Below are 52,290 nucleotides of genomic sequence, written 5' to 3'. Positions count from 1 at the left end.
CAGAGGGGATGGGCTGCGGGCATCACTTCCGGCGTGCTGATGTTTGCCTTCGCCATCTGGATATGGCGGCGGCAGATCATCAAGTATCCAGACGACACTTGGAAAGCTCGCTTCTAACCAATTTGTCCACGCCGCCTAGACGGCGTGGACGAATTTGAGCCAGTATCTGGCTGTGGCCATATCGACCATGCTCATGAAGCGGGCGGCAAGCTGATAATATCGCATGGCAATGGCGCGGCTGATTTTCAAATGGCCGAACATGCGTTCGATGCGGTTGCATTGCTTGTAGAGCGCCCCATCATGTTCAATCTTTACCCGGCGGTTTGATCAGCCTGGAATGACGGCCTGTATGTCCAGACTCGCTAGGTCTACACGGATGGCGCCAGAATCTACTAGGTTTGGTCGGTAGCCGACCGTCCGCACTTATGCCGCCGACAGACAGCCCAAACTAGAATGAACGACCCCTTCTGGGAAATGAAAATGATCCGCTGAGCGGCGACAAAGAACGCGCAGCGGCCACTTCCTCCGTCGATCCTTTGCGGCCGCTCAGGCTGCAAATCCTGATCCGCAAGTGCGGAAGGTCCGGTATCTTCACGGGTGTCGACCATAGACGGACGCCTGGCGACCCCCATTTTCGCTCCGTCGCTCAAAGCGCCTCGCACGCCTCCAAATTGTCTAGTGAGAGTTGCGAACTGATCTTACGGCTGTTGTTAGTGGTCATGCTCCGTCGCCGAGACTGGCCGCCAGATCCGCCTGCCTGAACGGCTTAACCAGCCTAGGTAGGTCGGGCGCGATGCCGTCGACGTCGGCATAGCCGGACACGATCAGGATGCGGGTGCCGGGCAGATCGGTAAGGATCTCGCGGGCTAGGTCTGTGCCGTTCTTGCCGGGCATAAGATGGTCGGTGACCAGCAGGTCTGGGACCAGACCGCTCCTGACGAGCTTAAGCGCCTGCTCCGCCGACGCAGCCTCGACGACGTCATATCCGAGATCGACGAGCATGTCGGCCGTGCTTGCGCGCACCGCGTCCTCGTCGTCCACGACGAGCGCGCGCCCGGCGCCTTGATTGGGGGATGTTTCCTCGGTGCGGTCGACCACCTCCACATCCTCCTCGGTCGCGGGCAGCCAAAGCTGTATGTCGGTTCCGAGGCCGAGCCGGCTGTCGATCGTGAGGGCTCCGCCAAGCTGTGCTGCAAGCCCATGCACCATTGAAAGCCCGAGCCCGGTTCCCTTGCCGATGCCCTTCGTCGAATAGAAGGGCTCGATGGCTCGTCGAACGGTCTCGGCATCCATCCCGACCCCAGTGTCCGCGACCGACAGGCGTACGTATTTCCCGGGCTTCAGATTGGGTGCGAGCCCCGTCTCCAGATCCACTGCCCGGGCCGAGATAGTCAGGCGCCCGCCCTCCGGCATGGCGTCGCGAGCATTCACACTGAGGTTAAGGATCGCCATCTCAAGCTGGTTCTGGTCCGCGAGCGCAGCCGGCAGTTTCTCGGCCACATCGACTGTAACGCGGGTCTGTGGCCCGGACGTGCTCGCGACGAGCTCGGCCATCCCGGACACGAGAGCGCCGATGTCCACGGCCTTGGTCTGGAGCGGCTGACGGCGGGCGAAGGCCAGAAGGCGCTGGACAAGTGTCTTCGCGCGCTCTGCCGAGTGCAATGCACCCGCGATGAGACGCTGCTCGCGCTCGCCGCCGACGGACTTGCGTTGAAGCATGTCCAGGCCGCCGATGATCGGGGTGAGGAGGTTGTTGAAGTCGTGGGCGACGCCGCCCGTGAGGCTGCCCATAGCCTCCATCTTCTGGCTTTGGCGCAGCGCTTCCTGCGCTGATGCCAGTTCCTCCTCCGCCCGGATCCGTTCGGAGACGTCGTTTGCCAGTTGGAAGGCTCCGATGATCAAGCCATCGGCGTCGCGTAGCGGCGTGAAGCTGATCTCCCAACAGGGCTGACCGAATTCCGAACGACCGAAGATTTCCTGGACGGTGAAGCTCTCGCCCGTGAGCGCTCGATCCATGAGCGCACGCATCCTGGCGGCCTGCTCGGGGATGAGGAGATCGGGAAGGGGCTCCCCGATTTTCGTGTCGAAGCCGTTGACTCGCCGGAACTCGGCGTTGTGGGCCTTGTTGAATGCGATGAGACGGTAGTCATGGTCAAAGGCGCAGATCGGCGAGGTCGTCGCCTCGAGGATGTCTCGATTGAATCGCAGTTCAGCGGTACGCTCGGCGACCTGCAGCTCAAGCGTCTCGTTCATATCGCGGAGCCTGTCCTCCGAGCGCTTCCGGTCCGTGATGTCGTTGAACAGGATCGCGACGAGATTCTCTCCAGGATCGCCGGTTGGGAACGCATATACGTCGAACCAGCGTCCCATCGGCTCCGCATAATTCTCGAACCGAACTGCGGTCCGGGTTGCGGCGACCCCTCCGTAGACCTCGAACCAATGTTCCTCGAGGCCGGGAACGGACTCACGCACCCAAGTGCCAACGAGTCCGCCCATTCCGGTCTGACGTTCGAACGCGGGGTTCATCTCGATCAGCCGGTAGTCGATCGGACGGCTGTCATTGTCGAACTTAATCTCGGCGATCGTAAAACCCGCATCAACGGCCTCGAACAGCGTCCGATAACGTGCCTCGCTTTCGCGCAGGCGAGCCTCCGCCCCGATCCGCTGAACATGGGCCCAGCACCGCTCCACGACGGCTTCGACCAGCAAGATTTCGTCGTCGCTCCAGTCGCGCGGGCTGTCTTGATGGACGGCCATCATCGCTACGAGTCGGTCGTCTTTGACCAGCGGGCAGCATATGATCGCGTCGATGCCGATGGACTGGAACATTTCGCGTCCGTCCGCCGGCGCCAGTTCGGTCGTCACGTCCCGCACAATCAGCGTGTGACCACCCCGCATGTCGGCCACGGCGCGCGATCCGAAGAGGTCCAGGCTATAGGTTCCCGCCGAGCTCTCAATGCCGGGTGCCACATAGTCGTCGCGGATGATGAAGCGGTCACTGTCCGCATCGACGTCCGCATATGCTGTGCGCGAAGCCCCGATCCGCAGCGCCAGCAGCTTGGCTGCGGAGAGCATGGCGGCCGCCGCATCCGGCGCGCCTTGCAGTGCCTCGTCGAGCGACCGCAGGAAGCGTAGGCGGGATTCACTCCGCCGGATCGTCGCATCGGAGCGCTTGCGTTCTGTGATGTCGATCGCCGTGCCCAGAACTCGCAGGCAGGTGTCGCCGTCGAAGATACCACGGCCCTTGGCTGCCACCCAGCGGATGACGCCGTCCTCCTTGCCCACCGTGCGGTATTCCACATCGTAGACGGCCCGCTGGGTCGGATCTGTAGCAGCGGCATAGGCGATGCTCGTGGCTTCGCGGTCCTCCGGATGCAGCCCCTGGTAGTAGTCGAGCATTGACACAGGGACGTTGGGGGAAATGCCGAACATCCGCTTCACGATCGGGGGCCAAATCAGCATGTCATGGACCACGTCGACGTCCCAGAAACCGATCTCGGCGGCGTCGGTCGCGAGACGGAGCCGCTCCTCGCTCATTGTGAGCGCGGCGCGATTGGCTTGGCGCTCCGAGATGTCGAGCATCGCGCCGATCATGCGCGTGGCGCGTCCCGCGGCATCCCGAATGATGTGGCCTCGGTCGAGGATCGACGCATATTCGCCGTCTGCGCGCCGGAACCGGTATTCGTCGGCCCAGCTAGCCGCGTCGCCGTCAATGGCCGCGCGGATGCTGATGTCGATCCGTTCACGGTCGTCGGGGTGGATGTGTTCGACCCACCATTCGCCGGTCGGCACAACGTCATCTGGAACGTAGCCGTAATGCTCCTCGAGCGCCTCGTTCCAGATGACGTGGTTCGTCGCGAAATCCCAGTCCCAGATGGCGTCGTTCGTTGCGCGGGCGGCGAGGCGATAGCGCTCCTCCACCTCGCGCACCGCATCCTCGCCGCGGGCGCGCTCCTCGAGGAGCAGGGTCAACTGGTCCCCTCTGCGCGCCTGTTCGGTGAGAGCCCGGCGAAGCTCAAGCTGCGTCATGACCTGTCTGGCGAGAACCTCAAGGACCAGGCGCTGATGCGGCGTGATTCCATCGGGCCGTGGCATCCGGTCGAGTACGCAGACGGTGCCGATCGGAATTCCGCTGGCGGTCCGAAGCAGCGCGCCAGCATAGAAGCGGAGCCCATCGTCCACTGTTACCAACGGATTGTGAGCGAAGCGTTCATCCTGGCGTGTGTCCGGCACGACCATGAAATCGTTCTGAAGGATCGCATGTGCGCACATCGACACATCGAGCGGGAGTTCGCTGGCGCCAATGCCCACCTCTGCCTTGAACCATTGCCGGTCGCTGGCCACCAGATTGACGACCGCAATCGGGGCGCCGAACGTTTCGGCAGCGAGCCGGACGAGTTCATCGAAATCCGGCTCGACTGGCGTGTCGAGGATGCCGTATTCCTCCAGCGCAGCCACACGATCGACCTCCGACCATGGCCGATCTTGATTTACCGCAAGTGTAGGCGTTCGTTGAGCTTTATCGGTCGGTGTCATGCTACAACTGTAGCAGTGATCGCTTCGACCGGCACGACTTATCGCTTGTCGCGCCTCTCTCGGGAAAGCTCCGGTTTGTCGAACATACGAAAGCGCCGACGCGCCGTGAGAACTACATCGACGGTTCTTGTCTCTCGGTCCTCGGCGCGGAAAAAGCCTTGTCACGATGATCGAGTTTCACGCCCCAGCAAATGACGCCCCGCAGTTGGCGCTATCTCCCTACCTCGAGCGGCGCTGCTTACATTGAGCCATCTCGCCGAGTCCGGTCCGATCGGCCTCACGCCCAACACGGCGATAAAGCGCTACTTCGTCACTTGGGCCGCCGCAGCTTTCATTTGGCCTGGCTACACCGCCGACGAGCTTTATGCGATCAATAAAGTCCTGAACGACCATGACTTCCCGCCACTGGCCGTTCTGCATGATTTACTGCTGGCCGCCAAGCTCGCCCGCCACCGAAAAGGCTTCCTGCCCATAATCAAGATAGACAAGGATCTGTTGGAGTATCCGCGAATCCTTTGGATTACCTTGGCTCAACATCTGCTCCTTTCCGCCGGCTATGATGACACGCAGGAAATCGAATGGATTTTGGTCCTCAATGCCGTCAACGTGGAAGCTCATTCAGGTGTAACTGACACGCAATTCTGCGCTACGCTGACAGGCAGCGATGATAACGACTACCATATGAAATCGCTGGTCTATGTGCATGTCCTTCGGCCCCTTAGCTGGCTCGGCTTATTGCATGAGACCCAACGAAGCAGGACAGAGCGATTTTTCACCAAAACAGCACTCTGTCCCGTTACGATAACGTTCCAAGGTGCCTCGCAGATGGCGCCAGCCACGGCACCAAATCAGTCTTACAGCCTCAATTTTTCGATCCCTAGGTGCGGCCCGTCCGCTTTACCGTTCTGGATGCCCAAGGCTGGCCGATTGGCGAATGTCCTGTTCAGGGTCGCAGGTGGTGATAGCTTCGGTTCGCATCCATCGCCAATGATTTGCTTCCCTCCCCCTATTTGAGCCTCCTTCAGCATTATGAGAGTCCGGCCATGGAGAAAGGGAACTTGGGGCATATGGCTACTCTACCAACGTCACGGGTTCGGCAGCTGAGAGCGACACGCCATTTCTCCGCCCACTACCAATTATTTACCAAATAAAAACAGCGAAAATACGCAATACAAAATGATTATATATCTAAAATAATAAAGTTACTTGCGTATTATATCATTGATAAACGATTTTATACAGCACTTCTGTTTTAACTTACTAAATAATGTTTAGCGATTTTTCATATAATATTTTTTGACAATGTGAAAAATAAGGATGTCCTCCTAAAATTAAATTCGCGACGATGGCGATATTGTGTGCTACAAAGCGTCATTGCGCGGAAAATGCTGCAGGCGTCCGCTGTGACTGAGAGACAATCGCGCTCCCGCTTGCCAAGCCGAGGAGCCTTTCAATGGACGATCTCAACTATCTGCTGAAGCGGGAGCAGGAGGAACTGCTCCGCGCTCAGACCGCGCCGGGATTTGCAGCGCGCCGTGCGCATCAGCATCTCGCCCTGAAATACGCGGAACGCATTCGCGATCATCGCGCGCCCTACCGATCAGAAGCCATTGGCTTTGCTACATCGTTCGATCCGCTTCCTCTGCGTGCGAAGGATGCTGCGCTTTGAGCCGGGTCATCCATGTGCAGGAGACAGAAGCCAAAATTGAGTCTCTCTGTCAGAAACATGCGTTGCGGATATCGGTGATCGAACCACTGGTTTCTGGTGGCTTGCGCGTCGTAATGTCGTCGTCGGACGACACGGAAACTCTGCGCGGCCTGGTAAAGGGACAGCTAATCACCGGAGAAGTGAGGCGCTCCGGCAGCTTTGTCGCGCGCAGGTCTCCGCCCTCGATTCGGTGGAGATGAATGGTGGAATCCAACGCCGATCTTACCCGTCGACAAAATGCAGAACTCAATCAAGCCATGGTCGCAACTTGCCCTAAAAAACGTAACAGACACGAAGAACTGGCGCGTGCCTATGGAAAGATCATTGCCGTGCTCAATCGAGAAGGCACCAGAGAGCAGGCTGGCCGGGCGCCCTGATCGGACGGCATTAATGGCGGAGGAGTTTCGGATCGACGATGGTCGCTGGCGGAGCCCCGCTTCGAAGATTTGCCCGTGACGACACGCGAACGGCTTGCACTATGCCGACTTGGCCGGAGATGACGTCGGCGACTTCGCGAACTGTCGATGTCGGTCAATTAGGGTTTGGCCTACGGCCCGAAATAGGCCAAGGCCGGCCATCACCGCGCAATGGACGCCATGCTGGTTTACGTCGCGACTGATCCGAGCATCCGACAGGAACAGTATGCCACGCCATCGCGCGTCACCCCAGCGGTATAGCCGCCATCCCGATGCCATGCCCATGACATCGGCCCATTCCGCTGAAGCCCGGTCTGAAAGTCGGGCGCCCATCGAAATTGTCGATGTTGCGGATATCCCTGGAGGTGGCCAATTGCACCTCCTCAAGTGTGGAAAGGAATTTTCCATTCAGTTCGGGGCGGACGAACTGATGGGAAGCCAGGATCATATATCGGAAGTTGCGCTTGCCACACTTACCCGCAAACGACTGGCGCAAGATGGCGGACAGGTGTTGATAGGTGGCCTGGGCATGGGCTTTACACTGAGTGCAGCCCTCACCTCATGGAACGACGACGCGTCGATCACCGTTGCCGAACTTGTGCCCAAGATCGTTAGCTGGGCGCGAGGGCCTCTCGCTCATCTCTTCGGCAATTGCCTTGCCGACCCACGCGTCCACCTGCGTCTAGAAGACGTCCATGACATCATTGCCGAAGGAGAAGGTCGCTTCGACGCCATATTGCTGGATGTCGATAACGGTCCGGACGGTTTCATTACGGCGCGAAATGACCGGCTCTATTCTCTTTCTGGCATCCGGGCTGCCCATGCGGCCCTTCGCCCCGGCGGACTGCTGTCGATATGGTCATCCTATTCGGACGATGCGTTTGCCACAAGACTGGAAGACGCCGGCTTCATGGTCGACGAGATCATACTGCCGGCATATATCGGGAGCAGGGAGCGCTGGCACAATATTTGGTTTGCCGCGAAAGCGTGCAGCAGTCCTGCCTGATACGATAATTTCTTACCTAGCTCGACTTTGGGGAGCAGCCTTGGAAAGCCGCTTTGGGAATCTTGTATAATTCGGCCATGATATCCGCAAAATCGTCATCATCGTCAGCTAGAGGTATATCGTCTTCGAGACTTCGACCGAAAAGGTCGAGCGCGTCCCGCCAACCAGGCGGCATTGAAGATTTGATGGAAATGGCACATAGCTCCAGCGAATATCGGAGGCACTGTGCCCAGGATTCAATCACCAATCAAAGGACGATCGTTAGCCACACTTGTTCCCTGTGTCGGGGCCGTTGCTGCAATAGCTTGGTTCCCAAAAGTCCCTTTGAACAAGGCGACCCAATATGGCCATCCCACCTATAGCATGGAGCGGTCAGCCTCGCGTCTGGCCCGGTTATTTTCTACTGTGTCATGCCTGCCCGCCAGAACGAGCCAAGCAGCTTCGGCGCGAAGGCATCGTTTGCGCACATTATCGAGCGTCGAAGCGTCCGCTTCTTCGCGGGCCTTCGCCGCAAGAGCCCGATAGTCGATAGCTGCCATATAATATCTCCTTTCAGAGATCGGCCCGGACGCGCCATGGGAGCGACGCGTCCAGACGATTAATTGCGCCTCATTCGGCGTGGGCGATGTTCACAGCGGCCATTTTACCGCGCTTGTCCTGTTCAAGATCATAGGACACTCGATCCTTCTCGCGAAGGGTAGCCAGACCGGCGCGCTCGACTGCGCTGATATGAACGAACGCGTCCGCTCCCCCGTTATCAGGCGCGATGAAGCCAAAGCCTTTATCGGCGTTGAAGAATTTGACGGTGCCGGTAATGCTGCTCATGTGAGCTTCCTTTCTTTCAATGCGGACCGACCCATATGGTCGGCCTCTCGCTAGGGGAGGCAGGGAAAGAAGGAGATAGGTGCCGCAAAGCGCCGAAGACCGTCGATTTGCGACTGTAGCGTGTCTAACATGGTGTGTTGGGAAGGTCATTACAATAGCGTGCAGCCGAAATCACAAAGCTGACGGATTGCCTCCGCTGACCTAACCCGCAGTCATGAAGAAGCGGATCGGTCGACCATTAGTATCCGTGACGGCATGAAGCTTGGTGTTCATGCCGCCTTTTGTGTGGCCGATCAGGCGTCTCCCACCCCTTTTTTTCTCGCAGGCTCAATGCCGTGCGGTGCGCCTTCAGATAGGTCGCGTCGATCATCAACCCGGGGCTTGCCGTAGCTCATCGGAAAATACGGCTCTAGCCGCTCCATCTGCTCGGCCGTCAGTCAATACAGGTCACTCAAATCCAATCTCCTCACGGAGCCTGGATCACAAAACCACAATTTTATCAACGAGTTCTGTCCATAGAAGACTCAGGGCTGCTCAATATTAGTCCGACGAGTGACATTCCAGCCCCATCTCCGTTCATGCAATTAGTGTAAAATCAGAACATGGCGCGCACACCAAAGACAGCCGATACGTCAGACACACCCTCACCCGCTGCTCGTGCAAGAGCTGCCGTGCCGCCAAGCTTGTACTCCCAATTGATACCCACATAGGGCGCCAATGATCTGTTACGCTCGTAGCGAAATCTCGCACCCATTTCGAGACGCTCGAAGCCCGCACTCACATTCAACGCGGGCACGTCCTGAAAGGCAAAATCGACTTCGACCTCAGGTTCAATCATCAGCGACTGGGTGATACGCTGCGTATAGCCCGCCTTACCGCGCGCATGAACGTCACCCTTGTTGGAGACAAGCAACTGGCCCTGTAGTTCAAACCAGTAAGGCGCCAGTCCCTCTACACCGACCAGCGCGTAAGTGCGTTGCGGATCTGGCCGGAAATCCTGCCTCATGCCTAATTGGAGATTGAACCATGGGTCCAGCGCGTGGCGCCAATAAGCATTAAGTTCGATACGTTCGGCCCGCTCGCCAAGCGTGCCCTCACCCTCGCTCGCCAGCACGATCCGATCGACATCGCCGCCATACCATGCCTGCCCCTCCCAACCGAAGCCACCGCCCTCTTCGCCTGTGCGAAATTCCAACTGATCGACTTGCAACGCAAACGTATTGAATCTCATTTCCTTCATCATCGCCGCACGCGCAGCTGCCATGCGATCAGGCGCGAAAAAGCGTACAGCAGGAAAGTCTGTCGGCACCGGCGGCGGCGGGGCTTCGCCAGGCTCATCGCTGACCGCGCTTGCGGGCATGGCGTGGGCGGAGTGATCCATGTCCCTCATGTCCTGCCCACTCATATTCGTGTCTGACATGTCCATCTGTGAATGGTCCATGGTGCCATCATTCATTCCGGCATGGCCGTCAGCCTGCGGTGGCAGGTTACCAGCATCCTGTGCCTGCGCGGCTAACGAAGAACCGGCCAGCAGGAGCGAGCTGAGGATGGGGAATAGCCGATCCATCAGGCCTCAACCTCCCGGCGGACCGTAACGACGCGCATCATCCCAGCGTGCATATGTAGCAGCATGTGACAGTGGAACGCCCAGTCACCTTCAGCATCGGCGGTAAGATCAAACGAGGCTTTGCCGCCCGGCAGCACGTTGACAGTATGCTTGCGCGCACGGTTCCCCGGCTCGCCGCTAACCAGTTCGAAGAAATGGCCGTGGATGTGGATCGGGTGCGGCATCATCGTGTCGTTGATGAGGTTCACACGTACACGCTCGCCCAGACGGAAGGGGATCGGCGCCGGATTCTCCGACATCGCCTCCCCGTCCATGGACCACATATACCGCTCCATCGCCGCTGTCAGGTGCACATCTATCTGACGGCTCGGTACGCGGATATCCGGATTGGTCTCGCTGGAACGCAAATCGGCATAGGTCAGTACGCGGTGATCGACGCCTTCCAGTCCGGTTGGGCGGTCGGCAAGACGATCCACCGGCATGGGCGAAAGGGTGGCAACGCCAGGCCCCATTTTCACTCCCGGCGCAACCGAGGGATCTCGCATCGACATCCTATGGCCGCTCATCGAGCTGTTAGCGGGCTTGCTGAGATCGATCACCCCGCTTTCGCCCATGTCCATACCGTCCATGTCCATTCCCATGTCGCGCATGGTAAGCAAAGGTCGCTCACGCAGCTTCGGCATTTCGCCGACGAGGCCATGCCGCTGCGCCAAAGTCGCGCGGACGAGTCCGGAGCGGTCAATGGCCTCGGCGATCACGCTGTAGCTCTCAGCCGTGCCTGGTTGGACGATGAAGTCGTAGGTCTCGGCAATTGCTATCTGCACTTCATCGGTCTCGACCGGCTGTACAGCGTTTCCGTCTGCCGCCACGACGGTCAGCGGCAAGCCTGGGATGCGGAAGTTGAAGTTGGTCATAGAAGAAGCGTTGATGACCCGAAGACGCACCTTTTCGCCCGGCCCGAAAAGCCCCGTCCAATTCTCGGAATTGCCGTGCCCGTTGATAAGGAAGCTGTATGTCGATCCGGTCACGTCCGAAATATCGGTCGCGTCCATTCGCATCTTCCCCCAGGCAAGGCGTTCGGATAGCGACTGGTCCTTCCCTTTCAACAGCCCCACAAGTGTCTGACGCTGACGGTTAAAGTAGCCACCCATCATCTTGAGACGCCGCATCTGTTCATGCGGATGGATCGGGCTCCAGTCCGAAAGGACCAGCACATGTTCGCGGTCGGACGCGACCGGATCGGGACCGGCGGGGTCGATGACGATGGGACCATAATGGCCCATCGCTTCCTGCATGCCGGAATGACTGTGATACCAGTAGGTGCCCGACTGGCGGATCGGGAAATCATAGATGAAGGTTTCGCCCGGCCGAATGCCAGGGAAGCTGATGCCCGGCACGCCATCCATCTGGAAAGGGACGAGCAGGCCGTGCCAGTGGATCGATGTATCCTCTTTCAATGTATTGGTGACGGCAAGCTGGACGCGCTGTCCTTCCTTCAGGCGGATGAGCGGCGCGGGAACGGTGCCGTTGATGGTGATCGCGTGCGCGGAACGGCCACCGGTGCCGAAATGGCTTTCCCCAACGCTGAGTGCAATGCGATCCCCCGACAGGATGCCCGGCGCCGGGTGGAGGCCCGACGTGCCGCTGCGCGCCCAGGCGGGAAAGGCGCCCGCCAGCGTCAGCGCGGCGGCGCTTTTGAACAGGGTGCGACGGTCGAGGGGCAGGTCGGTCATGCCCCATCATACGCGGCACGGGGATCAATCCCTCAAAATTTCGTTCAGCTTCGTGCGGGCACGGTAGAGACGGGTTTCGACCGCTTTCTGGCTGATCCCCAATATCAGCGCCGTATCGGCCTGACCAATCTGTTCGATTGTGCGCAGCAAAAGGACATCCTTCAGATTCGCCGGAAGCGTGGCGATGGCGGAGTTGATGCGGGCCACCTGCTGCGCCGAACTTGCCATGTCCTCCGGCGTGGCGTCGGGCGTCGCGACGGCAAGTGCTTCATCCAGCGGCCTTGCGAAGGAAAAGAAACGGCGAACGGCACGGCGGCGGTGCCAGTCCCGACATTTGTTGAGCGTGATGCGCGCGATCCAGATGCGGAACGGGCGCGCGCCATTATAGCGGGAAAGCGCGGCAAAGGCGGCGACAAAACTTTCCTGCACAATGTCGAGCGCTTCGTCACTGTCGCCAACATGCCCGCGTGCGAGCCGCCAGACGGCATCGCGATGCCGCTGCATCAGCGCGCCATAGGCTGCCTGATCGCCGGCCAGAGCGCGGACGACCAGTGCACCATCGTCGGGCCCGTCCGTGGTCACCGGGCGGGCTGGGTCAGCGCCCTGACGATGGCGGCGTCGAACTGCGCCGCCTGATCCGGGCGCAGCACGGCCCGCATCGCGAAGATGTGCTGGAGCGTTTCCTTTTGCAGCTGGCCCATCACATGATGGGTTCGGTCGACCGCTTCGCCGACCTTCGGGCCATAGCCATGTTCGGCCTCTATTGCGGCGGCGAGCCGCTGATTATCGGCGCGCATTTCCGTTTCCAGCCGCTCACGCCGTTCGGCGAAGGCGACCTCCAGCGCGTGAATGCGCTGTTCCTGCACGGCGTCGAGCGTCAGCCGCTGATGCAGCAGCGCGTGCACCTCGCTTTCGACGCGCGGCGGCGGGGCGAACCAGAAGCGGGCGATCAGCACGGCGGCCAGAGCCGCGGCAAAGGCCACCAGCGCAACGACGATATAACGGCGTGCGGTCATTGGCCGAGCAGACGGGATGGCGCATAATCCGACATGCCGATGGATAGCGGCGCCGACGAAGCATAGGCTGGGGCGGCAGGGACGACGCTGCCGATCCAGCCGATACCGATGGCCAGCACGCCCGCCAGCATCAGGCTGCGCCGGGCGATGGCGCGGTCCCGCCGCCGGGCAAGGCCGGCCATCACGGCGGCGTCCATATCCGCAAGGCGGGCGTCGGCGGGCATCGCCCGCACCGCGTCCAGCATCTGATCCAGATCGGTCATCGTCAAAACTCCAGGCCTCTTCAGAGCATTTTCGGAGCCAGCAGATGATGCCATCTGCTTCGAAAATGCTCTAGCGCATACGCGGGCGACGCCATTACCCCTCATCACCACAGGTCAGAAAATTATGCGCACGGGTCGAGGGAACGGGCAAGTCCATGCGTATGGATCCTATCGCCCCGTTTATGGAGAATGAAACGATGATCCGCCATATCCTGACCATCGCCGCCATGGCGGCCAGCGCCCTGCCCGGCGTCGCCAGCGCCCATGGAAAGCTGGTGTCGTCCACCCCGGCTGCCAATGCGACCGTCGCCAAGCCGACGGAATTGACGCTGACCTTTTCCGACGCGCTGCTGGCGCCGATGAGCGGCGCGGAACTGGTCATGACCGGAATGCCGGGCATGAGCGACCATCCGCCGATGCCGATCAAGGGGTTCAAGACGAATGTGGAAGGCAAGACCATGACGCTGACCCTGCCCCGCGCCCTGCCCGTCGGCAGCTATGACCTGAAATGGCATGTCGCGGGTGCGGACCAGCACAGGGTGGAAGGCGGCTACAGCTTCAAGGTGAAGTAGGATTCGATTGGGTGATGCGCATCCGGCCACCTGAGTTTCTTTGGCAACGTAAACGGGCAAGCCTAAGCCTTCGGACGCTCGGCCATGCCGCGTCCGGTGGCGGTGGCCGCTAAAGCTGACGCAGGGCGCGGGCCGGTCGGATCGACATCAGCGGGATGGCGCCTGCAAGGCCGATGCCCAGCGTCAGCAGTGCGCCACCGCCCAGCGTCACTAATATGACCAGCCAGTCGGGCGACCATTGAAATTCGAAAATGCGCACGATGACGAACCACGCCGCCGTTAGGCCCAGTGCCAGCGCGACCAGCGCCAGCATCGCGGCCAGCAGGCCATATTCGATCGCCTGCCCACCCAATATCTGCCACCGGGTGGCGCCCAGCGTTTTCAGGACGACGCTGTCATAACTGCGCGACGCGCGGGACGCCGCAATGGCGCCCACCAGAACCGCTATGCCCGCCAGAATCGCCACCGATGCGGCGGCGACGATCGCCCGCGACATCTGGGTCATGATGGTGCCGACCTGATCGATCACATCGCCCACCGCAATCACCGACACGCCGGGAAAGGCGGCCAGCAGCGCGCGGGTCATGGCGGCATCGTGGCGGGCGTCCATGGTGATGGTCGCGGTCATGCTGTGCGGCGCGGACGACAGGATGTTAGGCGGGAAGACGAGGATATAGTTGAAGCCCATCGTGTCCCAGTTCACTTTGCGCAGGGACGCAATGCGCGCGGCGATTTCCCGGCCAAGGATGCTGACGGTCAGGGTGTCGCCAATGCCGACGCCCATGATCCCGGCCGCCTCTTCATCCAGCGAGACGAGCGGCGGGCCGACATAGTCGGGCCGCCACCAGCGACCGGCGGTAAGGTCGCTGCCCTCTGGCAGGCCGGCGCTGTATGTCACGCCGCGTTCGCCGCGCAGGAACCACGCCCCTTCGGGTAATTGCGTGAGGTCGGCGACGCGCTGATCGCCATAAGCGACGATGGTGCCGCGCAGCGCGGGCACGATATTGAGTTCCGCCTTCGGCGCCTGTTGACGGACGATGGCACGGAAACGGTCGACCTCCACAGACGGGATGTCGAGGACGAACTGATTGGGCGCCTTTGCCGGTACGACGTTGCGGATTTCGCGGTCGAGGCTGGTCTGAATGCCCGCCAGCGTCACGAACAGCGTGAGCGCGAGGCCGAGCGCGACGATGAGCGCGGCAGCCTGCGCGCCGGGGCGGTGAAGATTGGCGAGCGCAAGGCGCAGCAGCGGCCGACGCGGGCGCGGCGCGATGAGGGCAAGGCGGCGGACCGCCCAGCCGAGGGCAAGGAGAAGCAGCAGAACGGCCGCCGTCGCGCCAAGTACGGCGGCGGAAAAAAGCGGTTCCCGCGCCGTCAGCAGGGTCAGCGCGATCAGCAGCCCCCCTGCCCCGCCCATGGCGATCAGGCTGTGTCGGTCAAGGCCGCCGCGCATGTCCACCACGCCACGAAATATGGCGGCGGCGGGCTGCGTCCGCGCCCGGCCGAGCGGAGGAAAGGTCGACAGGAAAGCGATGAGCAGGCCATAGGCGGCGCTGGTGGCAAGCGGCAGAGGATGCAGCCGGAAACCGGGGCTGACCGGCAGAACGTCGCCTGCCAGCGCGACGATCAGCGGCGGCAACAGCGCGCCCACGAAAAGGCCCGCGACTATGCCCATCAGCGCGACGACGCCAACCTGCATCCGATAGATGCGGCCGATGTCGGCGGAAGTCGCGCCCAGAACCTTCAGCGTGGCGATGCCGCCGCGTTTTCCGGCAAGGTAGGATGCGACGCCGTTGCTGACGCCGATGCCAGCGATCACCAGCGCGGCAAGGCCGATCAGCGACAGAAACTGTCCCATCCGTTCGATGAAGCGATTGGCGCCGGGCGCGGCGCGATCACGATCCTTGAAGGTCCAGCCGTCGCTGGCATGCGCCTTTTCCATGTCGCTGCGCACGGTCGCGGCATCGAAGCCGGGATTGATCCGGATGCGATACTTGCTGCTGTAAAGACTGCCCGGCTGAATGAGGCCGCTGCGCCGCAACCCGTCCATCGATACGATGGCGACCGGGCCAAGGGTGAAGCCTTCGCCCAGCCGATCCGGCTCATCCGCCATGATCGCCGTAATCGTGAAGTCGGCGCTGCCATAATGAAGGCGATCGCCAGGCTGAACTTCCAGCCGTTCGGCAAGCGCCTGCCCGATCAGGATATGGTCCGGGTCGGGCAGGCTGTACCGGGCATTGCGCAACGTCAGTTCGCCATAAAGCGGATAGGCGGCGTCCACGCCCTTGAGTTCCGTGAGGATCGCGGGAGGGGCGTTCCCCCTGCCCTGCCCTGCGCCCTGATCGACCCGTTGCGCCATGGCGCGCAGGCGGATCGTTTCGCTGAGTGTCCCAAGCTGGCGAAAGGCTTCCTTGTCGCCAAGGCGGGCTTCGCGCTGGGTCATGGCGATTTCGACGTCGCCGCCCAGCAGCGTGCGGCCCCTGTCGCTCAATTCCTGCGTGATGGCGGCGGTCAGGCTGCCAATCGCGGCGAGGGTTGCGACGCCCAGGAACAGACAGAGAAAAAGCAGGCGCAGGCCGCGAAACCCCAGATGCAGGTCGCGTCGGGCAATGCGCCAGACGGTCCGCCAATCGAGCGCATTCACGCCGCGCGATCCGATATGATGAGGCCGTCGCGCATTTCCACGATGCGGCCGCAACGCTGCGCCAGCACCGGATCATGGGTGATGATGACCAATGTCGCGCCAGCCGCCGCCTGCCGTTCGAACAGCAGATCCATGATGGTGACGCCGGTCGTGGCATCCAGATTGCCGGTCGGTTCGTCGGCGAACAACAGGGTCGGCCGGGGTGCCACAGCGCGCGCTATTGCAACGCGTTGCTGTTCACCGCCCGACAGTTGCGCGGGATAATGGTCGAGCCGATGGCCAAGGCCGACCGCACGCAGTTCGTCCGCCGCGCGATCAAAGGCATCGGCATGGCCCGCCAGTTCAAGCGGCACGGCAACGTTTTCATGCGCGGTCATGGTGGGCAGCAGGTGGAAACTTTGCAGGATGATGCCGATGCGGCCGCGCCGCGCGCGCGCCAGCGCGTCTTCATTGAGCGCGCCGAAATCGACGCCGCCCACGCTGACGCTGCCGCCGCTGGCCTGTTCCACCCCTGACAATACCGCCATCAGCGAGCTTTTGCCCGACCCCGAAGCGCCAAGGATGGCGAGGCTTTCACCGCGCAATATCGTCAGGTCCACACCCTTCAGAATCGTCACTGGCGCTTCGCGCGTTCCAAGCGAAAGGGTGACATCCTGCGCGCGGATCGCGATAGTGGCGGGATCGATGGGCAAATGCATGAAGAAGGAGCGCTCCTTGGCTGCCAGGTGGATACAATATGGGGCACTGATGCTGATTGTCCAACTCGCGGTGGCCTGTTCCGATAAAACAGTGCCTGCCGCGCCTGTGGGCAACGGCAGCGTCGTCGCCGATGGTGGACGATCGACCGTACCGGCGAGCGACGAGCGTCTGATCGTCGCGTTTGGCGACAGCCTGTATGCGGGCTATAATCTGGATCAGGACAAGGGGCTGGCCCCGGTGCTGGAGGGCGCGTTGAAAGCGCGCGGGGTCAAGGCGCGTGTCGTCAACGCCGGGGTATCTGGCGATACATCGGCAGCGGGGCTGGTGCGACTGGCCTTCACGCTGGATGGGCTGTCCAAAAAGCCCGACCTGATGATGGTGGGACTTGGCGGCAACGACATGCTGCGCGGGCTGGCCCCGGCGGAAACGCGTAGCAATCTGAATGCGATATTGACGGAACTGAAGAAGCGCGGCATTCCGGTCCTGCTGACCGGAATGCTGGCGTCGCCCAATATGGGGCCGGACTATGCCGCCGCATTCAATCCCATTTTCCCCGAACTGGCGCGCCAATATGATGCGACTCTCTATCCCTTCATGCTGGATGGCGTGATCGGCGACCGGGCATTGCAGTTGCCGGACGGCATCCATCCCAATGACAAGGGGGTCACCGTCATCGTCGGCAAGTTGACGCCCATCGTGGCGAAGGCGTTGCAGCCATGAGCCGGCGGATCAAGGTCGGCCTGATCGGCTATGGCATGGCGGGGCGTGTCTTTCATGCCCCATTGATCGGGGCGGCCCCTTCCCTGGAACTGGTGGCGATCGCGACCGGACGGACGGTTGAGGTGGCGGCGATGGACCCGACCATTACATGCTATCCCGATGCGCAGTCCCTGATCGCCGATTGCGACGTGGAGCTGGCGGTGGTTGCGACACCGAGTGCTACACATGCGAACATCGCCGCCGACGCCCTGAGGGCGGGCAAGCATGTTGTAGTGGACAAGCCATTTGCCCTGACGCTGGAACAGGCGCGGGATCTGGCGCGGCTGGCGCAGGCGACCGGCAAGCAGCTGACGGTGTTCCACAATCGCCGGTTCGACAGCGATTTTCTGACCATCCGCGCCATTTTAGAGGAAGGGCTGATCGGCCGGGTGACGCATTTCGAATCCCATTTCGATCGTTTCCGACCGGATGTGCGGGATCGCTGGCGGGAGGATGGGTCGCCCGGATCGGGGGTGTGGTTCGACCTTGGACCGCATCTGATCGATCAGGCGCTGGCTTTGTTCGGCAGGCCATTGGCTGTCAGCGCGGACATTGCGGCGCTGCGTTCCGGATCGGCTGCGGACGACTGGGCGCATGTGGTGCTGCGCTATGCCGACAGGCGCGTGATCCTGCATGCCAGCCTGCATGCACCAAGCGGTGATGGCGGCGGCAGTCCACGTTTCGCCGTACATGGTAGCAAGGGGTCGGTCATCAAGCGCGGCATGGATCAGCAGGAAGCGCAACTGATCGCAGGCTTGCGGCCGGGCGATGCGGGATGGGGCGACGATAGCGATCCTGTGGCGATTTATGATGCGCACGGCATGGTGACGCTGCGCCCCGCGACGGTGGGCCGTCAACAGCTTTTCTACGCGAAACTGGGTGAGGCGCTGCTTTTCGGCAATCCGTTGCCGATTCCGCTTGAAGAAGCGGTCGCGGTGCAGGAAGTTCTGGAAGCAGCGCTGATGTCGGCGCGTGATAAAGAGGTGGTGGCGTTGCCCCTGCCCGATTGAGGAGACGAGACATGCCCTTTTCCCTGCGCGCGATCATGCTGGCATCGCTGTTTGCCGCCCCGGCCATGGCCGCAACGCCCGAAGACGGCGCGCCGGTCGTCACCATCGCCGATGGCGCGTTGCGTGGGAATGTGGAGGATGGCGTCGTCGCGTTCAGGGGCATTCCCTTTGCCGCTCCTCCGGTGGGCGACCTGCGCTGGCGCGCGCCACAACCGGTCGCGCGGTGGCAGGGCGTGCGCGATGCCAGCCAATATGGGCATGATTGCATGCAGCTGCCCGTCCCCAGCGATGCGGCGCCCCTGGGCACGCCGCCCGCAGAGGACTGCCTGTTCATGAACGTTTGGAAACCGCAGGGGGTCATCGGCAAATTGCCGGTGATGGTGTGGATATATGGCGGCGGTTTCGTCAACGGCGGATCATCGCCGCCAACCTATTCCGGCGCGCCGCTCGCGCGGCAGGGCATCATGGTGGTGAGCTTCAACTATCGGGTCGGACGGTTCGGCACCTTTGCCCACCCTGCATTGACCAAGGCGAACGCCGACAAGGCGCTGCTCGCCAATTATGGCTATATGGATCAGATTGCAGCGCTGAAATGGGTGCGCAGCAATATCGCGGCTTTTGGCGGCGATCCAGCCAAGGTCACCATCATCGGCGAAAGCGCGGGCGGCATGTCCGTCCATGCGCTGCTGACATCGCCCATGGCGCAGGGGCTTTTCCACAAGGCGGTAATTCAGTCGGGCGGCCCCATGCCGCTGGGCGACGCGACACTGGCCGGAGCCGAAAAGATCGGCGCAGCCTTTGGCGAGGCGAAGGGCGTGGCGGCCAGCGATCCCGATGCGCTGGCGAAATTGCGGGCGCTGCCGGGCGATGCGGTGGTCGATGGTCTCAATCTGGCGGCGATGTTCGCGCCGGGCAAACGGACGCACAGCAGCCCGATCGCAGACGGGTCGATAGCGGTCGACAGTCAGGCCGCCTATAAGGCGGGCCGCTTTGCCAGGGTGCCGGTCATGATTGGCGCCACCAGCGACGATATTGGCGGTCCGACCGGGCCGATGCTGACAGGCGCGCGCGCCATGGCGCAGATGTTCGCCGGGAAGGGCGTGCCTACCTATTATTATCGTTTCTCCTATGTCGCGGATTCCGTTCGCACGGCCGAAACCAAAGGCGCCGGCCACGCCAGCGAAATTCCCTATTTCTTCGATACGGTCGCCATAAAATATGGAGATGCCACCACCGGCAGCGACCGGAGCGTGGGCCGGATCACCAGCGCCTATCTGGCGAATTTCGTCAAAAGCGGCAATCCGAATGGCAGCGGCCTCGTGTCATGGCAGCCCTATGATCCTGCCAAGGCCAATATGCTCGACATCGGCCCCAAGGCGGACGCATCCGTCGTCACGGACCGCTGAAACGGCGTGTTATCGGTTCATATCGGTCGTGGTTTCAGAATCGCTCCCACGTGTTATCGATGATGATCGATCGTGTGATCGTTTCGCACCGCTCATAGCCGAATCCCAGCATTTGCGTGATTAGGGGCAGTTTGCGGCTTCCCCTAATCACTATAATCTGTTCCTAAAAAATCTCTAATGACGCGTTCCGTGGAAATTTGACCGCCCAGTTATGGATTGATTGGCTATCCAGCAGGATCCAGACCATCCGAAGCGCGTCACTGCAGAAGTTACACTTCCCAGCCTCGCCCCCTCGATGAAAGGTGTTCGCCAGCAACCTCGTCAGCGGGTTTGACTTTTAGCGCAATTTGGGCGCATTAAACGCTAACCAAATTTCATCGTCATGATTCGGCTAGAGGGGCGCCATGTCGTTTACCGTCAACACGTTGCGTAATGTTACGACTGCGTGCCAGCAAATGCGCGATCATATCAAGACAATCGTTTTCCGTCCCGACACGCGCAAGACGCTGGACATGACATTTGGCCCCACGGTTGCCGCCGAATTGATCGGCCGCACTCCCGAAGCGCTGGCCAAAGCCGAAGCCAAAGGACGCTTGCCCCAACCCAAGCAACAGCCCAATGGCCGCCGCTATTACACCCTTGAAGATCTGACCCAGATTCGCGAGGCGCTTGGCATTCACGTCGGCAAACAGCCCGATGAAGATGCCGTCGTTCTGGCGGTTCAGAACTTCAAGGGCGGCGTCGGCAAGAGCACTATCACCAAGCATCTTGCCGACTATCTCGCTCTCCACGGCTATCGGGTGCTGGTGATCGACTGCGATCCGCAGGCTTCGACCACCACCATGTTCGACATTCAGCCCGAAACCCTGATCGATGACGACCAGACGCTGGGGACATTCCTTTCACCACGCAGCACGTTCAGCGATTTTGCCCAGACCATCCGTGACACGCCATGGCCGACCATCAAGATCGTGCCTTCAAGCCTGGGCTTGCAGGATGCCGAGTGGGATCTGACCTCTACGCTGCGTGAAGGCGGGCAGGCCGTGCGCGAAAGCCTGCAGGCACTGCGCATCGGCATATCCAGCGTGGCGAAGGATTTTGACGTCATCCTGCTCGATCCGCCGCCAGCAATGGGCTTTCTGGGCCTGAATGTCATGGCGGCCGCGACCGGTCTGCTGATCCCGGTGCCAGCGCGCCAGCTGGACTATCTGTCCACGATCCATTTCATGGACACGATCGCGGATAATATCGAAATCCTCGAACAAAATGGCACGCCGGTCAATTACGGCTTCATTCGAGTGGTCTGTTCGACCTTTTCTCCCAGTAAACCGGGCGAAAATGATATGTGGCGTATCATGCAGGCGACCTATGCAGGCCTGCTGCTGGGCCAACCTATTTTGGCGTCCGAAGAGATCAAGAATGCCACGCAGGCGTTCCGTTCCATTTACGAATCCAAACCCTCTGCATCGCATCAGACCTATATGCGGTGCCGCGACAATCTGGACGCGGTCTTCGGCGAAGTGGAGCAGCAGATCCGCCAACAATGGGCCTCCACCAGCCTGACTGGCGCCGATGCGAGTGTCGCAGCATGAGCCGCCGTTCCCTGATCAGCGAAGCGCTGGCTTCCGCTCCGGCAGAACCGGCAGCGGCGCCCGATACCGTTGCTGCCGAAGCAGCGGCCGGCCGCGTGAACTTCACCAATAAACGGCTCGAAGCCTTTGGTGAGGCCGCGCGGATCGTCAAGCGGCCTACCATCAGGCTGAAGCCCGCCGAATGCTCGATCTGGTCGGGCAATGCGCGTGACTATTCGCTGCTGGACGAACATCGTCTGCGCAGCCTGATCGATTCCATATTGGCGGAAGGCGGCAATCGCATTCCTGCGGTTGTGCGGCGGACGCCCAATGGCGCCCTGCCCTACGAATTGGTGACGGGGACGCGGCGACACTGGGCGATCAGCTGGCTCAACGCCAATCATTATCCCGACATCGATTTGATCGCGATCATCGAGGATCTGGACGATGAAGCCGCTTTTCGCCTGGCGGATATCGAGAACCGCGAGCGCGAGGATATTTCGGACCTCGAGCGCGGCCTGAACTACAAGGCTGCGGTCGATCAGTTTTACGGCGGCGTTCAGTTGCGCATGGCCGAGCGGCTGAAAATATCCAAATCGCAGCTGTCGCGTTATATTGCCCTCACCGACATCCCGCCCTTTCTGGTCAGCGCCTTTCATTCGCCGATGGATTTGCAGGCGAAATATGGCGAGAAATTGCTGCCGCTGCTGCGTGATCCGGCCACCCGAACGAAGCTGGAAGCGGCTGCAGATGAAATCGCGTCGGAACAGAGCTTCCGGCGGTCGGGTGACGAACAGCCGATTGGCGGGCCGGAAGTCATGGCGCGATTGCTCAAAGCCATGACATCCAAGGGACGTGTACAGAAAAGCGCGATTGCGGCAGGTGACGGCAAAGCCATCGGTGAGGTGGTGAAGGATCAGCAGAAGATATTGACGCTGTCCCTGACGCCATCGGATCTGTCGACGGATGATATTCTGAATGCGTTGCGTCCGATAATCGAGGCGGCCCGCATTCGTACGGGCAAGCGGCGTTAAGCGCTGGCCATGCAGGGACGAAAAGCTGAAAATGGAGATATATTCCTTATATTTCAGCTTGTTATCTATGATTTCCCCCCAGAGGGACGATGAACGGGATGGTATGTGGTGGAGCATGAAAGCGGACTAAAGACGGCGCTGAAGGAGCGTAAAGTCCAGTTCGAAATGTTCTTCACCCTGCCTGACTTCAGCGATATTTCGCTGCGTGATTATCAGGAGACGATGCAGCGCCCCTTCTTCAGCCTGTCCAAGCGCAAGCGCGTCAAGCCAATCGAATATATCAGCCCTGACAAGAGCGTCTCCGTTCATGTCTCGCCCAATCCCACCTATGGGATGGCGACGATATGGGATGCCGACGTCATGATTTATCTGGCGTCGCATCTCAACGAAATGCGCGAACGTGGTATCAATGACATGTCGCCGGTTATTCGATTGCAGCCTGGTGATTTGCTGAAACGTATCTGTTGGGGAACCAGCGGGCGTGCCTATGAACGATTGATAAGTGCGCTCGATCGATTGCAGGCGACGACGATCAAGACCAACATTCGTGCCAGCGCAAAGAGCCGTGAAACGACCTTTTCATGGATCGACAGTTATACGCATCTTGTGGATGAGCGAACCCAGCGCTCACTCGGCATGGAAATCACATTGTCGAAATGGTTCTTTGACGGCGTCATGGATAAGCGTAACGTGCTGGCCATATCACCTGCCTATTTCGAAATCACCAGTGGGCTGGGCAAATGGCTATACCGGGCATCGCGTAAACATGCCGGCGGCAATGGGCCTGAAGGTTTCATCATCGGGTTTGAAACGCTGCATCAAAAGAGCGGGAGCGAAAGCAGCTATCCGGTCTTCAAACGCAAGCTGATGGAGCTGGCGCGGTTGAACGAACTGCCCGACATCAGTCTGGAAATTATCGGAGCCGATAGCACGAAGCCCAAGATGCGGATGGTGATGCGCCGTCATCTCGCCGATCGCGTCCTGCAATCCGCAAGAAAACCTCGCGCATCGTATTCGAAGGATGAGGGCCGAGGGGAAGATTTGGTCGATCCGCGGCAGGCGATGGCCCTGATCGCACAGGCGGCTGGTGATCTGCGTAGCTCCGGCGCAGCAGGACGTAAGGCAACCACCCTCCCCTCCCCTCCCCTTCGTCGGGCGGCCGACATTCTCGACGCGGACATCTATGCGACGATCAGGACGGATTTTCCGGGATGGGACTATGATGATTTGATGCGTCGGTTCGATGCATTTCTGGGCGCCAACCCGCTGGAGCTGCCGCGCAATTATTCGAAGCGCTTCTATGGCTTTGTGAAGGAACATCATCGGCGGAACAAATACCGCCTGTAGGCCTCGTTCCGATTGGCTGAATCATGATCCGACCAGATTGAATCGGATCATACGTCCTTTCTCTTTTGCTTTCCGCATTTCCCAAGTCCGCTGATGATGCCAGCTGCTTCGAAAATGCTTCAACGTGTTTTTGGAATCGCCGTCGAAATGAACGATGGTGCGAAAGCGCCATTCCCTACCAACACGATCCGATGATCAAACAGCTGATAATTCAGTATTCTGGCTATCATCTCTACGGTGCGATCATGTTGGCGACTGCCGTTTGAGTGCAGTCAGCCGAACCGCGATATGATTCCGAAAACACGATCAATCAGTTCATAAAGGTCTACACGACCACCCTTTTCATATCAGGAGTGGCGGTAAGCCACGGCATTCAGGCACTTAGGAAATAATCCATGGATCATTTGGCCCGATGTTGGGCGAGTAGACGTGTTATCGGGTATAAATGATGCAGACGCCCTGCCCCATGCACAGTCTCGGCCGCTCTCTCCATCGCTCTCATGAGATGGCCATGACGTCGAAACCCTCTACTAATTCACGTGCTATGCGCGAACTTTGTCAAGATTGGCGTTTCTCCAGGCAAATATCGTCAAACGGCGAATGCGGAGGCGCCGGGACCGATTTCCGACCGGGGCAGGGTGTTAGATCGTGCCATGGTCGATGCTCCGGAAACAATGCCGAGCGGATGTTGGCATTGGTTCAATGCTATTCGTCGTCCCAGAAGGATTGAGACGCCATTTCATCGAACAGCGTCTTGGGGCTGGCGCGAGGAAGATGTGCTGCCAGTGGAATGGCATAGTTGCGATAGCTGCCCTGACCAGACCGTTCGATCAACAATCCGGCTTCGGTCGCGATGGCAAGCAATTTGATGGCACCAGCGGATGTCAGACCAAGCCGATCCGCAATCTGGCGACTTGTAACATAGGGGTTGGCCATGGCCATGGTAATCACATCAGGCAATCGGCCGGTACGCCGACGCGCGGCGATGACCGCTGAGGCGCGCGTCGCATAGTTACGCAGGCGCAGTTCCAGATCGAGGTGACTTTGCGCGCCAGTCACGATGGCACGGAGCCACATTCGATCGAACCCGGCCTGATCCGCGATCTTCCATGCATCGCCATTCAGTTGCATCCCAAGCGCAGCCAGACCGCCAAATGAACAACTCAGCCGACCCGGTCCATGGCGATCGCCGATCAGAAAGCCCGCGACAGCATCGCCCTTGCCGATCGGAGTTCGACTTCGCCACATCATCGCAAGGCGGGCGCCATAAAGCAGGGGAGGGGGAGAGGAGAGGTTCTTCGCCTGACTTTGCCAGTCCGCTACGCGCGGCAGAATGTCCGACCGTCTCAGGGATCGCGTATGCCAGTCGATGCCACTCGCAGGCCCGTCTTCAACGCCCAACCAGTCGAGCACAGCTGGCGCATCATTCATCAAGGCTTCGAGCGTGATCGGTGCACCCACGGCGCGGTGCCAATGCGTGAGGTCGAAAGCGCCGCCGCTGATCGTGCCGCGGCCATCAACCCGGAATGCATCAGAGTCCAAAGCGGTATCGTCGATCCACGCCAGTGCCAGTCTTTCGGCGAGAAACCGGCGGACCTTCCACGGCCGACGAACCGGGCTAAGTTGTTGCCGCTCCGCTATTCTAGCCAGCGCGGCCAGAGCGTCAGCATAGAGCGACATCGGTTCTGACGAGTCATATTCCATGACAGAAATATAGCGCATGCGGTCATAATTTGTAGCATAAAGACATATATAAAATATCTCTATATAACAATGATATAGATATTTTTAATAAATCAAATAACAAATATGGAGAGTGTGATCGATAGCGCCACTATCGAACTGATAACACGTTCGTTCATGAGTGTTTGGACGAACGGCCTGTCCGGATTATGAAATCACGATGTCCATCGCGATCCTTCTGGTCATCCTCTATGCTGTGGCGCTGTTCGGCGGCGCGACGCTGGCCCATCGCCATCGCGCGCGGTTGCGAACGTCTCGCTGGCGAATCCATGCTTATGGCCTGGCGCTCGCGGTCTATTGCACCAGCTGGACCTATTTCGGGGCGGTTGGCAGCGCAGCGACCGGGGGATGGGATTATCTGCCCATCTATCTTGGCCCGGCGCTGGTCATGGCGCTGGCCGGTGGTTTCCTGCATCGGTTGCATGTCGCCGTGCGTAGCGACGGAGCCACATCGATTTCCGATTTCATCGGTTCGCGTTTCGGCAAGAGCCGGACGATGGCCGCGCTGGTCACCATCATCCTGCTGTTCGGCACCATTCCCTATGTCGCGTTGCAATTGCGATCCGTGGCGTTCAGCTTTGCCCAGGCGTCGCATAGTGGGGAAACGACCATCCCCCTGATCGGGGCGTCGGCCGTGCTGGCGTTGTTCGCCATCCTCTTCGGCGCTCGCCGTTATCAGGTGGCGGGCCAGAATGAGGCCATCCTGTTCGCGGTGGCGACGGAATCGGTGCTGAAGCTGGCTGCATTGCTAATGGTAGCGGGGCTGGCCGGATGGCTGCTATGGTCGACGCCCGGAGCGGCAGTTGCGCACGGACTGGACGTCATGAGCAACCGCCTGTCGCCACGCGGAATAGATGGCGATTTTGTGGTGACGACATTGCTGTCGATGCTGACGATCATCTGCATGCCGCGCCATTTCTTCGTCAGCGTGATGGAGGCGCATGATCCCAAGGATATATTGCGCGCGCGATGGGGGTTCATCGCCTATCTGCTGCTGACGGTTCTGGCGGTTCCGCCGATCGCAGCGGCCGGGGTCGCGTTGCTGGGCGACAATGCGGCACCGGACCTTTTCGTCCTCAGCCTGCCGCAGCATTTCGGTTATCAGGCGCTTGCCTATCTCGTGTTCTTTGGGGGCCTTTCCGCCGCGATGGCGATGGTGGTGGTGGAAATCGTCGCCATTTCCAGCATGATTTCCAACGATCTATTCGCGCCCATCCTGCTGCGTCGTTCGACCGGCAGCATTCATATGGGCAAGCGGCTGTTGTGGGTGCGGCGCAGCGCCATCGTCGGGCTGATCGCCGCCGCCGCCTGTTATGCCATGGCGACGCCATCGACAACGCAGCTGGCGTCCGTTGGGCTGATCGCCTTTGTTGCGATAGCCCAGTGCGCCCCGGCTCTGATCTGCGCCGTCTATCGGCGCAATAATGACGCGCTGGCGGGCGGGGCGGGGCTGCTGACCGGGTTTGCCATATGGATGGTGTCGCTGTTCCTGCCGGCCGTGGACCTGCTCCCCCCCATTTTCGACCGCTGGGATGGCGTGAACCCGGTGACTATCGGTACGCTCGCCAGCCTGGGCGGCAATATGCTGGTCTATCTGCTGATGTCGCTGCGCAGCGTGGGATCGGCAGCGCTGGTGCGGCAACGCGGGATCGCACCGGTAGGCACGATGGCGGCCTTGGGCGATCTGGTGACGCGGTTCGTCGGATCGGATTTAGCGGCGGAGGCCTTTGGCGACATGCGGGGCGATCGCTCGATCGATCAGGACAGCGCCCGGACGGCAGAGCGGCTGATCGGCAGCGTGGTGGGGGCTTCATCCGCCCGCGCCATCATGGCGTCGGCGATTTCGGGGCAGGGCATGGGCTTTGCCGAAGTGGCGCAGGTGCTGGATGCGTCGGGTCAGTCGCTGCATTTCTCCCAAGGGCTGCTGGCGGCCACACTGGAAAATATCGATGTCGGCGTCAGCGTGATCGACCGCGATTTACGACTGATTGCCTGGAACAGTCGCTATCTCGACCTGTTCCGTTATCCGGCAGGAATGGTTCGGGTGGGCGTGCCGATTGCCGATCTGATCCGTTTCAATGCCGAACGCGGCGATTGCGGCCCCGGAGAAGTGGACGACCATGTCGCCCGCCGACTGGACCATATGCGCAGCCGTCAGCGACACAGTTTCGAACGTCATCGTCCTGATGGGCGAGTGATCAAGACCGTCGGCGGGGCGATGCCCGATGGTGGCTATGTCATGAGCTTTACTGACATAACGATCGAGGCGCAGGCGCGTGCGGCGACGGAGACGGCACGGCGCGACCTGGAGCAAGCGGTGGCGGAGCGCACGGCGCAGCTGTCCGACGTCAATGCGCGACTGGCGACGGCGATGGCGGACAAGACGCGGTTCCTGGCGGCGGCCAGCCATGACCTGCTGCAGCCTTTGCACGCCGCCATGCTGTTTTCATCCGCCCTGCGCCGCAAGCTGGCGGAACCGGAACAGGTGATGCTGGGACGGCTGGATCGGTCGATTGCCGGGGCGAACGATCTGTTGCGCGCATTGCTGGATATATCGCGTTTGGACGCGGGCGGGGTAACGCCGCAACCCACGCGCTTTGCGGCGCGGGCCATGCTGGTTGATCTGGTCGAGAGCCTGCGACCGCTGGCAGTGGAGAAGGGGTTGTCGCTGCGGGTCGGAGCAGGGGACGGTTGGCTCGAAACGGACCGATCCCTGTTGCGGTCGATTGTACAGAACTTTATATCAAATTCAATACGTTATACGGATGTTGGCGGCATCATAGTCGCGGCAAGGCGGCGCGGAGGTGCATTGCGGATCGAGGTGCGAGATAGCGGGATCGGCATCGCACCCGACAAGCTGGACATTATTTTCCGCGAGTTCGAACGGTTGGGCCAAGGGAGCGAGAATGGCATCGGTCTGGGACTGGCGATCGTGGAGCGATCGGCCAAGCTGATCGACGCAAAGGTCGACGTCTGGTCGCAGGCGGGCAGGGGGAGCTGTTTCGCGATCACCCTGACCGCGGTGGCGAAGCCGGGAATGCCTGTGACGGCGGGCAAGGGCGTGGCTGGCAATGACGTCGCGGGACTGCGGCTGCTGGTGGTGGATGATGACGGCGCCAATCGTGGAGCGATGCAGGCCGTGCTGGAGGCGATGGGCAATGACTGCGTGGTAGCGGCCAATGATGTCGAGGCGTTGACCGCCAAGGGCCTGTTCGACGGGGCCTTGGTCGATTTCGAACTGGGAAGCGGTCGAAACGGCATTGAAGTGATCGATGCCCTGCGCGAACGGCAACCGGGGTTGTCGGTCGCGCTGGTAACGGCCGAACGGGGCAAGGATATGTTGGCGCAGGCGAAGGGGCGGGGGGTGGCCGTCCTGTCAAAGCCGCTAGATGGCGCGGTACTGGATCAGTGGATAGGGGCGTTGGAGCGACGGGGCTGATACAGGAAGATCAGAATTTGATCCCATCAGCCTCAGCCGAATCATGCTCCGATTGTCTTTACAGCATCCTGGGAGATGTCATCTGTTCCAGACGACTTCAAAAATGCTCTAGCGATCCGCGCCGAGGCCCAGCGCGCGAGCGGCAAGTGCCGCCTGCGTACGGTTTTGGACGCCCAGCTTTGCCAGCACGGTCGTCATATGCGATTTGATGGTCGATTCCGCGACACCCAGTTCATAGGCGATCTGTTTGTTGAGCTGGCCGTCCAGCACGCCGAGGAGGACGCGTAACTGGGTAGGGGTGAGCGAAGCCACTTTGTGCGCCATATCATCGACGTCGGTCTGGATGGGGGCGAGAGGGGCAGGGCCATGCCCTTCCAACGCGGCGGCGATCGCATACTCCATCACCGACAGATCCTGATCCTTGCCGATGAAGCCGACCGCGCCGTAACGACGTGCTTCGGGGGAGGCCACATGAGCCTCCGCACTGGAAATGACGAGGATGGGGACGGACGGACGTTCGGCATGGAGCAGCGCAACGCCGGAAAAGCCAGCAGAACCGGGCATTTTGAGGTCGAGCAGGATCAACAGCAGATCGCTGGTCGCGCCAGCGATTTCGACGGCGCGGTCAAGGGTCGATGCTTCGATGATACGCGCATCGGGCGCGACGGACCCGACCGCCATGACGAGAGCCTGGCGAAACAGCGGATGGTCATCCGCCACCAATATGGCGCCGCGTGCCGCCGATACGGCGGACGGCATAGACAGGGGCGTCGTCGTCGTCAGTGTTGCGCTCCTCTCCCCCGGACCTTTACGGTCCATGGTCGCTGAAACGAGATAAGGACTTGCCCCGTTGCGGAGCAAGTCCTTTATCGTCATTCTGTTTTTCGAATTGTTGCTGAAGCAGTCGGATCAGGCGTTGATCAGCTGACTGTCGGCGATCAGCCGTTCGACCACCGATGGATCGGCAAGGGTGGAAATATCGCCCAGAGACCCGGTTTCGCCCTCCGCAATTTTGCGCAGGATGCGGCGCATGATCTTGCCCGATCGCGTCTTGGGCAGGCCGGGGGCGAACTGGATGATGTCGGGCGTGGCGATAGGGCCGATTTCATTGCGGACCCACGCGACCAGCAGCTTGCGCAGCTCCTCCGACGGCTCTTCGCCGGCGTTCAGCGTGACATAGGCATAGATGCCCTGCCCCTTTATGGGGTGAGGCATGCCGACGACGGCCGCTTCGGCGACCTTGGCGTGGGCGACGAGCGCGCTTTCGATTTCCGCCGTGCCCATGCGGTGGCCCGATACGTTGATGACATCGTCCACGCGGCCGGTAATCCAGTAATAGCCGTCCGCATCGCGCCGTGCGCCGTCGCCGGTGAAATATCGGCCGGGATAGGTTGTGAAATAAGTCTGGAAAAAGCGTTCATGGTCGCCATAGACTGTCCGCATCTGACCGGGCCAGCTTTTGGCGATGCACAGATTGCCTTCGGTCGCGCCATCCAGTTCCTTGCCCTCGGCATCGACCAGCAGGGGGTGGACGCCAAACAGGGGTTTGGTCGCGGAACCAGGCTTCAGGTCCGTCGCACCGGGCAGGGGCGCGATCAGGATGCCGCCGGTTTCCGTTTGCCACCATGTGTCGACGATGGGGCAGCGGCCATCGCCGACGATGCGGTGATACCATTCCCATGCTTCGGGATTGATCGGCTCGCCCACGCTGCCAAGGATGCGGAGCGAAGAACGACTGGACGACTGAACGAAGGCGTCGCCTTCGCGCATCAACGCGCGCAGGGCGGTGGGCGCGGTGTAGAAGATCGACACCTGCCACTTGTCGCAAATCTGCCAGAAGCGGCCATGATCGGGATAATTGGGCACGCCTTCGAACATCAGGGTCGTCGCGCCGTTGGCGAGGGGACCGTAAACGACATAGCTGTGGCCGGTGACCCAGCCGATGTCGGCGGTGCACCAGTAAATCTCGCCGGGACGATAATCGAACACATGTTCATGCGTCATCGATGCCCAGAGGAGATAGCCCCCGGTGCTGTGCAGCACGCCCTTTGGCGTACCGGTCGAGCCGGATGTGTAGAGGATGAAGAGCGGGTCTTCGGCGCCCATCGCCTGTGGCGCGTAATCGGCGGACGCGACATCGCGTGCAGGGCCGTAGAAAAGGTCGCGGCCTTCCTGCATCGGTACGTTCGCGCCGGTCCGCTGTACGACGATGACCTTTTCGACCGAGCTGCAATGGTCAAGGGCAGCGTCTACATTGGTCTTGAGGGCAACCTTCTTCCCGCCGCGCAGTCCTTCGTCGGCGGTGATGACCAGGCGGGAATCGCAGTCACGGATGCGGCTGGCAAGGCTGTCGGGGGAAAAGCCGGCAAAGACGATGGAGTGCACCGCACCAATGCGGGTGCAGGCCAGCATGGCGAATGCGGCCTCCGGAATCATCGGCAGATAGAGGGTGACGCGGTCACCGCGACGGACGCCCTGATCCGTCAGGACATTAGCGAAGCGACACACTTCCTCATGCAGCTGGCGATAGCTGATGATCCGGCTTTCGGCGGGATTGTCGCCTTCCCAGATGATGGCGGGCTGATCGCCGCGGGTTTCGAGATGACGGTCGATGCAGTTTGCGCTGACGTTCAGCTGGCCGTCGGCAAACCAGCTGATGCCGAAATCCGCTTCGTCGAAACTGCTTTCGTCGACCTTGGTAAAGGGGGTGATCCAGTCGAGACGCCGGGCCTGTTCACACCAGAAGGCATCGGCGTCCTGGGCGGCCTGCGCAGCCATGGACGCGGCGGTCGATGCGGTGATGTTCGCGTCGACGGCCAGGCCGGCCGGGACGGGATAAAGGGATTCGCTCATATGGTCACGCCCTCTCCAGAAAGCTCTTTGCATGAAGCGTAACAAAGATCGGCAGGGCCGCCATTCGACTAAAGTGGGACGGGCATCCCACCATGGTCCGCCTTCTCTCTAGAGCATGTGCGACCCCATGATGCCCGCCCCAGGCCGATAGGATGATCCCTCCGGAAAAGGAGCGCCGGCAATGGAGAGGAGTTATGATGGGACGAGCCTTCGATCGCATGGACAAGAGCGCCCGCTGGCGGCGCGGCGCGGCAATGGCGGCATTGGCCGCCGGGCTGGTCGCAAGCCCGGCCGTTCGCGCGCAGACGGCGCGGGAAGCGGAACTGGAAGCGAGGCTCAATCAGCTGGAAGCCGCCGTCGCGGCGCTGAAGGGGGAATTGCAGCAGGCGCGTGTTGACCAGCAGGCTTCCGCCGCACAGACGGCGGCATCCGCGCAGGCCGTCACGCAATCGAGCGAGACGGCAGAGAAAACCGAAACGCGGCTCGCCGCCCTCGAATCGCGCCCGACCCCGCCCGCCGAAGGGTTCAAGGTCGGATCGACCACTTTCAAGATGGGCGGTTTCGTCAAGGTCGTGGGCAGCGCCACCCGATATGACGATGGCGCGGTGGCAGGCGGATCGCTGGGCAAGGAATTCTACCTGCCGCAACAGATTCCAGTCGGCGGCGCCAACAGCAGCCGGGACATCATTGGTCACGCGCGTCAGACACGACTGTTCTTTTCGACCTCCACCCCCTTTGCGGGCAAGGAACTGACCAGCCATGTCGAATTCGACTTTGCGCTGGCCGCCGCGCCATTGGGCGCGCAGCGGGCGACCAACCCCTATAATCCGACTTTCCGTCGTGGCTTCATCACCTGGGGCAACTGGCTGGTCGGGCAGGAATGGACGACGTTCCAGAACCCCAATCATTTCCCCGAAACGACCGACTTCGTGGGTCCGATGGACGGCGCGATCTTCGTGCGACAGGCGATCATCCAATATCGTCAGCCGCTGTCGCCTGAATGGAGTCTCTATGTCTCAGCGGAAAATCCGCAGACTGAGAGGATCAGCACGACATCGGCCGCGCTGGGCGACAATGACACGGATCGCGTGCCTGACCTCGTCGCCAAGCTCGCCTATAAGGGCAAGCTGGGCGAAATGCATGTCGCGGGCATATATCGCAAACTATCCTATCATAATGATGGGATGGGCGACGATGCGACCGGTTGGGGTGTCAGTGCGGCTGGCAAGGTGCCCTTTGGCCCCAAGGGCCGCCATGACATAAGGTTCAGCGCGACCTATGGTCAGGGCATGGGTCGTTATTTCACGGTCGGTTTTGCTCCCGATGCCGTTTACGATCCGGCGCTGGGCGACAGGCTGTATGTCGTGGACAATTTCGCGGGCTTTGCTGCGCTGAAACTGGGATGGACCGACAAGTTGCGGTCGACTATCATGGCCGCCTATCAGAAGGCCTGGTATCCAGGCGGCATCACATTGCCCGACATGGCCAATGAATCGGCCTATAGCATCGCGGGTAACCTGTTCTATTCGCCTGTCAAAAATCTGGATGTGGGCGTCGAATATCGTCACGGCCAACGTGAAGTCGTCAGCGGCCTGAAAGGCCAGATCGACAGGCTGGAAATGGCCGCTAAATATACATTCTAACAGACCGACATTCCGCCGCGCCGGACAGTCGGCAGGCCGAAATCACATTGCAAGGAGGGGCTTATGGCGACGACCTATGACGACAGCCTGCCGAAACAACATGCGGCGACGCAGAACGAGAAACTCGTCATCGCCGCGTCCTCATTGGGGACGGTGTTCGAATGGTATGATTTCTATCTTTACGGCCTGCTGGCCACCTATATTTCCGCCCAGTTCTTTTCGGGCGTGAATGAAACGACGGGATTTATCTTCGCGCTCGCCGCCTTTGCGGCCGGCTTTGCCGTTCGTCCGTTCGGCGCGCTGGTATTCGGGCGGATCGGCGATCTGGTCGGGCGCAAGAACACCTTTCTCGTCACGATGGGGATCATGGGCCTGTCCACCTTTGCGGTCGGTCTGCTCCCCAGCTATGCCAGCATTGGCGTTGCGGCACCCATCATCCTGCTGATCATGCGGCTGGCGCAGGGGCTGGCGCTGGGTGGTGAATATGGGGGCGCGGCCACCTATGTCGCGGAACATGCGCCCGAAGGAAAACGCGGTCTTTATACCAGCTGGATCCAGACTACGGCGACATTCGGCCTGTTCGCGGCGCTGCTGGTGGTCATCGGTTTCCGCTTCGCGCTGGGTGAAGAAACATTCGCGGCCTGGGGCTGGCGTCTGCCGTTCCTGATTTCGATCATCCTGCTGGGCGTATCGATGTGGATCCGTCTGCAACTGAACGAAAGCCCGGTTTTCCAGAAGATGAAGGACGAGGGCAAGACGTCGAAGGCGCCGCTGACCGAGGCTTTTGGCCAATGGGGCAATTTGCGATGGGTGCTGATCGCGCTGCTGGGCGCGGTCGCGGGGCAGGCGGTGGTCTGGTATGCCGGGCAGTTCTACGCGCTGTTCTTCCTCGAAAAGACGCTGAAGGTGGATGGCGCCACGGCGAATATCCTGATCGCCATCGCGCTGGCGCTGGCTACACCCTTTTTCGTCTTCTTCGGATGGCTGTCGGACAAGATCGGGCGCAAGCCGATCATTCTGGGCGGCTGTGCACTGGCGGCGATCACCTATTTCCCGCTGTTCGGCGCACTGACCAATGCGGCCAACCCGGCGCTGGCCCATGCGCAGGCGGCGGCACCCGTCACCATTACGGTGGCGCAGGACAGCTGTTCCTTCCAGTTCGACCCGGTCGGCAAGAACAAGTTCGATGGTTCCAGCTGTGACATCGCCAAAGCCTATATGGCCAAGGCCGGGATCAGCTATGTGAATGCAGAGGCGCCCGTCGGTACGCCTGCTGTCGTGCAGGTCGGGGCGAGCCGCTTTGCGGTGCCTGATCCCACCACGCTGGGCGGCGCTGACAAGGCAGCGGCGATCACCGCATTTCAGGACGAGCTGAAGGCGGGTCTGAAGGCGGCGGGTTATCCGGCCAAGGCAGACAATGCGCAGATCAACAAGGTGGCGGTCGTCGCGATCCTGTGGGCGCTCGCGATGCTGGTCACGATGGTTTATGGCCCGATCGCCGCGATGCTGGTCGAACTTTTCCCCAGCCGCATTCGCTACACGTCGATGTCGCTGCCCTATCATATCGGTAATGGCTGGTTCGGCGGGTTCCTGCCCACCACCGCCTTTGCCATGGTCGCGGCGACCGGGGATATTTATTACGGCCTCTGGTATCCGGTCGTGATCGCGGCGATCACGGTGGTGATCGGGCTGCTGTTCCTGCCCGAAACCTTCCGCCGGAATATCGACGACTGAGACGGCGACATGGACAGTTGAAACGAAATGGGGCGGTACCGGTGGGTGCCGCCCCATTTCGCATTTCTTCTGGCGGTCTAGCGGTTCAGCCGGCGCATGACGGCGGCGCGCAGGCGGCGGGCTTCCGTCGGCGTCAGGGGGGCCAGCGGGCCTTGCGCATGGCTGGGCAGATGGTCGCGGGCCGTTTCGGCCGGGCCGAAAACATAATGATCGAACAATGCGCGCCATGCGGCGCGCTCGGCGTCCGGACGGTTGCGGATGCTGAGCAGACCATGAAGCAGCGTGGCGACCGGCGTGTCGACATAGGCGGGAACACTGTCCCACCAATAATTCATCATGATGTTGAAGCTATCCAGAGCCTCCACCTGATGCCACCACAAAGCAGGATAGAAGAGCATGTCGCCCGGATCGAGTTCGGCGATCTGACATTTGTCCAGCGCATCGGCGAAGCGTGGGTAGCGCGTGAGGTCTGGTGCAGCGGGATCGACCATGCTGACCACTTGACCGCCCGGCGTCGGTTCGATCGGACCGGGGTAGAGATTGCCTGTCTGATCTGGTGGAAACAGGGTAAAACGTCGCCGCCCGACCAGGCAGCAGGCCAGGTTATGCGATGCATCATAATGGGTCGCTGCAACGGTCCGGTTGCCGATCCACAGGCTGATGGTCGGCACGGCATCGCCGAACAGCGGCGGCAGGTCGTTATGCGCGCGAAGGCCTGGGAAATACTGATCGACGTCGGTTGAGCCTATATAGACAGCCGGCCCCGTACTTTGTGCGTCAGCGCGGATCATATCGAGAAAATAGGGAAGGGGCGCACGACCTCGATCGAAATTGAAGCCGGTAAGCATGTCGTCGTAGAAGAAGCGCCCGCCCGCACCCTGCGCACCGACATAGCCGGTCACCGGCATGCCGCCATAATGGGACAGCAGCATGTCCATCGCGGCCTGATCGGAATCTTGTCCGGCGGCAACCAGCGGCCATGCCTCGACAAAGCCGGTGACGATGACCGGTTGCTGTTCTTCCATCAGGGTTGCCATGCCGACAGCGCGAAAATCGGCGGCTGTCATCCGGCGGACGGGGTGGGGTGACGTCATCAGCGGGCTTGTTTGCGAGCGATCAGATCATCGATATTGCCGATCGACCCGCGAATGGCGAAAGCAAGGCCAAGAAATCCCGCTTCGTTCAGCCGCTGCAATGCGGCGCCGTCCAGTGTCGCCAGACGATCGGCATCGATGGTGAAGCGGTCACCTATGTCATAGCGGCGCGTGTCGTCGACCATGATCTCCAATGCGACCGGCGCGATGAGGCCTGCGGCTTCGAAAGCGGCGAACATCGGCTGGGACATCGCATGTCCTTCGTGGATCGTGCGCAGAGCATCGGCCACATGGTCCAGATAGGCGCTGTTGCCGCCATGCGGCAGGAAGAGCGGTTCGCCATCGTCGCCCACGCGCGGGTCGTCCAGATCGATATGAATGACGGGATGGTCGGCACCGTCGCGCCTTTGCAGGCCGATCAGGAACGGGCCGCGCCGATGGACTGCGGGTACGTAGCGGGCCGTCCAGCCATCGTCGGACAGAAACAGATTTTCGTCGCGGTCGAAACCGAGCAAGGCGGTCAATTGCCATGCGCCGTCTTCATCACGCTGGATCAACAGGGGGAAATCGCGCTGGGCCGCCTCTATTTCGGTCGGGAATATCAGCGTCTGGTTGACGCCGTCACCAAAGGCACCGCCACTGAGTGGCGCGACGCGCAGGTCGGCATGAGCGATATTGTCGAGGATCGTCGTTTTGGTCATCGTCTGTCCGGCATGCCGCACGACGCGGTCGGGGCATTAAAGCATGGTTTGCGAAAATGAGCAGCCGCTTTCGTGCGGCGGATCAGGCGGCGTATCATCGCTTTTGAAAAAAAGCCGGGGCCGCCGCATGGTGCAGCGGCCCCGGCCGGTCGATCAGCAGCTATCCCCGATCAGAAGCGGAAGCGGCCGCCCAGCAGGAAACGACGATCAAGTTCCTGTGCATACCACAGGTTGCTCTTGTCGCGGCCATAGGTGCGGATGTCGCTTTCCGTCAGGTTGATCGCTTCGAATGAGACGGCGAAACGTTCCGACACATCCCAGCTGACGTTCAGGTCCAGCTGACCGAAGGGGCGGACGAACACTGGATTGCGATCGCCGCCGCCACGGTTGGCGGACTGAAGGAATTTGTCGCGCCAGTTATAGGCAAGGCGGGCGGAAATGCCGTTCTTGTCGTAAATCAGCGTCGCGTTGGCGGTGTCGGACAGGCCGACCAGCGCGAACTGATCTTCACTGGGATCGGCGCCGACATCGATGCCGACATCGCCGCGGACCAGCGTATAGGCCGCCGACACGCCCACGCCGGTGTTGCCGAAGAAATGCTGGGCGGCGAGTTCGAAGCCCCAGATCTTGCCCTGACGGTTGTTGATCGGCTGGGTGACTTCAAAGTCGTAGAGCGGATCATTGGCATCCGCCACCAGATCGACACGGCGCAGGACGGCGTCGGCAAAGGCCTGATCAAGGCCGCCATTGCTGAAATTCTGCTGGAACTGCTGCGACGCGGCCTGAATATTGCCATTCGCTTCCTGCAACAGGGCCGTCATGGTGAACAGATTCACGTCGGTGGGATCGACGCGAAGTCTCTGCAATTCCGCCAGCGCCGTGCCAGAGCGCGATCCGGGTGCGCCCGAACTGACGTCACGCAGGCCGAACAGGTTGCGAGTGTTCTGACCGGTGCCGACGAAATTCTGGACCCGCTTTTCGAATACGCCCGCCGAAATATAGCTGGACGGTTTGTAATACCATTCGAACGACAGATCGAGATTGTCGGAAATCAACGGTGCCAGCTGCGCGTTCCCGGTCGAACCGGTGGCAAAGCCACCCAGCGCGATGGGGCGTGGCGGGGTGCCGACAGAACTGGCCACGAACAGATTGCCAAAATCCGGACGCGCGATCGTCTTGCTGAAGGAGAAGCGGCCGATGAAATTTTTGGCGATTTCGACCTGGAAATCCATCGCGGGCAGGAAATTATTATAGCTGCCGCTATCGGAGAAAGGCTCGACCTGATCCGATACGGACAGGACGAAGTCATTGTCCGCCGTCCAGGTGATGCCAGCAGGAACAGCGATCAGCGACGTCGATCTGACCTTTGTCCGTTCATAGCGGGCGCCCACGACCAACGTCGCGCGGTGACCCGCCAGTTCGCCCTTCCACGTCAATTGACCATAGGCCGACCAGATATCTTCCTTGACCCGGTTATCTTCCCGATTGGTCACGCCGACCGCGTTGCCGCGCGCCGTGTAATAAGGCGATAGGGCGTTGTAGAGGTCGACGGCATTGCCCTGGAAGGCGACCAGCGTCGGACCCTGACCCTTTGCATCGAAATTGTCGAACTTGCAGACGAGGCAATAGGTCTGGAGAACGCCGGGGGCCTGGCTCTGAATATCACCGACATTGCCGATGCCCCAGTCGCCCAGCGTCTGTTGCGTCTGGACGCGGGCCTGACGCATTTTCGACGTGCGATAGTTGCCGCCGACATCGATGCGGCTGCCCATGTCGTCCAGTTCCCAACCGAGGTCGGCGCGCACTTCGTTGATCCGTTGACGCTGGGACGAGGAAACGGTTCGGCCCATTTGCGAACCGATGTCGCCAAGGTCGAGCACGCCATTGCCATTGGGACCACGGCCGGGGATCGCGTCATTGATGACGATGGTCTGGGCAGGGATGACGCCGCTGAAATCGGCCGACTGCGAAGCGACGACCGGTGCGCCCAGACCGACAAGAGTCGAGCTGACGCCTGCCGGATTGTTGGGCGAGCTTTGCGCAAGGCCGGTATGGCCATCGAGCGAAAGCGTGACGCGGTCGTTGATTTCCCATTTGGCGTTCAGGCCATAGTCCTGAAGCCGGTTGCGCACACCGCGATAAGCCTGTTCGAAGGCTGCGTCTTTCACGCCTTCAATCGTTTCACGCAGGAACGTCGGGGTCGCCACGACGGGATTGCCGTCAAATTCCACTTCGGCAAAGGGGCGGTTGAACCAGTTACCCTGGCTAGCGCGTTGCTCGCTCTGCTTGTTCTGGGCGAACAACGCATCAGCGGTGAAGGTAAGCGTTTCGGTCGGGCGGAATTGGACGACGGCCGATCCGTTGATGCGTTCACGCGAACCCTGAGAGTAATAATAGCTGCTGTCATTGGGGATCGACACCAGCGTGTTGGGATCGGTCGGCGCGTTGCGGATCTGCGTGTTTGCGTTGACGAAACCGTTCGCGGGATTGGCGAACTGGCTATAGCGGCGGATATTCCAGCCATTAACGGTGGCGCCGCGGGTCGAGAAATTACGCTTTTGATAGCTGCCGAAGATGGAGACGCCGAATATTTCATTTTCGTCGCGCCAGCTGAGCAGGCCGGACGCTTCTGGCGTGATTTTCGACGGATCATCGAGCCGCTTTTCGACGCTGGTGTCGTAGAGCGCCTTCACGCCGATCGTACCGCTCAATCCGGGTTCGCGTGCGTCGAGCGGCTTGCGCGTTATGACATTGATGGCAGCGCCGATCCCGCCGGAAGGAACGGCGGCACGGCCGGTCTTGTAGACTTCCAGCGTGCTGACACCTTCGGATGCGAGATTGCCGAAATCGAAGGAGCGGCTGGTGCCCGACGAATAGTCGGCGTTGGAATCGCCGCCCACCGTGGTCACATTGGCCGATGGCAGCGTGCGACCATTCAGCGTCACGAGGTTGAAGCCGCCGCCAAAACCACGCACGGTCACCTGCGACCCTTCGCCGTTCACGCGGTCGATCGACACGCCCGTGATGCGCTGAAGCGATTCGGCCAGGTTGGTATCGGGGAATTTGCCGATGTCTTCAGCTGAAATCGCGTCCACGACGCCGCTGCTGTTGCGTTTGATGTCGATTGCGCGGTCAAGACTGGCGCGGACGCCGGTCACGACGATATCGGCTTCTGCATTTTCGACGGCGGCATCCTGCGCACGAGCCGCATAAGGTATAGCGCTATATGTTAGCGCTATCATAGATGCACATTGCATCAGTCGTGAATATGGCAAGACCATCTCAACATCCTCCCTGTTAAATTCGTTGCTCGTGACGGCTTATTGCTTGCTTATGCTAGTTTTGATGCAGCGTTGTCAATCTGACTATCAACACCGATGTCAATAGCAACGCAAACGAGAATTTTGGATATGCTACTGTAATTTATACATAATATTTGATTTTTGTGTTACTACAGGCATGATCTCGCCGTGACTTTTGGAACACAGTTCAGATATATTTATCGATAGAATTTTATAAGCGTATGATAATAGATAATATTATATTTATAACGGATGTATAATCGCTGACACCGCATGTTACATGTGATAATATTAGAATTATTGATATAATATTGACATTGCATTATCCACCTTTGCACTATGGCCCATCGCCTCGGCGATACCGGACGCATTCCACGTCATCGCAATGTTGCCGGGCAGTAATTATTCAGAAAATCGCGATGGGTGGGCATTTCGTCGCTGATGCGGGCGATGTCGGACCGCATCCGTTCAAGTTCGTCGCGCAGTTGCTGTTCGGGCATGAGCTCTGCGACGTGATGATAGCCACGCGGATACATATGCTGGCCCAGCAGGACCGATGACCAGCTGTCGATCCGGAACAGTTCATGCGGCAGTTGATGCGCACGGGCATTTTCCTGCCATAATGCCAGCCTGCCTTTCAGGCTGTCGGGTATCTCCATCCTGCGACAATGATCCCAGAAGGGGGAATCGTCCCGTTGGGTCACATGATAATGCAGGATGATGAAGTCGCGGATATTTTCGAATTCCTGCCGCGACTTATGGTTGAAATTGCGCATCAGCGCGTCGTCGAAACCATGGAATGGAAAATCTTCGATCAATCGCGTCACCGCCGCCATCATCAGATGGATGCTGGTGGATTCCAGCGGTTCGATGAATCCGCCGGCCAGCCCTAGTCCGACGCAGTTCTTGTGCCAGGCCTTTGCGCGCATCCCTGTCCTGAACTTGACCAGCCAGGGATCGACAATCGGTTCGCCCTCAATCTCCGCCAGCAGACGCGCATGGGCTTCGTCGTCGGACATGAAGTCGCTGGCGAAGACGAAACCGTTGCCATCGCGATGCTGCAGGGGAATGCGCCAGCGCCAGCCCGCTTCATGGGCGATCGCCGAGGTATAAGGTTGCGCCGGGCCGTCGGACGTGGATTGCACCGCAACGGCGCGGTTCGTGCGTATCCAGTGCCCCCAGTCTTCAAACTCGACCCCCAGCGCGTCGCCCAGCAACAGTGAGCGAAAGCCCGTGCAATCAATGAACAGGTCGCCTTCGATCCTTTCGCCCGTTTCAAGGATGAGGGCATCGATGAAACCGCTGTCGGGCGCCAGTTCGATGTTGCGGATCTTGCCCTCGATCCGTCTTACTCCGGCGGGCTCGGCCAGTTGGCGCAGGAAACGGGCATATTGGGCCGCGTCGATATGATAGGCATAGCTGGGCTGTATCGACGAAGACAGTGACATGCGGTTGGCTTCGCCCGCCACCCATTCCAGGCAATATTCACCCAGCTCACCGCCAAACCCCTTGGTTCGGGCGTGAAGCCAGAAATGATGGAAGTCCGCCATCCAGCTCCATTTCAGGCCGATGGTGCCGAATGGATGAATGTAACGATCGCCGATCCGACCCCAATTTTTGAACTCGATGCCCAGTTTCACCGTTGCCTGCGCTTCCGCCATGAACCGGTCTTCCCGGATTTTCATGAGCTGGTGAAAAGCGCGGAAGGTCGGGACGGTGGATTCGCCCACGCCGATTGTGCCGATGGCATCGGATTCGATGAGCGTGACGTCGATGAGCGGGCCGAGATGCCGTATCAGCGCAGTCGCCGCGACCCAGCCCGCCGTGCCCCCTCCGGCGACGACGACCCGTTTCACCCTGCGATCGGAAGAAGCGATGTCAGCATGCATTTGAAATGATCCGCAGTAAGAAAATGGGGGTGAAGGATGGAGCGGAACCATGGATCATATTGATCGGGCGTCCGAAAGGGGCGTTGGAATGATTGTATCGGGATCGTCATCGCGCATGTCGCCAAGTAGCTTTCTGCGGGCGATCATGTCGATGGCGGGAGTGGCCATGATGGTCGTAACGATCGTCATCAGCACCAGCATGGAGAAGAGGGCAGGGCCGATAATCCCGCGTTGAAGGCCGATGTTGATGACCAGCAATTCCATCAGCCCGCGGGCATTCATTAGCGCGCCGACAGCGAGCGCGGTCGGTCGATCCTGCCCCGTCAGCCGGGCGGCAGCCCAGCAGGCGCCGCCCTTGGTCAGGATCGATCCCGCAAGGATGGCAAGGGCGATCAGGATGAGGGCAGGGCTGTCCACCACCGCCAATCGGGTGTTGAGACCCGAAAAAGTGAAGAAGAGCGGCACCAGCAAGAGCAGGGTGAGAGGCTCCAGTCGTGCTTTGATCCCCTGCGTCAGGATACCGCGTGGCATGACGACGCCCAGCAGGAAGCCGCCGAAAACCGAATGGAGGCCGACGGCATCCATGGCGTAGGCGCTGGCGCCAAACAGCATCAGAATGATCGCAAGCAGAAGCAGCGAAACCCGTCCTTCGGATTCCGCGCGACGGTTGAGTGGTTGCAGCAACTTTGGTCCCAATGCCAGCATCGTCAGGGCGAACAGGCCGCCACCCGCTATGGCTTTGACCGCAATCGACGGATCAGCGCCGAGGCAGGCCAGCAAGATAGCAAAGATCGTCCAGGCGATGGCGTCATCAATAGCCCCCGCCGACAGGGCCAGCGCGGCGAGCGGCGTTCCCGCCAATCCGCGTTCGTCGATGATGCGGGCGAGCACCGGGAATGCGGTGATCGACACCGCGACACCGATGAAGAGGCTGGCTTCGAACCCGGTAATTCCTTCACCGAAAAGGCCAAGCCGCAGCATTAACGGGGTGCAGAGCACGGCGAGAAGAAAAGGAGCAAGGATGCCGGTTAGCGATACCGTGACGGCGCTGCGCACGTTCAGCTGGAAATGATCCTTGCGAAAGCCCAGCCCCACAAGAAACATGTAGAGGCCGATGCCGGCCTGTGCGCACAAATTGAGAATCGGACGCGTGTCCGGGGTGAAGATAGCGCGTTGCAGGTCGGGCGCGACGGCGCCGAAAAGCGTCGGGCCCAGCATGATACCGGCGATCATGTCGCCAATCACTTGCGGCTGACCGAGAAAGCGGGTCAATATCCATCCCGCAAGGCGACAGGTGCCCAGAATGACGAGCAGTTGCAGAATGAACGTCATGCTCAACTGGGCAAAGTTCATGCCCATTCCTCCCCTTCCTATGGCCGGACTCTGCGGTCACGCTTTCGCTTCGGCTATTCCAAGAATGGCATGTCCGCGCATTTCGACAAGTGATTTTCTTAAAATTGTTTAGCGCTAAACGATAAAATCGGGTGCAGCCGCTGATGTCGATCATGAGCTGATGATTGAAGCATATGTTTGAAAAGGGCAAAGTCGCATTTTGGGTGGCGACCGCGGGGGCGCCCTGCTCCTTTGGTACAAAAGACGCGTTTGAGCCGGTCCGTTAACGTACGGTCAAAGACAGGAGAGGTCGTTTCCGGGGGCTTTTCCTGACTGGGGCGGCCGCGATGGCGGTGGGGCTTGCCGCTTTGATCGGCACCATCCTCTATCTGCAGGCGTCGACGCACCGATTTTCGCAACGCGCCGACATGGCGCAAAAGCAGGCATTTGCTGCTGGCGCGGATCGATGCGGAGGCAGCACAGACCCGGCTGGCGCGGTCGGGCCATATGCGGAGCGAGCTGGACACGGTAGCCGCGGCTTATCTGACCAGCATTCAGGATGAAGCACATCTTATCGGGACCGATGAGGCGAGTCGCAATGATCAGGTGCAGGAAGCCATCGATGCAAGACGGCTGATCGCCATGGCCAAGGCGCGTCCCGCCGCTCTGGCGGATATGCGGATTTTGGTGCGGCACATGGCGGCGCGGGAGAATGAAGAGGCGAGGGCCACCATGTCCGTCGCCGGCGAGCGCGATCTGGAACCGTTGCCACGCAGCAATCTGCGCGAGGTGCAGCAACTGGTCGATCATTTCGATCATATGGCACAGGCGGTTGAGAATAAAGTCCGCAGCCGCACGGCGGAGTTGCAGGATATGAACCGGCAACTGGCGGATACGGACCGGCGACGTCGCCTGTTCCTGTCGAAGGTGAGCCATGAACTGCGCACGCCTGTGACGGTCATGCGCGGTGAGGCGGAGGTTGCATTGCGTTGCGACCATGATGTGCCTGCTTTGCGCGACGCGTTGCACCAGATCGTCGACAGCGACAAATTTCTGGAACGGCGGCTGGAGGATTTGCTCGCTCTTGCGCGGGCGGAAGACGGCGCATTGCCGTTACGGCGCAATCCGGTCGATCTGGCGGAGATCGCGCGTCAGGTAGGGCGGAGTGCGGCGGGCTTTGCCGCAGTGAGTGGCGTAAGGCTGGAACTGGCTGCGCTGGATGGCGCGATGCCGGTCGCGGGTGACCCGGACCGGTTGCGGCAGGCGATGCTGGCGCTGGTGGATAACGGGATCAAATTTTCGCCGCCCGATGGCGTGTTTTCCCTGCGCGGGCGCAGAGGGTCAGGTGGGGTCGGCATCATTGTCGCGGACGAGGGGCCGGGCGTGGTGGACGGTGAGCTGCAACGGATATTCGACCCCTATGTACAGGGTAAGGCCGGACGATCCCTGGGCGGAACAGGGCTTGGTGTGTCGCTGGCGCGCTGGGTTGTGCAGGGCCATGACGGCGCGATCAGCGCGCATAACGGGATGGAGGGAGAGGGGCTATGCGTATCGCTGAGCCTGCCGGAGCGGGGGTGAGGATATTGCTGGTGGAGGATGACCCTAGCATCGGCAGGTTCGTCCACAGGGGCCTGCCGGACGCGGCCGGCGCGGATCTGTGCCGCGAGGCGAGGGCGAAGGGCAATGACCTGCCCATCTGCATGCTCACGGCGCGGGCGGAACTGGAGGACCGGCTGGAAGGGTTCCGATGCGGCGCGGACGATTATCTGACCAAGCCGTTTTCCTTCGAAGAACTGCTGGCGCGGCTGCACGTGATGATTCGGCGCAGCGCGGCGCAGGCGCAGGACCGGTTGGTACTGGACGAACTGGTCGTGGATATGCGCAGCCGGTCGGCCTGTATCGGGAACGCGATGCTGACGCTGGGCCGCCGCGAGTTCGACCTGCTCCATTGCCTGATCCGGCAGGCGGGGCAGGTTGTAACGCGCGGACAGATATTGGACGAGGTATGGGGACGGGATGCGGACGTTACCGAAAATGCGGTGGACGTCTATGTCGGCTATCTGAGGCGGCATCTGGCGGCCCATGATGGCGCACCCGAACTTTCGACCGTGCGCGGGGTCGGATTTCTGCTGCGCCATCGGACCAAAGCATAAGTCTGTCTGAGGCGTTTCTCATAAAGCCATCAAGACCATCTCGTGAAGCGCCGCCTCCTCTGAACATCGAAAAGCGGGAATGACCACAGTCTGATTGTGAGGAGGATGCGATGATGGGACAACGGGAGCGCTTGTTGGTTTCGGCCATGGCCATGTTGGGGGCGGTGCCGGCGATCAGCCAGCCCGCAGCGCAGAAGCATGACTTCAAATTGCCGGGCGTGACCTGGGAAGACATATCGTCGGACGACAAGAGCAACGACAATGTGCTGATGTGTGGTCTGGGCGTGAAGGTGTAGCGTTATAGCGAACTCAGCCAGATCAACGCCGAAAATGCCAAACGCGTGGTACCCAAATGGGTCTTTTCCCTCGGGGATGAGCGGCAGTGGGGGCAGGAAAGTCAGGCGCTGGTCTATGACGGCGTCATCTATGTCACTGCATCCTACAGCCGGGTTTTCGCGCTGGATGTGAAGACCGGCAAGAAGATCTGATCCTATACCGCGCGCCTGCCAGACGACATCCGCTCCTGTTGCGACGTCGTTAATCGCGGTGCGGCGATCTATGGCGAGAAGATTTTCTCCGGCACGCTGGACGCGGGGATGATCGCGCTCGATCGCAAGACCGGGAAGGTCGTGTGGAACAGGAAGTTTCAGGACCACAAGGCCGGTTACACCATGACCGGAGCGCCTACGATCGTGAAGGACAAGAAGACTGGCAAGGTGCTGCTGATCCACGGATCGTCGGGGATGAATTTGGCGTGGTGGGCGAACTTTATGCCCGCGACCCCGATACCGGCGAAGAAATCTGGATGCGGCCGATGGTGGAAGGGCATCATCGCCGCCTGAACGCAAAACCTTCCAGCTTCACCGGCGATCCCAAGGCGCCCAGCTGGCCCAATGGCAAGGACGGCAAGAAGGTCGAGGCCTGGAATCATGGCGGCGGCGCGCCCTGGCAGTCGGCCACCTATGACGAAAAGACCAACACCATCGTCATCGGCACCGGCAACCCCGCGCTCTGGAACACATGGAAACGTTCGCCCGGCGATAGTCTCTATACGTCGGGTCAGGTCTATATCGAGCCGTCGACGGGCGAACCGGTAGGCTTCTTCCAGCATACGTCCAATGATGCGTGGGACTTTTCGGGCAATAACCCGATCGTCCTGTTCGATCTGGAAAAGGACGGCAAGACCATCCGTGCGCGCGCCCATGCCGATCGCAACGGTTATTTCTTCCTGACCGACCTCGACAAGCTGCGCCCGCGCCGGGCAAGGGCAAGGACGAAAGCATCCGCGTGACGCCCAACTTCCTGGGTGGCACCAACTGGATGCCGATGTCCTATAATCCCGGCACCGGCCTGTTTTACATTCCATCGAACGACTGGTCGGAAGATTATTGGACGGAAAATGTCACCTATAATAAGGGTGCGGCCTATCTGGGGCAGGGCTTCCGCATTAGAAAGCAGTTCGACGACCATGTCGGCGTGCTGCGTGCCATGGACCCCAAGGCCGGCAAGATCGCTTGGGAAGCCAAGGAGCATTTGCCCTTATGGGGCGGCAACGTGACGACCAAGGGCAATATCGTCATTCAGGGCACCAGCGATGGCTATGTGAAGATCTTCAACGCCAAAACGGGTGAGGAACTCTGGAAATTCCAGACAGGATCGGGCGTGGTGTCCGTGCCGATCACATGGGAAGAAGGTGGCAAGCAATATATCGGCCTTGCGTCCGGCTATGGCGGCGCGGTGCCGCTATGGGGCGGGGATATGGCGGACCTGACCCGGACGGTCAGTCAGGGTGGTTCCTTCTGGCTATTCGAACTGCCGGAAGTCTGAGGCTTTCTTGGTACGGCGCCGACACGCCGTGCGAAGCGTCCGGCCGGACATGCGACCTCCCTCGCATCTCTGGCCGGACACCCTTTTCGATCATGGACTGGACCATCCCATGCGCCTTGCCTGTATCAGCCTGTTGCTGACTGCCATTGCTCTGCCCGCCGCCGCACAGCAGAAGATCGTGAATGTCGAGGAACGACCGTCTCCATGGGTCATCAATGGATGCACCATTGCGCCCCGTACGAACTGCGCGGGGGACGGATCTGCGCTTTGCCGACCTTACCAATGCGGACCTGACCGGAGCGGACCTGCGCGGCGCAAAGCTGGCGCGGGCGGATATGCGGCATGCCAACCTGACCGGCGCGGAACTGGACAGTGTGGACATGTCCATGACGTTCCTGAACGGAGCGCACCTCAATGGGGCATCGTTGCGAGGGACCAATCTGGCCTTCTCCCGCGCAGGACATGCCATTTTTCGACGGGGTCGATTTTACCTCGGCTACGCTGGAGAAGGCCCTGTTGAAAGGCGCATCTTTCAAGGGTGCGAAGCTGATCCATGCGGATTTGCTGGAAGCGAAATGTTATGAAGCCAATCTGGAAAATGCGACGATGGAGGCATCCCGCATCCGCTTCGCCATGTTTCAGGATGCATGGATGCAGGATTGCACCGGTTGCCCGACGGATTGGCAGACGGGTGAAACCGTCTGGCAGACCGAAGCGACGGAGCGCCGCCGCAACGGCGAGCGATGATAAGGCCCCGGTCGTCCGAAATCGACGCCGGGGCGAAAATATGTCAGCTCTGCGCTTCTTCGAGCCAGTAGAGGCGCATGGGGTTGTCGATCAGCAGCTTTCGCTGAAGCAGATCGGACGGTGCGATGCGCGGGATCATGTCGACCAGATGGCCGTCGTCAGGAATATCGTCCTGCATGTTCGGATGCGGCCAGTCGGTGCCCCACAGGACGCGGTCCTGATAATCGGCGACCAGCGGCGCAACGGCGTCGGCAAAGGCGTTCCACGGATCGCCCCCTGCGTTGCCTACCGCCGGGTTCAGCCGGTCCGGACAGGTCGCTTTGAACCAGATGTCGTCACGGCTGTCGAGCAGGGTGCGGAAGGCGCGCATGTCGCGACCGTCCGGACCCTGCGTCACATCGGGGCGGCCCATATGGTCGATCACCAGCGGGACGGGGATCGCATCCATGAAGGGGCGCAGTTCCTCCAATATGTCGGCTTCGAAATAGATGACGACATGCCAGCCCGCAGGCAGGCGGCTGGCGATTTCCAGAAATTTGTTCTTCGGTGCATCGTCGACCAGACGTTTCAGGAAATTGAAGCGGATGCCGCGTATGCCGCCGTCATGCAAGGCGGCCAGTTCCGCGTCTGAAATCGCGGGATCGACGACGGCGACGCCGCGCGCCTTTCCATCCGACTGTGCAATGGCATCGAGCGTGGCGGCATTGTCGGTGCCATGACAACTGGCCTGCACGACGACATTGCGGGCAAAGCCCAGATGGTCGCGCAGCGCGAACAGCATGTCCGGTCCCGCATCTTCGGGCAGATATTTGGCTTTCGCGCTGAAGGGAAATTGCGCCATCGGCCCAAAGACATGGCAATGCGCATCGACGGCGCCGGGCGGCGGGGTATAAAGCGGGCTGGACGGACTGGCGTGCCAGCTTGTGATTCGCGCTGTGTCTTTGGCGCTCATGCGAAAATCTCTCCATCCATCAATTTGCGGGCTGTGCGCAGCATGGCAGCGCTGATGACCGCACCGCTTTCGTCCAGTTCCATGACGCAGGTCGTTTCGCCGGTCGGATGTTCGACCGACAGAGTCTTGCGTGAACCGCCCGGAATGTCGGCGACTTCGGCAGCAGGCGATCCTTCGATCAGGCAGGCGGTGGCGACGCTGACCGCACCCAGCACGCCGATGGAGGCGTGGGCGCGATGCGGAATGAAACTGCGCACCGTCACCGCGCCGCCATGGCGGGGCGGGGCGACCAGCATCATCTTGGGCACGGATTTGTCGCTGACGTCGCCGAGGTTCATGCACGCGCCAACGGCGAGGCGGATGGATTCGATGCGAGCCTTGAGCGCGCCGTCATTGTCCAGCGTCTCACGGTCTTCATATCCGCTGATGCCGACGTCCTGCGCCTTCATCACCACGCAGGGCATGCCATTGTCGATCAGGGTGACGCGAATGCCGTCCACTTCGTCAAAGGCTCTGCCGGTCGGGAGCAGCGCGCCGCAAGATGAGCCGGCCGTTTCGCGAAATTCCAGCGGAATGGGAGCCGCGCTGCCGGGCACGCCATCGATCTTCGCATCGCCATCATAGCGGACCGCGCCGCCGGGCGTCTGCACCGTGGCGATGGCGGTCTGCCCGGTATTTTCCATGAAGATGGCGACGGGGGTTTCCCCGTGTCGTACAGGCACAAGACCGCGTTCGATGGCGAAGGGGCCGATGCCCGCCAGGATATTGCCGCAATTCTGCGCGTCGGTAACGACCGCTTTATCGACGAAGACCTGAAGGAAGAGATAGTCGACATCGACACCGTCACGATCGGATTTCCTGACGACGGCCACCTTGCTGGTCAGCGGATCTGCGCCGCCCATGCCGTCGATCTGGCGCGGATCGGGCGATCCCATGGCGCGTAGCAGGAAGGCGTCGCGTGCGGCCATGTCCGGGGGAAGATCTTCCGCCAGAAAATAGCCGCCCTTCGACGTGCCGCCACGCATCCACATGACGCGGGCGCTGGCCTGAACAGCGTTCGTTCCTGCTGGCAAATCGGCTGAGGCGGCTGCGTCAGACATATTTCAGGCCCATTTCGGCAAGGCGCGGGCGCATATTGTAGATGTCGAGGCCCAGTTCCCCGGCGGCTAGGCGGATGCGCTTGGCTTCTTCGGCGGCTTCGCGGGCCTGCGCCTTTTCCAGCACGGCGGCGGCATCGGCGCGGGGCACGACGCACACGCCGTCATCGTCGGCAATGACCACATCACCCGGATTGACCAGCGCGTTGGCGCAGATGACGGGCACGTTTACGGATCCGATGGTGTTCTTGACGGTGCCCTGTGCGTGAATTGCCTTCGACCATACGGGGAAGCGCATCTGCGTCAGGTCGCGCACATCGCGCACGCCCGCATCGATGATGAGGCCACGACAGCCGCGTGCCTGCGCCGACGTCGCGAGCAGATCGCCGAAATAGCCATCCGTGCAGGGGCTGGTCGGAGCGAGCAGCAGCACGTCCCCTTCCTTCAGCTGTTCGATGGCGACATGAACCATCCAGTTGTCGCCCGGCGCCGCGGAAATGGTGACGGCGCTGCCTGCGATGCGTGCGCCGCCATATATGGGGCGCATATAGGCTGCGAGCAGGCCGGTGCGGCCCTGCGCTTCATGCACGGTAGAAACGCCGCATTTGGCGAGGCCGTCGATGATGGACAGATTCGCCCGTTCGATATTCTGGACGACGATGCCGGACATGCTGACCTTCTCCTTTTAACCGTTACGCGCACGGGACGCGATGACAGATTGCTGGCTGGACCCGTTCGGTGCATGGGGCAAAATGGAATGTTGGCCGGGCCATTAGTTTTTACTAAACATGGTTCGATGGACTGGACCGACATCAATCTGCGCCATTTGCACGCGACCGTAGAAATTGCCGATCGTGGTACGATGAATGCGGCCGCGACGGCGGTGAATTTGACCCAGCCAGCGATAACGCAGGCGCTGGCGCGGTTCGAAAGGCTGCTGGGCGTGCCGCTGTTCGAACGCAGGCATGACGGGATGGCGGTGACTGAGGCTGGGGCGCTGCTGGTGCCACGTTTCCGTGCGGCACTGGATCATATTGCCAGCCCGCATGTGACCATGGCGCGTTTCCGGGCGCTGATCGCGCTGGCCGATGGGGGAAGCTATCCTGCGGCGGCTGTTCTGACGGGGCTGTCCATGCCTTCGCTGCACCGGGCGGTCAATGATCTGGGGCTGTCGCTGCGGCGTCCCCTCGTGCGGCGTCAGGGCAAGGTGGTGGTGCTGACCGATGCAGGCGTGCGCATGGCGCGATCCTTTCGACTGGCACGGGTAGAATTGATCGCTGCATTATCGGAACTGGCCGCGCTTAAGGGGCAGGAGACGCGCAGCATCGCCATCGGCGCGATGCCATTGTCGCGGGCACGGGTTTTGCCGTCCGCCGTGTCGCGATTTCTGAGGCGAAGGCCGGGCGTGCGGATCACCATCGTGGAAGGTTCACGCGCCGAACTGATCGAACCGCTGCGTAACGGTTCGATCGACCTGATGGTCGGCGCGTTACGCCATCCGTTGCTGGAGGCGGATTTCCAGCAGTCGGCGTTGTTCGAGGATCGCCCGGTGGTGATCGCGCGCGCCGGACATCCGCTGGCGGGGACGAAGCCGGATCTGGCCGAACTGGCGCAATATCCGTGGATCGTAGCCGCAGCAGGTGCGCCATTGCGGGAAAGCTGGGAGGCGCTG

General features: G+C 60.7%; 40 protein-coding genes and 3 pseudogenes. 21 read left to right on the top strand and 22 right to left on the bottom strand.

Annotated elements, in window-relative coordinates:
- Positions 1-144 precede the first annotated feature (144 nt).
- Positions 145-327, top strand: a complete 183-nt coding sequence (locus tag ACOJSJ_RS15610; RefSeq protein WP_420145893.1) for a hypothetical protein — start codon at positions 145-147, stop codon at positions 325-327.
- 390 nt (positions 328-717) lie between these two features.
- Here ACOJSJ_RS15610 and ACOJSJ_RS15605 read toward each other — a convergent pair whose 3' ends face one another.
- Complete coding sequence (locus tag ACOJSJ_RS15605; RefSeq protein WP_420145892.1) at positions 718-4,458, bottom strand: PAS domain S-box protein; 3,741 nt, start codon at positions 4,456-4,458, stop codon at positions 718-720.
- A 321-nt stretch (positions 4,459-4,779) separates the two neighbouring features.
- On the opposite strand from ACOJSJ_RS15605, the gene ACOJSJ_RS15600 reads away from it, so the two are divergent.
- From ACOJSJ_RS15600 to ACOJSJ_RS15585, 4 genes are all read left to right on the top strand, one after another.
- Positions 4,780-5,550 (top strand): hypothetical protein, encoded by a 771-nt coding sequence (locus ACOJSJ_RS15600; RefSeq protein WP_420145891.1) that lies wholly within the window; start codon positions 4,780-4,782, stop codon positions 5,548-5,550.
- 439 nt (positions 5,551-5,989) lie between these two features.
- Positions 5,990-6,205: a hypothetical protein gene (locus ACOJSJ_RS15595; RefSeq protein ID WP_420145890.1), complete on the top strand. Its 216-nt coding sequence runs from the start codon at positions 5,990-5,992 to the stop codon at positions 6,203-6,205.
- Between the two features lie 239 nt (positions 6,206-6,444).
- Positions 6,445-6,621, top strand: coding sequence for a hypothetical protein (locus ACOJSJ_RS15590; protein WP_420145889.1), 177 nt, complete (start codon positions 6,445-6,447; stop codon positions 6,619-6,621).
- Positions 6,622-6,943: 322 nt separating this feature from the next.
- Positions 6,944-7,666, top strand: a complete 723-nt coding sequence (locus ACOJSJ_RS15585; protein WP_420145888.1) for a spermidine synthase — start codon at positions 6,944-6,946, stop codon at positions 7,664-7,666.
- A 356-nt stretch (positions 7,667-8,022) separates the two neighbouring features.
- On the opposite strand, the gene ACOJSJ_RS15580 is transcribed toward ACOJSJ_RS15585, so the two are convergent.
- The 8 genes and pseudogenes from ACOJSJ_RS15580 to ACOJSJ_RS15545 form a co-directional block, all read right to left on the bottom strand.
- Positions 8,023-8,205 carry a hypothetical protein gene (locus ACOJSJ_RS15580; RefSeq protein ID WP_420145887.1) on the bottom strand — a complete coding sequence of 61 codons (183 nt, stop codon included), beginning with the start codon at positions 8,203-8,205 and terminating at the stop codon, positions 8,023-8,025.
- 70 nt (positions 8,206-8,275) lie between these two features.
- Positions 8,276-8,491 carry a cold-shock protein gene (locus ACOJSJ_RS15575; RefSeq protein WP_420145886.1) on the bottom strand — a complete coding sequence of 72 codons (216 nt, stop codon included), beginning with the start codon at positions 8,489-8,491 and terminating at the stop codon, positions 8,276-8,278.
- 204 nt (positions 8,492-8,695) lie between these two features.
- Positions 8,696-8,864: pseudogene (locus tag ACOJSJ_RS15570) on the bottom strand (IS5/IS1182 family transposase); the annotation flags it as partial.
- Between the two features lie 222 nt (positions 8,865-9,086).
- Positions 9,087-10,058, bottom strand: a complete 972-nt coding sequence (locus ACOJSJ_RS15565; protein ID WP_420145885.1) for a copper resistance protein B — start codon at positions 10,056-10,058, stop codon at positions 9,087-9,089.
- Positions 10,058-11,791: a copper resistance system multicopper oxidase gene (locus ACOJSJ_RS15560; protein WP_420145884.1), complete on the bottom strand. Its 1,734-nt coding sequence runs from the start codon at positions 11,789-11,791 to the stop codon at positions 10,058-10,060. Before ACOJSJ_RS15560 ends, ACOJSJ_RS15565 begins: the two co-directional genes overlap by 1 nt.
- 24 nt (positions 11,792-11,815) lie before the next feature.
- Positions 11,816-12,373, bottom strand: a complete 558-nt coding sequence (locus ACOJSJ_RS15555) for an RNA polymerase sigma factor (protein WP_420145883.1) — start codon at positions 12,371-12,373, stop codon at positions 11,816-11,818.
- On the bottom strand, positions 12,370-12,807 hold the full coding sequence (locus tag ACOJSJ_RS15550; RefSeq protein WP_420145882.1) for a periplasmic heavy metal sensor: 438 nt from the start codon (positions 12,805-12,807) through the stop codon (positions 12,370-12,372). Before ACOJSJ_RS15550 ends, ACOJSJ_RS15555 begins: the two co-directional genes overlap by 4 nt.
- Positions 12,804-13,070 carry a hypothetical protein gene (locus tag ACOJSJ_RS15545; protein ID WP_420145881.1) on the bottom strand — a complete coding sequence of 89 codons (267 nt, stop codon included), beginning with the start codon at positions 13,068-13,070 and terminating at the stop codon, positions 12,804-12,806. Before ACOJSJ_RS15545 ends, ACOJSJ_RS15550 begins: the two co-directional genes overlap by 4 nt.
- A 197-nt stretch (positions 13,071-13,267) precedes the next feature.
- Between ACOJSJ_RS15545 and copC the strand changes: the two genes are divergently transcribed.
- Entirely contained in the window at positions 13,268-13,642 is a 375-nt protein-coding gene (gene copC / locus ACOJSJ_RS15540) for a copper homeostasis periplasmic binding protein CopC (protein ID WP_420145880.1), read from the top strand.
- A gap of 109 nt (positions 13,643-13,751) precedes the next feature.
- Here copC and ACOJSJ_RS15535 read toward each other — a convergent pair whose 3' ends face one another.
- A complete protein-coding gene (locus tag ACOJSJ_RS15535) occupies positions 13,752-16,286 on the bottom strand; it encodes an ABC transporter permease (RefSeq protein ID WP_420145879.1) in 2,535 nt (844 codons plus the stop codon).
- The gene (locus ACOJSJ_RS15530; protein WP_420145878.1) at positions 16,283-16,984 is read right to left on the bottom strand and encodes an ABC transporter ATP-binding protein; all 702 of its coding nucleotides are present in this window, start codon (positions 16,982-16,984) and stop codon (positions 16,283-16,285) included. Before ACOJSJ_RS15530 ends, ACOJSJ_RS15535 begins: the two co-directional genes overlap by 4 nt.
- On the opposite strand from ACOJSJ_RS15530, the gene ACOJSJ_RS15525 reads away from it, so the two are divergent.
- From ACOJSJ_RS15525 to ACOJSJ_RS15500, 6 genes are all read left to right on the top strand, one after another.
- Positions 16,983-17,705: an arylesterase gene (locus ACOJSJ_RS15525; RefSeq protein ID WP_420145877.1), complete on the top strand. Its 723-nt coding sequence runs from the start codon at positions 16,983-16,985 to the stop codon at positions 17,703-17,705. The genes ACOJSJ_RS15530 and ACOJSJ_RS15525 overlap by 2 nt on opposite strands.
- The gene (locus ACOJSJ_RS15520) at positions 17,702-18,754 is read left to right on the top strand and encodes an oxidoreductase (protein WP_420145876.1); all 1,053 of its coding nucleotides are present in this window, start codon (positions 17,702-17,704) and stop codon (positions 18,752-18,754) included. The genes ACOJSJ_RS15525 and ACOJSJ_RS15520 overlap by 4 nt, the downstream gene beginning before the upstream one ends.
- Before the next feature lie 11 nt (positions 18,755-18,765).
- Entirely contained in the window at positions 18,766-20,160 is a 1,395-nt protein-coding gene (locus ACOJSJ_RS15515; protein WP_420145875.1) for a carboxylesterase/lipase family protein, read from the top strand.
- Between the two features lie 404 nt (positions 20,161-20,564).
- Complete coding sequence (locus ACOJSJ_RS15510) at positions 20,565-21,752, top strand: AAA family ATPase (RefSeq protein WP_420145874.1); 1,188 nt, start codon at positions 20,565-20,567, stop codon at positions 21,750-21,752.
- Positions 21,749-22,765 (top strand): ParB/RepB/Spo0J family partition protein, encoded by a 1,017-nt coding sequence (locus tag ACOJSJ_RS15505; RefSeq protein ID WP_420145873.1) that lies wholly within the window; start codon positions 21,749-21,751, stop codon positions 22,763-22,765. The genes ACOJSJ_RS15510 and ACOJSJ_RS15505 overlap by 4 nt, the downstream gene beginning before the upstream one ends.
- 165 nt (positions 22,766-22,930) lie before the next feature.
- A complete protein-coding gene (locus ACOJSJ_RS15500; protein ID WP_420145894.1) occupies positions 22,931-24,112 on the top strand; it encodes a replication initiator protein A in 1,182 nt (393 codons plus the stop codon).
- Positions 24,113-24,817: 705 nt separating this feature from the next.
- On the opposite strand, the gene ACOJSJ_RS15495 is transcribed toward ACOJSJ_RS15500, so the two are convergent.
- Positions 24,818-25,834, bottom strand: coding sequence for a hypothetical protein (locus tag ACOJSJ_RS15495; protein ID WP_420145872.1), 1,017 nt, complete (start codon positions 25,832-25,834; stop codon positions 24,818-24,820).
- A 181-nt stretch (positions 25,835-26,015) separates the two neighbouring features.
- Between ACOJSJ_RS15495 and ACOJSJ_RS15490 the strand changes: the two genes are divergently transcribed.
- Positions 26,016-29,294: a PAS-domain containing protein gene (locus ACOJSJ_RS15490; RefSeq protein WP_420145871.1), complete on the top strand. Its 3,279-nt coding sequence runs from the start codon at positions 26,016-26,018 to the stop codon at positions 29,292-29,294.
- Positions 29,295-29,402: 108 nt separating this feature from the next.
- On the opposite strand, the gene ACOJSJ_RS15485 is transcribed toward ACOJSJ_RS15490, so the two are convergent.
- Complete coding sequence (locus ACOJSJ_RS15485; RefSeq protein WP_420145870.1) at positions 29,403-30,053, bottom strand: LuxR C-terminal-related transcriptional regulator; 651 nt, start codon at positions 30,051-30,053, stop codon at positions 29,403-29,405.
- Positions 30,054-30,203: 150 nt separating this feature from the next.
- Positions 30,204-32,147: an acetate--CoA ligase gene (gene acs / locus ACOJSJ_RS15480; protein WP_420145869.1), complete on the bottom strand. Its 1,944-nt coding sequence runs from the start codon at positions 32,145-32,147 to the stop codon at positions 30,204-30,206.
- Between the two features lie 194 nt (positions 32,148-32,341).
- On the opposite strand from acs, the gene ACOJSJ_RS15475 reads away from it, so the two are divergent.
- Together ACOJSJ_RS15475 and ACOJSJ_RS15470 are read left to right on the top strand one after the other, a co-directional pair.
- Positions 32,342-33,790, top strand: a complete 1,449-nt coding sequence (locus tag ACOJSJ_RS15475; RefSeq protein WP_420145868.1) for a DcaP family trimeric outer membrane transporter — start codon at positions 32,342-32,344, stop codon at positions 33,788-33,790.
- Positions 33,791-33,853: 63 nt separating this feature from the next.
- Positions 33,854-35,524, top strand: a complete 1,671-nt coding sequence (locus ACOJSJ_RS15470) for an MFS transporter (protein WP_420145867.1) — start codon at positions 33,854-33,856, stop codon at positions 35,522-35,524.
- A gap of 77 nt (positions 35,525-35,601) precedes the next feature.
- On the opposite strand, the gene ACOJSJ_RS15465 is transcribed toward ACOJSJ_RS15470, so the two are convergent.
- The 5 genes from ACOJSJ_RS15465 to ACOJSJ_RS15445 form a co-directional block, all read right to left on the bottom strand.
- Positions 35,602-36,618, bottom strand: coding sequence for a cupin-like domain-containing protein (locus ACOJSJ_RS15465; protein WP_420145866.1), 1,017 nt, complete (start codon positions 36,616-36,618; stop codon positions 35,602-35,604).
- Positions 36,618-37,319, bottom strand: coding sequence for a SapC family protein (locus tag ACOJSJ_RS15460; protein WP_420145865.1), 702 nt, complete (start codon positions 37,317-37,319; stop codon positions 36,618-36,620). The genes ACOJSJ_RS15465 and ACOJSJ_RS15460 overlap by 1 nt, the downstream gene beginning before the upstream one ends.
- Positions 37,320-37,489: 170 nt before the next feature.
- A complete protein-coding gene (locus ACOJSJ_RS15455; RefSeq protein WP_420145864.1) occupies positions 37,490-40,561 on the bottom strand; it encodes a TonB-dependent receptor in 3,072 nt (1,023 codons plus the stop codon).
- Between the two features lie 437 nt (positions 40,562-40,998).
- Positions 40,999-42,510: a tryptophan halogenase family protein gene (locus ACOJSJ_RS15450; RefSeq protein ID WP_420145863.1), complete on the bottom strand. Its 1,512-nt coding sequence runs from the start codon at positions 42,508-42,510 to the stop codon at positions 40,999-41,001.
- A gap of 54 nt (positions 42,511-42,564) precedes the next feature.
- Positions 42,565-43,863: a cation:proton antiporter gene (locus ACOJSJ_RS15445; protein WP_420145862.1), complete on the bottom strand. Its 1,299-nt coding sequence runs from the start codon at positions 43,861-43,863 to the stop codon at positions 42,565-42,567.
- Between the two features lie 426 nt (positions 43,864-44,289).
- Between ACOJSJ_RS15445 and ACOJSJ_RS15440 the strand changes: the two genes are divergently transcribed.
- The 5 genes and pseudogenes from ACOJSJ_RS15440 to ACOJSJ_RS15420 all read left to right on the top strand — a co-directional run bounded on the left by ACOJSJ_RS15440 (position 44,290) and on the right by ACOJSJ_RS15420 (position 48,569).
- Positions 44,290-45,420 carry a sensor histidine kinase gene (locus ACOJSJ_RS15440; RefSeq protein ID WP_420145861.1) on the top strand — a complete coding sequence of 377 codons (1,131 nt, stop codon included), beginning with the start codon at positions 44,290-44,292 and terminating at the stop codon, positions 45,418-45,420.
- On the top strand, positions 45,387-45,995 hold the full coding sequence (locus ACOJSJ_RS15435; protein WP_420145860.1) for a response regulator transcription factor: 609 nt from the start codon (positions 45,387-45,389) through the stop codon (positions 45,993-45,995). The genes ACOJSJ_RS15440 and ACOJSJ_RS15435 overlap by 34 nt, the downstream gene beginning before the upstream one ends.
- 110 nt (positions 45,996-46,105) lie before the next feature.
- A pseudogene (locus tag ACOJSJ_RS15430) lies at positions 46,106-47,822 on the top strand (PQQ-binding-like beta-propeller repeat protein).
- A gap of 182 nt (positions 47,823-48,004) precedes the next feature.
- Positions 48,005-48,244, top strand: a pseudogene (locus tag ACOJSJ_RS15425) (pentapeptide repeat-containing protein); the annotation flags it as partial.
- A gap of 40 nt (positions 48,245-48,284) precedes the next feature.
- Complete coding sequence (locus ACOJSJ_RS15420) at positions 48,285-48,569, top strand: pentapeptide repeat-containing protein (RefSeq protein ID WP_420145859.1); 285 nt, start codon at positions 48,285-48,287, stop codon at positions 48,567-48,569.
- Between the two features lie 43 nt (positions 48,570-48,612).
- Here the strand turns inward: ACOJSJ_RS15420 and ACOJSJ_RS15415 are convergent, their stop codons facing one another.
- The 3 genes from ACOJSJ_RS15415 to ligK are packed head-to-tail and all read right to left on the bottom strand — an operon-like array spanning position 48,613 to position 51,288.
- Positions 48,613-49,521: an amidohydrolase family protein gene (locus ACOJSJ_RS15415; protein ID WP_420145858.1), complete on the bottom strand. Its 909-nt coding sequence runs from the start codon at positions 49,519-49,521 to the stop codon at positions 48,613-48,615.
- On the bottom strand, positions 49,518-50,621 hold the full coding sequence (locus ACOJSJ_RS15410; RefSeq protein ID WP_420145857.1) for a 4-oxalomesaconate tautomerase: 1,104 nt from the start codon (positions 50,619-50,621) through the stop codon (positions 49,518-49,520). Before ACOJSJ_RS15410 ends, ACOJSJ_RS15415 begins: the two co-directional genes overlap by 4 nt.
- On the bottom strand, positions 50,614-51,288 hold the full coding sequence (gene ligK / locus ACOJSJ_RS15405) for a 4-carboxy-4-hydroxy-2-oxoadipate aldolase/oxaloacetate decarboxylase (RefSeq protein ID WP_420145856.1): 675 nt from the start codon (positions 51,286-51,288) through the stop codon (positions 50,614-50,616). Before ligK ends, ACOJSJ_RS15410 begins: the two co-directional genes overlap by 8 nt.
- A 126-nt stretch (positions 51,289-51,414) precedes the next feature.
- On the opposite strand from ligK, the gene ACOJSJ_RS15400 reads away from it, so the two are divergent.
- A partial coding sequence (locus tag ACOJSJ_RS15400) for a LysR family transcriptional regulator (RefSeq protein WP_420145855.1) occupies positions 51,415-52,290 on the top strand: 876 nt, incomplete at its 3' end.

The organism is Sphingobium sp., assembly GCF_048594625.1.
Lineage (GTDB): Bacteria > Pseudomonadota > Alphaproteobacteria > Sphingomonadales > Sphingomonadaceae > Sphingobium.
The sequence above is the reverse complement of the archived record's forward strand: the minus strand, read 5'-3'. Positions and strand labels throughout refer to the sequence as shown.

Excerpts from the sequence above, each read along its gene's own strand:
- ACOJSJ_RS15595 (WP_420145890.1), top strand. The coding sequence starts at position 5,990 with ATGGACGATCTCAACTATCTGCTGAAGCGGGAGCAGGAGGAACTGCTC.
- ACOJSJ_RS15590 (WP_420145889.1), top strand. The coding sequence starts at position 6,445 with ATGGTGGAATCCAACGCCGATCTTACCCGTCGACAAAATGCAGAACTC.
- ACOJSJ_RS15585 (WP_420145888.1), top strand. The coding sequence starts at position 6,944 with ATGACATCGGCCCATTCCGCTGAAGCCCGGTCTGAAAGTCGGGCGCCC.
- ACOJSJ_RS15580 (WP_420145887.1), bottom strand. The coding sequence starts at position 8,205 with ATGGCAGCTATCGACTATCGGGCTCTTGCGGCGAAGGCCCGCGAAGAA.
- ACOJSJ_RS15575 (WP_420145886.1), bottom strand. The coding sequence starts at position 8,491 with ATGAGCAGCATTACCGGCACCGTCAAATTCTTCAACGCCGATAAAGGC.
- ACOJSJ_RS15565 (WP_420145885.1), bottom strand. The coding sequence starts at position 10,058 with ATGGATCGGCTATTCCCCATCCTCAGCTCGCTCCTGCTGGCCGGTTCT.
- ACOJSJ_RS15560 (WP_420145884.1), bottom strand. The coding sequence starts at position 11,791 with ATGACCGACCTGCCCCTCGACCGTCGCACCCTGTTCAAAAGCGCCGCC.
- ACOJSJ_RS15550 (WP_420145882.1), bottom strand. The coding sequence starts at position 12,807 with ATGACCGCACGCCGTTATATCGTCGTTGCGCTGGTGGCCTTTGCCGCG.
- ACOJSJ_RS15545 (WP_420145881.1), bottom strand. The coding sequence starts at position 13,070 with ATGACCGATCTGGATCAGATGCTGGACGCGGTGCGGGCGATGCCCGCC.
- copC (WP_420145880.1), top strand. The coding sequence starts at position 13,268 with ATGATCCGCCATATCCTGACCATCGCCGCCATGGCGGCCAGCGCCCTG.
- ACOJSJ_RS15525 (WP_420145877.1), top strand. The coding sequence starts at position 16,983 with ATGAAGAAGGAGCGCTCCTTGGCTGCCAGGTGGATACAATATGGGGCA.
- ACOJSJ_RS15530 (WP_420145878.1), bottom strand. The coding sequence starts at position 16,984 with ATGCATTTGCCCATCGATCCCGCCACTATCGCGATCCGCGCGCAGGAT.
- ACOJSJ_RS15520 (WP_420145876.1), top strand. The coding sequence starts at position 17,702 with ATGAGCCGGCGGATCAAGGTCGGCCTGATCGGCTATGGCATGGCGGGG.
- ACOJSJ_RS15515 (WP_420145875.1), top strand. The coding sequence starts at position 18,766 with ATGCCCTTTTCCCTGCGCGCGATCATGCTGGCATCGCTGTTTGCCGCC.
- ACOJSJ_RS15510 (WP_420145874.1), top strand. The coding sequence starts at position 20,565 with ATGTCGTTTACCGTCAACACGTTGCGTAATGTTACGACTGCGTGCCAG.
- ACOJSJ_RS15505 (WP_420145873.1), top strand. The coding sequence starts at position 21,749 with ATGAGCCGCCGTTCCCTGATCAGCGAAGCGCTGGCTTCCGCTCCGGCA.
- ACOJSJ_RS15500 (WP_420145894.1), top strand. The coding sequence starts at position 22,931 with ATGTTCTTCACCCTGCCTGACTTCAGCGATATTTCGCTGCGTGATTAT.
- ACOJSJ_RS15495 (WP_420145872.1), bottom strand. The coding sequence starts at position 25,834 with ATGCGCTATATTTCTGTCATGGAATATGACTCGTCAGAACCGATGTCG.
- ACOJSJ_RS15490 (WP_420145871.1), top strand. The coding sequence starts at position 26,016 with ATGTCCATCGCGATCCTTCTGGTCATCCTCTATGCTGTGGCGCTGTTC.
- ACOJSJ_RS15485 (WP_420145870.1), bottom strand. The coding sequence starts at position 30,053 with ATGCCGTCCGCCGTATCGGCGGCACGCGGCGCCATATTGGTGGCGGAT.
- acs (WP_420145869.1), bottom strand. The coding sequence starts at position 32,147 with ATGAGCGAATCCCTTTATCCCGTCCCGGCCGGCCTGGCCGTCGACGCG.
- ACOJSJ_RS15475 (WP_420145868.1), top strand. The coding sequence starts at position 32,342 with ATGATGGGACGAGCCTTCGATCGCATGGACAAGAGCGCCCGCTGGCGG.
- ACOJSJ_RS15470 (WP_420145867.1), top strand. The coding sequence starts at position 33,854 with ATGGCGACGACCTATGACGACAGCCTGCCGAAACAACATGCGGCGACG.
- ACOJSJ_RS15465 (WP_420145866.1), bottom strand. The coding sequence starts at position 36,618 with ATGACGTCACCCCACCCCGTCCGCCGGATGACAGCCGCCGATTTTCGC.
- ACOJSJ_RS15460 (WP_420145865.1), bottom strand. The coding sequence starts at position 37,319 with ATGACCAAAACGACGATCCTCGACAATATCGCTCATGCCGACCTGCGC.
- ACOJSJ_RS15455 (WP_420145864.1), bottom strand. The coding sequence starts at position 40,561 with ATGATAGCGCTAACATATAGCGCTATACCTTATGCGGCTCGTGCGCAG.
- ACOJSJ_RS15450 (WP_420145863.1), bottom strand. The coding sequence starts at position 42,510 with ATGCATGCTGACATCGCTTCTTCCGATCGCAGGGTGAAACGGGTCGTC.
- ACOJSJ_RS15445 (WP_420145862.1), bottom strand. The coding sequence starts at position 43,863 with ATGAACTTTGCCCAGTTGAGCATGACGTTCATTCTGCAACTGCTCGTC.
- ACOJSJ_RS15435 (WP_420145860.1), top strand. The coding sequence starts at position 45,387 with ATGCGTATCGCTGAGCCTGCCGGAGCGGGGGTGAGGATATTGCTGGTG.
- ACOJSJ_RS15420 (WP_420145859.1), top strand. The coding sequence starts at position 48,285 with ATGCCATTTTTCGACGGGGTCGATTTTACCTCGGCTACGCTGGAGAAG.
- ACOJSJ_RS15415 (WP_420145858.1), bottom strand. The coding sequence starts at position 49,521 with ATGAGCGCCAAAGACACAGCGCGAATCACAAGCTGGCACGCCAGTCCG.
- ACOJSJ_RS15410 (WP_420145857.1), bottom strand. The coding sequence starts at position 50,621 with ATGTCTGACGCAGCCGCCTCAGCCGATTTGCCAGCAGGAACGAACGCT.
- ligK (WP_420145856.1), bottom strand. The coding sequence starts at position 51,288 with ATGTCCGGCATCGTCGTCCAGAATATCGAACGGGCGAATCTGTCCATC.